Below are 57,671 nucleotides of genomic sequence, written 5' to 3'. Positions count from 1 at the left end.
CGCAAGCGCATAAGCTGACGTCGCATTTGAGGTGAAGCTTTAAACTCAGACACTTCCTGGGCTTTAACGGACGCTTGTAGCGTCTCTAGAAAGTCATCAGAACCTTCAGTTAAAGCATCAAGTAGCACCTGTAAGAGTTGCTCGCGATCGCTCAATAGACTCTTTTCCTCAATCAACCGGAATTTGAGATGGATTTCGCACTCATAAACACCTACTTCGAGATTATTTATCTGGCGTGGTAATGCTTTGGAGTTCATAACTATTGAGATTCCTTTACTTGGTTGTCATGAGGGTAAGGAGGTAGATGCCCAGCAAAAATTCTTTATATCCCTTTTGAATCCAAAGTGCTTGAATTAAGAATTTTTCTTCATCAATCACTTTTGTATTCCATTTTCCTCTCCTGTGTTTTTTTTACAAGCTCAATTTTCACTGTCTAGATTTTGATGTTCCTGTACCAGATGTAGCTTATGGTAAGCCATAACTATTATTCAGTTTTTAAGATTCTACACAATAAAGTTTCTGTAAGATGTTGTTCAACCTTTTTAAAGCTTTTTACATCAACTTTATGTCAACGTCAATAAAAGTTTGACTTGCTACTCTAGATTTGGTGTTTATACGTAAGTAAAATCGCTTAATTTTTTGGAAGTTATTACAGCCAGAGGTCGATGTAGCGCTATTCAGTAAAATTACTTGATGTACGTTTTTTGCAATAGAAAATTCCGAAGAAATTGATGAGCGCAATTATTAAGGTAAAGACTTTTGTTCCCTAGAAAAAAAATTACACAGATCGAGTTATTCTTGGCGAGTCCTTTACCCTACTGGCTTTTAGACTTGAGGAATAGGAAAATTTTAGCAGTAGGTAAGATTAGCACATCGCTTTAAGTTGTTTGTATACTCCAAATGAAAAGATTTTATCAAGTAATTTTTACAGAAAATAATTAGACTACTGTCAGTACTAGCAATTAATTGCGTCTTCAACTCCTAACAAAAGGAGTAAGTTAATCAGTACAGGTGATATTTTTACTTATGCCCATTCAATATACCCTTTTGAAACTGCCTTCAAAGCTTGTAAATTGAGAGCATTCATAGCTTGAATATAACGTTTACAATAATTTCAGTGTAATCCACCCAAATCTTACACCTTCTTATGGATAACCCGATGCTGCTCAAGTCCACAACCCGGCATGTCCGCATTTTTGCAGGCGAAATTGACCGGGATGGCGATCTAGTTCCTAGTCAACAGGTCTTAACGTTAGATATAGACCCAGATAACGAATTTAACTGGAATGAAGATGCGCTGCAAAAAGTTTATCGAAAATTTGATGAACTAGTAGAAGCATCTAGTGGCCAAGACCTCACGGACTATAACTTGCGCCGTGTGGGGTCAGATTTAGAGCATTATTTGCGATCGCTCCTGCAACTCGGCGAAATCAGCTACAATCTCTCTGCCCGCGTTACCAACTACAGTATGGGAGTTCCTCAAGTTGCAATTGACAACAAGCAAACTGCCTGAACCCTGCTGACAATTCAGGCAACTGGAAAAATCTAAGAAAACCTAACCCCTTTCTCGACTACGGAAAGGGGTAAATTCAAAGTATCTCTCCTAGAGAGATATTTCGAGGAAGGTTTTCTTGATTCGTCAGGTACTTTTGCCAAAATTGTATTTGCTATTCTTAATTCTTAATTAAAGTTAATTCTTGCTATCTTACTTATAAACTAAATAAATGCCAACATTATCTGTCTCTTGATGATGCGATAATTCAGCAAAAGCTTGGGGCGCAGTTATGCTTGGGTTATGCTTTGGTAACAGGGTTGGAGCTACTTGCTTTGGCGATGAAGAGTCACAGAGCAATAGAAGCTATGATGAGGCTGTAGAGTTGACTGAGGAGCGGATTTTTTGGATAAGTTTGAGTATTAGCACCTGCTGATATCCGCCAGCTAAAATCATCATCTAAAGTCTGGATATGTCAAGTTTAAGAAAGATGAGCGGTCTAGATTGTCCCTACTAATGCTGTTAAAGAAATTGCCAATCGCTGATCGGTGCGAAAACTATGGAAAATGACGCGGCAACGCTCTACTGTCCAAACGAAAATTGTCGGGCTGCCAACCCCCTGACTCACAAGTTTTGCCAGCGATGTTCCACGCCCTTACCCAAAAATTATCTCTGGGCTGTGGTAGATGGCCCAAGTGTGGGTAGCCCTGGAGAAATATTAGCCGATCGCTATTTAGTCATTGATAAATTTGTTCTTTTAGATACGAAACCTGGTTTTATATCTCTAACGCCTGAGTTAGAGAATTTACAGCCTCTAAGAGCTTATTTGAGACTCATTCCCTACCGCTTACACGTACCGCAGGTATATGGAGTCCTATTTATCCCTGACAGTTCTTCCCATGAAAGAGAAATATTACTCTTAGAAAAACCGCCACTATTAATAGATGACACAAGCCAAAAAGTGCATTTGGGTAGTGAGTTAACCACCGCTTGGCGTGATGCTACATCGATGCGCCAACTCAATTGGTTATGGCAAATAGCTCATCTGTGGCAACCTCTTGCAAGTGAAGGTGTCGCCTCTAGCTTGCTTGACTCATCTGTATTACGGGTAGAAGGATCGTTAGTCCGGTTGTTGGATTTGCGTTTCGACCCCGAAACATCACCAGAATTGCCCCAATTAGGCGAATTTTGGCAGCAGTTGGTTAGTAGTGCGAAACCAGCCATAGTTGAATTTGTTAATCGCGTTAGCCTTGCCTTAATTCAGGGAGAGATTAACTCAACCGACCAATTAATCGGAGTTTTAGATGGAGGACTGGCTGGGTTAGGGCGATCGCAAACACCCACGATCAAAATTATCACCAAAACCGACACAGGCCCAAGTCGCCAACGCAACGAAGATGCCTGTAGTCCTCCCAGTGGAACGATGGTGAGCAAACCACCCCAACCAACAGCTTTAGCAATTGTCTGTGATGGCATTGGTGGACACGAAGGTGGCAATGTCGCCTCAAATTTAGCCATTGAAACGATCCAGCAGCAAGTACAGCAACTAACAAAAGTTCCCTACGATCATATAGATCCCTCACTACTGCTGAATGACCTAGAAAAAGCAGTGGCAATTGCCAATGACAAAATTAGTCAGCGCAATGACGGAGAAAATCGCCAAGGGCGGCAGCGCATGGGCACGACTTTAGTCATGGCATTACCTGTTGCCCACGAAATGTACATTACCCACGTAGGTGATAGTCGTGCTTACTGGATTACCCGCCAAGGCTGTTATCAAGTCACCCTTGATGATGATGTCGCTTCCCGCGAGGTGCGGCTAGGCTATGCCATTTACCGCGATGCTGTCCAGCAAAGCTCTGCTGGCTCTCTTGTGCAGGCTTTGGGTATGGGTTCTAGCACTTCATTACATCCCACATCGACAAGGTTTATGCTCGATGAAGATGCAGTTTTTCTCCTCACATCGGATGGTTTGAGTGATTTCGATCGGGTGGAGGAATATTGGGAAACAGAAATATTGCCGATTCTAACTGGGGAAGCAAATATAGCAAGTGTTGCGGATAGATTAATCGAAATCGCTAATACTAAAAATGGACATGATAATGTCACGATCGCTTTAGTTCACTATCAAGTCCAATACTGGGAACCAGAAATTACCATCAAAGCCTTCATTCCAGAGAGTTATTCTGCCAAAACTGTTGATTTTGCATCCAAGGCGACAGATGTTCCCCTTTTAGGTAGCCCAAACCAGAAAACTCAGGTGATTCCAGACACTGAACCTGCTAAAGCTCCCAGTTTACCGCTACAGTGGATTGTTCCTTTGATATTTGTGGTATTGGCAGGCTGTCTAGGATTGTTCGTGAAGCAACTGCGTGAGCCATCAGGCTCATGGCCAATTTTTGCCAATCCATTACAAACTCAAAATCCTAGCATCGAAGCGACACCCGAACCGCGATCGCTTGATAACCTTTCTCCAGGTTGGGTAATTAAAGCCAACAATCAAATCCCCTTGAAAAACAACCAATTGCTTCCCCCTGGATCTTTTTTAGAGGTAATCGACACAAATCCAAATCCTAAACCTGCTTCGGGAAATTTTGCAGTGTCTATGCGAGTCTGTGCCAATAAAAGCACTCAAACCCCAGCTAATATTAATAAACCAACAGTAACTACCTCACTTCCACCCAATTTGAAACCTTTGCCGGAAACAGTATCGTTGGATTTATCCCAACTAAAACGCTTTGGTGTATCTGTTTTACAATCAAATGTACAAAATCCGTGTACAACCGTCACGCAACCACCAGCGACTCCATCATCTGACACCAGTCCAACTTAATCAAATACTCGATAAACTGGTAAAAACCTGGAATAATAACAGATAATAACGAGAGTAAAAAACTTACAAGGTAAAAAAATAGAAACCTTTTACCTTGAAGAATTGTTATTTGAAATTATTTGTTTTAGCTTTTAGTTTTATGAATCCATGCCATCCCTGAATTTGGCGATCGCCCGTCTCTTAAACACTGGCACTGACAACTTCGCCATTTGGGTGGTCAAGGCTCCCTATCCGAGTGGCTACGTTTTACGTGACTCTGTATGGCCTGTTGAACTCAATCAAGTTTGGCAAGAATGGCAGCAGATGTTTGCTGGCCATAGTCGTCTAGATATTTCCTCAAACCCAACATCTCAAAAGTCCAACCCATTCCCCATAGATTGGATTTCACCCCCTTCATCTCAGACTACTGGCCCCTACAGCAGTCGTCTGATGCAATACTTGGGAATGAATTTATGGCGCTGGATATTCGACGGGCAAATTCTCGGTAGTCTAGAACGCAGTCGCGGGATTGCTATGGGTCAGCATACACGTTTGCGCTTTCAGCTAGAAATTCGTGACCCGGATCTGATTGCTCTGCCTTGGGAAATTATGCAGCGCGAACCTGGTCAATCGGCGATGTCTCTTTCCCAAGATTTGCTATTTAGTCGTACCAGTAGCGAAGTTGACCCCTTACCTTATTTGCGAACCGATCAGGCTTTAAGTATCTTGCTAGTTTTAGGCCATGATGAAAAACTGCAACTAGAACAAGAAGCAGCTATTTTACAGCAAAGTCTTCTAGATACACCTGTGGGTGGTAATTCCCAAAGATATGCACCTTGTATAGTAAATAAACTTATACAACCAACTCCACAGGAGTTGATTCAAGAATTAGAAACCAAAGCATACAACGTTTTCTTTTACGCTGGACATGGTTTGCCAGGGCCAGATGGAGGGTTACTATTTTTGCGACCAGACATGCCCTTGAATGGAATAGAATTGGCACAAGTTTTGACCCGTACAGGTGTGAAACTGGCGCTTTTCAACGCCTGTTGGGGCGCACAACCAGCTGCAATCAATCATCAAGCTATACCTGCCAGCAGTTTAGCAGAAGTATTGATTCGTCATGGTGTGCCTGCGGTTTTGGGGATGCGTGATGAAATTGCCGATCGCGAAAGCCACAGTTTTATTCAAGCTTTTACCGAAGCTTTGCGATCGCACAAACCAATAGATGAAGCCGTAGCACTAGCTAGGCAAGAGTTATTGACACTGTATAAATTTAATCAACCTGCTTGGACTTTGCCTGTTCTCTACCTGCATCCAGATTTTAATGGCGAACTCATTAAGAATCTAGATGAAGGGATTACTGAACTACCAGATACAGCGATTCCTGACATGGGTTCCCTGCTTCCCACTGCTTCATTGCGATCGCTCGTTCCAAAAGGTAAAACCTGGTTACTGCGTTATGGAGTCACCCGCATCGGCCGCACGAAAGATAATGATATTGTCATTGCCGAACCATCTGTATCCAAACGCCACGCCGAAATTTTCTGCCGTAATACTCTTACTGATGCTACATTGGTACGAACTTATTATTTACAAGATTTTTCTACCTACGGGACAACCTGGTTTTTAGGGCCTAATGGCTGGCAACAAATCCTCCGAGAGGAAGTCCCTTTGAAATCGGGAATGCAGTTAAAGTTTGGAAGTGCTAGGGGTGAAACCTGGGAGTTTATTATTGAAGACTCCTAGTATAGCCACTGCGTAGGTGAATTTTGATGTTGAATATCAGCTTTTAAAATCTGTTTTTCCCGAAGAAAAAATCAACTGTTTTTGCGGAAATCTATTTTGAAAGGTTGTAGCTGTAAATACCACCAAATAATCGGGAGACAATAAAAAATGGCTAAAAAAATTAACGGCTCAGACACTTTCTCTTCTTTGCCATCTCAAGTAGATTTAGATTTATTAGAAGCACTACTAGAACCAGACGATGCTACCTATCCCTGGAACCCAGCCGATGAGGAGTCAGAAGCTTATTTTCAGGAATTAGAACAACAATTCGGAATGCAAGATTTACTTGAGCAAGAACTGACGACGCGATCGCAAGATTTTTATAGCAATCTAGATCCACTTTGGTCTAATCTCTCCCTCGCCTCAAGCCATCCTCATCACTCTCAACAGGCATTAGTGCTGAATCTTCAAGAAACACTCCGGACTACTTTTGCCGCCTGTGTACCCCAAACATTGCTCAATACCATCGCTCAGAAAGCTGCTGAGATTTTTGCTGCCCAGCAATCAATAGGTGAACAACTAGTTGAGTGTGTTCAAACAGTACTACCAACTTGGGGAACAGAGGATCTTTTGGTCTTAGCTCGTCCTTTTGCCTACGCTATGCGGAGTAGCGAATCAAAAAACGCGGCATCTGCCATCAGTAATCTTAATAATAGCGAATGGTCAGCTTTATCAGAAGTAGAGAAAGCAAAGGTTAGTTTAGCGATCGCTTTTTATGCTTTTACTCAACTCAACCAGTCCCAGTCTGAACTATAAAGTAGGGAACAGATGACAGTTTATAGGTAACGGGCAATAGAAAAAGTAGAGAAAGCTAAAATTTTCATCATGCGCTGTTTTGGCGTAGCCCGCGCTTTGTAGACACTCTGTTTAGACGCATCTTTTGCAAAGATGTTGATTTACATTACGCAGAGACAGAAAAAAGAGTCGAGAATCAAGACTTTTGCCAGAAGCTTCGTAGTTTTTACTTTTTAGCCATAGTTAACCCAGTATTGAATTAAGGTACGCTTCTTTTCTAACTAGGCCATCCATCCAAAGACATAAATATTGAATAGTCATTACGGATTGTTCTTATCCCCCTGCACCCTGCACCCTGCACCCTTCTCCCTCATCTCTTATTTTGGGCCCAAAAATCGGGTAGCAAAATTTTGCGATCGCGTCGGTGACAATGCCCGTGCCTTGAGAATTGCCGCCATCAAAAAGGCGTAAGATAATACCCCAACAACTACCAATAGCAAGGCATTGATAGATCCTGTAGCATTCCACAGAGCGTGGAGCGCAGCAGCACTAAGATAACCAATAGAGAGAATTTGCCAACTTCTACTGGGCTTGAGAACAGCCAACCCGATAAAATAGCCGAGGTAGCCACTATAAGCCATGTGTCCAGCTACAGAGCCTAAAATTCGCGGGATTAGCAGCTGTAAACCCGCTAGTTGACCAGCAGCGCCTGTACCCACATTTTGAGTGATATCCGGCACATACTGTCCGAGAGTTTCCAAGAGAGTGAAGCCTACAGCAGAAGCAGTTCCCAGGAGAATACCATCTAGAGGTTCCCAGACACCGATCTTTTCCCGCCAAGGTGAAGATAACATTCTACCGATAGCAAACGCCCCTAACACAGGTAATGCCTTCAGTAATTCCTCCATCAACCCAGCACCAAAAAACATCCGTACCAGCAATTCTGTGAAGGTGATAGATTCTTGGGGTGAGGGCAAGCTTCCAGGAAGGATGCCGCGAAACACGAAGATAAATAGATCCAACACTGGACTGAGCAAAATCGCCGTTGTACCCAATGCCGAAGCCATTAGCACCCACCAAGGCTTCTCTTTACCGCAAAGTTGGTAAACAAAATAGTAAGCAGCAAAGGCGATGTAAGTTGCGACGATAACTTGATTAGCTTGGGGCTGACCGACTGTAGCAAACATTAACACTACAAAAATTACGGTCAGTATTCCCGGTACAAGGTAAGCTTTACGAGTTAAATCTTTACCAGTAGAAATAATCGGGAAAAGCTGGGTGAAGCTAACAGAATCTGGCTGCTTTAATTGCGTGTGGCTGTGGTAGTTTGTCGCCGAAGGTAATGGTGTAACTTGGTTAACTGTTGTGGCCGGGGTTTGGTAAGTAAACTCGTACTCAAAAACGTATTGTGGGCCATCAGCACCTAGAGAAATGCGATCGCCTGGGTGCAATTCCTGACATTCATATAAGCGTTGTCCATTCAAATAAGTGCCATTAGCACTATTTAAATCACAAAGCACCCAGCTGAATTTGCTATCTGGGGATAAAGAGAGGGGACGAACCACCGCATGACGACGAGATACCATCCGGTACATCATGGCATCCAAGACAACTTGGCAGCTGGGGTCGCGTCCAATTACCATCTCTTTAGTGGGGGGCAGCGAGTAACGAGATTCCGATCCAGAAGTTGCCCCATTACCAGACACTAGCCGCAGAAATGCATTATGTCTTGCGTTTTTGCCTGTCATCGAGTTAGTGTGCTTTTCTAAATTAATTCTTCTTCATATATTTGGCAACAGGACTAACCTTAGCCACATTAACAGCAGCATTGCTAAATCCACTATAGCTTCACTTACTGCTAAGAAATTTAAAATTCTAGATGGAAGATTTCAAATTGTTTCACCTAATGTTAATAAGTATTCCATGTACTGAGAGTTTGTCTGAAACGGGCTTGTCATCCAGATAAATCAGACTATATGGTTTGTCTGCTTTTGACATCCTAGCTGCAAATTTAACCCAAGGCAATTTATTAAAAAACAGTAGTTTTCACTGCATTTAGTTTCATTTAGAAAATATATAATTTCTGGTGGTCTGTTGTCAGTTGTTTTGCCACAATCTATTTGAAGTAAAATTGCGATCGGGTTTTTCGCTATAAGTCTAATCTCCTTCAAAGTCGTAAACTGCTGTACGTACCTTGTCGCCAGCTTTTTTATCTGCGAATTTTCACAAATCAGATAGGATTGCTATATGGATCGATTAAAGCAAATGGAATTCTGCGATCGCTGTGGAAAAGTTTTTGTTTTCATGTCCTGGATGGCTGAGTTTAATCAAGGCAAAACGCTGTAATGGCGTTAAAGCTGCCCAATGTTGCTGTGTCAGGGTAACACCGATTTCTTGAGCTTTTTCCTGGAGGCTGGCTGGTACAGTGGCAAAATCAAGCCATGCAGGATAAGGCTCAATGGGCAATTTTTTAGGTGCTATACCCGTACTTTGTATAATTAATCGCTGGACATGGTCACAGTAAGAATGAATTTCCGTTTCTGTAGTGCAAGGTAACTCAACTAAATCTTGACGCTCTGCTGTAGTCATTAGATTCCAGTCAGACAATTTTAGCTTGATGCCACAAGTATCTAATTTAAAACGCACCTGCATGGGGATGCAACGCAGGGAATCAACAAAGTCTGTTTCAAATTGAAAGAAATCTGTCATAATCAAGTATTCAAAATTCGCTCATTTCAAATTAAGGATTTTTAACTATCCATAATTTTTAGGACTTACGCATTGACAGAAAAGCGAAAATAACAGGTATAGTTTTCAACGCTTCTGGCTAGGTTTTTCAATCATATTTTGGCGATTGCTAGCAATCAAAAGCGCCCTTCAAAAGCCTGAAATGACCTATTTACGTTAATACACAAGATACTTCTTTTGTACAGTGCGTAAGTCCTAATTTTTTATACCTAAGTTACAAAAGTTAGTAATTAAAAATAATAATTAACTAGTAGAGCGCACTAATAACTTGTCTAAAATACAGTTTAGGCTGCTCTTAAGGATTAAGTATACTATATTATCTGGCAAGGATATTTAAACTAATCTCTATCTTCCTAAACTTTATGTCTGACAACAGCTTATCAAGCTCTTTTTTTAACTGATCCTTTTGTCATTACTGAGACGAATGATTAAGTAACTAATTGAAAGGGCGAGAATAGCAATTCCTAAACCAATTATATCAATACCTGAGACTTTTTCTAAGTCAAGAATAATAATTTTTCTAGCGACAGCAATTAAAGAAGTGACAATAACTAATTCAACCTGGAAAACGTGTCTTCGCAAATAAGCTGTGATATTTTCTAAGATTTCCAAAGCAATTAAAACATTCAAAAACAAGCCAAAAATCTTATATAATGTTGTGTTAAACTTAGCGTAAGGTGCTGTCAACAACTCTTTAAAAATAAAAACTCCTAAGTCCCCGATCGCAACTAAAATTACAACTACCATAAAAATAGATAGAACTTTAGAAACTAGTACCTCTACGTTTTCGATGATGTGCATGAAGTTCTCATCTTTAGTAGCTCCTAGAATTTCTCTTAGTAACTTTTTCATTTGCTGCACCCGATTTTTAAATAAAATAAAATAAAATCCCATAGATCAATCTAGAGGATTAAAAAAAGATGATTTTTAAGTTGATTATCTGATTTTTCTTGTTTACCATATATAAACTCGGCACTAGTAAAACCTCTGGCTACTAGAAATTTAGTCTCTTGATATATGGTAATTGCTATGAGTCAAGAGGAGAGAGTCATAAAAAATGATAATAACTATTAGTTATCTAATATTGACTAACTTACCTATTAGTGATTATTAATTACCTTTTTATAAATACACTTGGCAGCTTACCATTGCAAGGACTGGATTTGATGATTTTTGGCTGTAACTTCTACAGAAATGGGGATTAGCTGCACTGCACAGGCTTTTAATTCTGGTTGCAGGGAATCGGGGCAAGATTCTGGATGAGTGAGGGCGTTAGCTTCGGCATTATCTGCCCACAGCGAACCCCAGTGCATGGGGACAAAAACTGTACCAGGTGCGATCGCTTTTGTCACTTTAGCAGGAAACTGAGCTTTACCCCGACGCGATCGCACTTCCACTTTCTGGCTATCTACAATGCCTAACTTCGCAGCGTCACGGGGATGAATTTCGATAAACGGTTCGGGGTGCATCTTGCAAATTTTTTCAATGCGACCGGTGCGTGTCTGGGTGTGCCAATGTCCGTAAAGTCGGCCATTAGTTAGCACAAAAGGATAATCTGGGTCTGGTGGTTCTGCCAATCCCTTTGAGTAATATGCCCCAAATCGAGCGCGTCCGTCAGGGGTATGGAAGCGTAAATCTGTATATAAACGCTTTCCAGAGGTTTCTCCCCCTGCTTCCCCTGCTCCTCTACTCCCCCTGCTCTCTTTAGGATGGGGCCATTGAGTCGGGCCTTCTACTTGTAATTGCGCGTGACTGATACCCGTCATCTCGCAGGGGCGATTTTGAGTTAATTGGACGAATTCAGCATAAACTTCGGCAGAGTTAGCAAAAGCAAATTCTCTCTCAAAACCTAATCTCCGGCCAACTTCGGCGAAAATTTCCCAATCGGCTTTAGCTTCTTTTGGTGGTTGGCGGAATGCTTGACACAAAGTTACCATCCGTTCGGAGTTTGTCATCACGCCAGTTTTTTCACCCCACTGGGCTGCCGGTAGTAAAACGTGAGCGTAGGCGGAGGTTTCTGTGGGATAATAAGCGTCTTGATAAATGGTGAAAGGCGATCGCAACAATGCCTTTTTTGTCCGCTCCAAATCTGGCATACTTACAGCTGGATTAGTAGCTGCAATCCACAGTAACCCGACAGCATCATTTTCTAAGCTAGTAATCATTTCCCAAACACTCAAACCGGGATTGGGTGAAATCTGTCCTGGCTTGAGTCCCCAAAACTTCTCAACTTCGGCGCGGTGCTGAGGATTATTCACCGCCCGATAACCTGGTAATAAATTCGCCAAACCTCCGGCTTCCCGTCCCCCCATTGCGTTTGGTTGGCCAGTGAGAGAAAAAGGGCCAGCCCCAGGTTTACCAATCTGTCCAGTCATCAGGTGCAGGTTGATGATAGTTCTTACCTTGGCTGTCCCCTCAGACGATTGATTTACACCCATCGACCACAAAGAAAGTACTCGCTGTGATTCACCCCAATAACGGGCTGCTGTTTCTAAATCTTCAATGCTGATTCCACATTGACGAGCTACCACTTCCGGGGGATAGTGGCGAATTACTTCAGCATAAGCCGGAAAGTTGCTGGTGCAGTCGTCCATGAACATGGTATCAATGTAGTTCCAGCGCATCAATAAATGGGCGATGCCGTTCAACAAATCGATATCTGTACCGGGACGAATGGCTAAATGTAAGTCCGCGGCTTCTGCGGTTGGTGTGCGTCGGGGGTCTACCACAATCATTTTCACCTTGCGGTTCTTTTTGTGATATTTTGCCAGGCGGTTAAAAACGATTGGATGACATTCGGCTGTATTAGTGCCAATTAAAAATGCACAGTCAGTTAACTCTAGGTCTTCGTAACAACAGGGTGGGCCATCTGCGCCAAAGCTTTGAATGTAGCCAGCTACAGCACTAGACATACATAAACGGGAGTTGGCATCAAAATTATTAGTACCCAAACAGCCTTTCATGAGTTTCTGGGCTATGTAATAATCCTCAGTTTGAAACTGACCGGAACCATACATACATAAGGCTTCTGTCCCTTGGGTGAAGCGGACTGTTTGAATGCGTTGTGTAATGAGATTAAAAGCTTCATCCCAACTAACGCGGCGAAACTCTCGATCTAAAGAGTCTCGCACCATTGGGTAATGTAATCTATTTTTATCTAAAGATTCTGCGATCGTTGCGCCTTTGACACAAACCATTCCTTGACTGGATGGATGGGCTTTGTCACCCCGCACCCGCCAAGTCGGATTTCCTTGACTATCTCGGTTAGTTGCTTTGCCAAGTTGGGCTGGGGGTGAAACTTCTAGTCCACAGCCAACACCGCAGTAAGGGCAGAGGGTTTTGGTAAATTCACTCATGGCAGTTGTACCATTTTGGTATTTTGATTGTGCAACCTCAGATGTAGCGACAGTTTGATTAATTTGTGTGTTAGGCAAAAACTCTTTGAAAATCTTATTTCTTTGCGTCCTTTGCGCCCTTTGCGGTTCGTTTTTTCATAATTTTTTGTAAGTTCTGCTGATAGAGCATTCCCAATTTTGTAATTTACTATTATTGTGCTTGAAGATAAGAAGAAGAGAATGAGTAAACGAACCGCAAAGAACGCAAAGAGCGCAAAGTTAAGAGAGTTACAAAGGGTTTTTGCATCAATATAGAGAGAATGAAGAGGGATTTTGATGAATTAAGATTGCTAGAGAAGAATGAAGTGTAGATTTCCATAATTCAGATTTAATAGTTAATTTTACTACTTCATTCTTCATCTAATTATTCTTCAGTTAAGAAGATAGGGTTTTGAGTTGTGCTTTCTGTTAATTCACCTTCATAAGCGACAGCAAAGGAACCTTTTGGTTCTTTGAGGAAGAAGGCGCACATGAAAGCACAGATTAGTGCAGCGATACCCATTGTGCTGAATAGTGTGGGAGCGTCGGTTAAGCTAAAAATTGTCAGGTAAACTACGCCGCCAAAATTACCGTAAGCTCCGACGTTACCGGCAATTTGTCCAGTGGCTTCTTTTTTAATCATGGGTACGATGCTGTAGGTTGCACCGCAGCCAGCTTGGGCAAAGTAAGCGGCTAACATTGTAACTGCGATCGCAACTGGAATCGGCCAGCTGCTATTAATAAAATGTGCCATTAAATAACTAACACCGATACCAACGCTGAGAATTGTCGTTGTCCACTTCCGCGAACCAAATTTATCAGAAATTAAGCCACCACTAGGACGAGAAACTAAATTTAAGAAGGGATAGGTGGCGGCAATCATCCCAGCGATCACATGCTCTAAAGCAAAGGTTTTTTCAAAAAATGCCGGGAGCATAGAAACGGCTGCTAGTTCGCTACCAAAGCTAGTTATGTATGTGAATTCGAGTAAAGCTACTTGACCAAATTGAAAGCGTTCTGATGCAGGGTAAGTTTTCTTGCCAATGAGAAGTTCTCGGTTTACTTCCCAAGCTTTATAACTTTGGTAAGCAAATAATCCTGCTAATAGTAACCAAGTCAAATACATTTGACTCAGAGTTAGGAAGTGAATATTCTTTTGTTCTAAACGCCAAGCTAATAAACCCAAGGCGAAAATCAAACCGAAATTCGAGACGAGCATTGCCCAGAAGCTTTTGATGCTAGTCACTTCCAGAGAACCATTTTTCTTAGGTTTCTTGTAGACTTTGCCTGTGGGGGTATCTTGGACGGTGTTGTAGTAAATTACGCCGTAGATAGCTGCAATGATACCTGTGAGTGCGATCGCAAATCGCCAGTTAGAAGCGCCACCAGCGAAAAAGCTTGTAGAAACTGCAAGTAGTGGTAAGGCAAATTCTGCACCAAAAGCCCCAAAGTTACCCCAACCGCCATAAATGCCTTGAGCAACGCCCATCTCCTTCGGCTGGAACCATTCTGCCACCATGCGGATACCGACAACAAACCCAGATCCGACAATCCCCATCAGCAAACGACTGATGACTAGTTGATTAAAGTCTTGCGCTAAGGCTGTTGCTAAACAAGGAACAACTGCAAACATCAGCAAGATTGAGTAGGTGATTCTGGGGCCAAAACGATCCAGAAGCATCCCAATAATTAACCGGGCGGGAATTGTCAGGGCGAGGTTACAGATGCCCAAAGTTTTGATTTGCTCAGGCGCTAAATGTAGCTCTCTGCCAATGGTTGTAGCGAAGGGAGCAAAGTTAAACCAACAGACAAAGGTGAGAAAGAAAGCAAACCAAGTCTGATGTAAGATACGGTAGCGATCGCTAAATGAAAATAAATTTTTAAGCATTCCAATCTTTCTAATTGAATAAAACACAGAGAAGAGATAATGGCAGTTAAGCCTTTGAACTCGGAGGTTGAGCCTTTTTGCTCGGACGTTGAGCCTTTTTGCTCGGAGGTTGTACCTTTTTACTCGGAGGTTGAGCCTTTTTACTCGGACGTTGAGCCTTTTTGCTCGGAGGTTGAGCCTTTTTACTCGGAGGTTGTACCTTTTTACTCTGAGGTTGAGCCTTTTTACTCGGAGGTTGTACCTTTTTACTCGGAGGTTGAGCCTTTTTACTCGGAAGTTGCACCTTTTTACTCGGAAGTTGCACCTTTGAGCTTGAAGTATGAATTTTGCTCAATCCCCAATCCCCAATAAGTACTAGCTGTTAATAACTACTAGGGCTTCTTGCTTGAGTTTCGCTCCGAAGTTTTTAATCAGTAAGTCTTGCAATACTGGCTGCAAGTCTTCGCAGGGTATGCCTTTGATAACGCAAGTTCCTAAATGAGCGTCTTTGCCAACTTTGCCGCCCATATATATGTCAACACCTTCCAGGGTTTTACCATTTTTGCGAGTTTTGGTTCCCATCAAGCCGATATCTGCAACTTGGGGCTGGGCGCAAGAGTTGGGGCAACCTGTCCAGTGAATTCGGACTGGATTAATGAAGATTAAGTCTTCTTCTAAGGCTTTAATCATTGCCAAGGCGCGGTTTTTGGTTTCGATGAGGGCGAAGTTGCAAAATTGTGCGCCTGTGCAGGATACTAGCGATCGCATCAACAAACCTGGATCAATAGAAAATCTTTCTAGCAACGGTTGTGTTAAAAATATCGCTAACCGCGAGTCAGAAATGTTGGGGATAACAATGTTTTGCTCAACGGTAAACCGAATCTCACCACTGCCGAAAACTTCAGCTAAACGGGCAATTTCAAACATATCTTCGGCATACAGTCGCCCGACAGGAATATTTAAACCTGCGTAATTTAATCCCGCTTGCTTTTGTTTATATACCCCGATGTGGTCGCGTTTTTCCCAGTCAATCTCATCTTTTGCGGCTGCGGGTAATAATGATTTACCCAAACGGCTTTCTACTTCTGCTCGAAACTTTTCTAAACCCCATTCATCAATTAGCCACATCAAGCGGGATTTTTGCCGATTAGCACGTGGGCCATGATCGCGAAAGGCTTCCAAAACTGCTCTACATACAGCTACCACATCTTCTGGAGCCACCCAAGCATTTAGAGGAATCGCCGCCTCACAACGTTTAGCTGAGAAAAAGCCACCCACAAGGATGTTAAAACCAAATATTGGGGACTGGGGACTAGTGACTGGGGATTGGGAAGATTTTTCCCCAGTTCCCTCCTGAAATGCTGGAACAAAAGCTAAATCGTTGATTTCAGCATGAACTGAATTGTCTCTTCCACCTGCGATCGCAATATTAAATTTCCGTGGTAAGTTGCTAAACTCTGGGTTTCCTTCACCTTTGTTGGTGAGCATATCTTGAATTTGTTGTATCAACTCTCGTGTGTCGTACAACTCATCTGCATCCAAACCCGCCACCGGATCGCCTGTAATATTGCGAACGTTATCCATCCCTGACTGGATAGTAGTTAAACCAACTGCGTGAAATCTATTAAAGATATCTGGTAAATCTTCAATTCTGATTCCCCGTAATTGGATATTTTGTCTCGTAGTGATATCGGCGCACCCATCATCACCGTAACGCTGCACCACTTGGGCTAAAACACTCATTTGACTGCTGGTAAGAATACCATTAGGCATCCGTAACCGCATCATAAACTTGCCTGGGGTAACTGCGCGGAAAAACACGCCTACCCACTTGAGCCGATGATCGCGATCTGTTTCGTCCATTGCTTCCCAGCCCAAGGCGGCAAATTTCTCTATCTGATCCCTGATGGCTAGTCCATCTTTTTGCGCCTTGAATTTCTCGAATTTATTGAGGCTGGTAGTTCTAGTTGTTGTGTCTGTCATGAGGCTGACTCTCGTGAGAATTTTTGCTGCTAATTGCCCAATATCAATCAACCCGTAGTTCCATTAGTGGTGTATCTACGAGGATTCGGGAATAAAAACTTAATATTCGATTACGGCTGATTATTGTTACTCAAAAGCATTCCAACATGAAACTTCAAACCCGTGGTTAGTTAAGGGAAACTGGTAGCCATATACATCTTGAAAATTTGTCAAGCAGGTTTAGATAATGTTCATGTAACAATTTCGATACTCATAACTTAAGACGAGATTTCTGTTAGAATCGTATAAATTGTTACGATTTTTTGGTAAAATTGCTGAACATGGATACATAATATGCATTTTTTGCATCAAGGTTGGCTAATGAGCTACTTAAAGCGCTTGATGAAAAATTTTTAAAATGATCCAAGCGGTTTTGGATTGCCATAGATTAATCCAAAATCCAAAATCTAAAATCCAAAATTGAGTGGCACTTATGAAACGTCGTGATTTTGTTAATTGGGTAGGTTTGGGTTTAATAGCGAGTTCTCTACCTGTAGCGATCGCAGCTTGTTCTTCTCAAACACCTTCCGCATCTGGAAATTGGCAAACAGTAGGGACTTCGGCAGATTTAGATAAAACTGGTCAATTGCTGGCTAAAAATTCACCTGCTGGGCCTGTGTTGATAGTCGGTACATCTAAAGCCCCAAATCTGACAGCTGTTAACCCTACCTGTACTCACGCAGGTTGTACCGTCGGATGGGAACCCTCAACAAAAACCTTCTTATGCCCCTGTCATGGTTCAAAATATGGGGCTGACGGTAAAGTGCTGAAAGGCCCAGCGACAGAAGCGCTTAAAACTTACGCCGCCAAAATTGAGGGTAGTTCAATTGTAGTCAAGCCAAGTTAAACAATACAATTCAGGGTATCGTGAGTAACATCAACCAGCTTTTGGTGCAAGCCCAGACAGCATATAATGCAGCTGATTGGTCATCACTGATTCAATACTTACAACAATTAATTTTAGGGACAGATTCGCAACATCCAGAGATAGTTAAGAATCGAGAATATCTACTGACATTAACACTTTCAATGTTAGAGATGGGAGATTTTCAACAACGCTGGGAAATCACCAAGGTGTTGACTCGCTTGGGAGATATTGCCATCCCACCACTCATTGACATCTTAGAGGATGAAGATGCAGAAGAAGAATTACGCTGGTATGCAGCGCGGACTTTGGGGGAATTTCAGCACCCAGATGCGATCGCACCCTTAGTTGAATTGTTGAAAACTGATGAGGATGAAGAACTTAAAGCGATCGCAGCTACAGCATTAGGACAAATGGGTACTGTTGCGATCGCTGCCCTCTCTGAACTTCTATTAAATGAAGATACACGACTTTTAGCAGTGCGATCGCTTTCTTGCATTCCCCAAACAGAAACCATCACACCTCTGTTGAGTGTAGTGCAAGATTCACAACCAACAATCCGCACTGCTGCAATTGAAGCCCTCAGCAGTTTTCATGACGAACGTATACCACCAATCTTGTTAAACGCTTTGGATGATATTGCTGCTATAGTTAGGCGTGCAGCAGTGCTTGGTTTAGGTTTTCGCCACGACTTATGCGAAGCCTTAGATTTGGTGACGAGATTGCAACCGAGGCTTTACGACTTTAATCTTGATGTTTGTTGTGCAGCCGTAGTTTCCCTTTCTCGGATGGGTTGTGATGAGGCTGCAAAACATTTATTTAATTTGTTGATTTCACCCCAGACACCGATAAAGCTGCAATTAGAAACTATCCGCGCTTTAAGTTGGATGGGGACACCATCGAGTTTGGAATATTTGCAAACAGCATTTAATCAAATCACTTCAGAGACACTTTGGCAAGAAATTGTCACAGTTTTGGGGCGAGTGCAAAAGCCGCAAACTACACCAGCGACAGAAATATTACTGCAAATACTGCGATTGCTACATCCAGCTACAGAGATTGCTAATGTAAAAAGTGCGATCGCTTTATCTTTAGGACAGTTAGGCGAAATCCAAGCTATTGAACCATTGATTCGGCTGCTAGCTGATTCTAATGCATCAGTGAGACTACACGCGATCGCTGCACTCAAAAATTTAGATGGGGAAGCCGCACATCAAAAATTGCTGCAATTAGCCAATAATGCTGCACTCACACCAGATTTGCAACAAGGAATAGCGATCGCTTTGGCTGAGTGGTAAATTCTCTTCAAAAAAGATGAGAAAATAGAGCGAGACTAGCCTTGATAGTTTCCCAAGTTTGGCAATATGCCCTATCAGAAACTTTATACAATCTATTCTTTACATGAAGAAACTCCCAACGAGTTACTACGATGCTGAGTTTGGACAGATGAGAATCGAATCCAACCACTGGACTCTAGAACAATGTGCGGTTTTAGGCGATCGCTGTGTATCGATTTGCGTGGATTTTGAACAGGGGCAGATAGGGCAACTCTCATCGCTCCAGCGTGAAGCTATTCGGCAAGCTTTAACCTTGCCAAGCGATGTGTTAAGCATCACTGCGCCTCTGGTGCTGCAAAATTATGATGTATATCGTGAGATGGTAGGGGATGAGGAAATGCCGCAGATGGCTAATTCCATTCAGATTTGGGATGAGGTGACTTTCTCATATATCTATGTGCCGCCCCACGTTGAGTATGACCTGCATATTGCTACCTTTGAATTAATAGCCGAGTGTTCCTGGGAGCCAGAACACGGCTTAGAAGTTCGCTTTCGTAATGGAGTAGCAGATGATGCAGATCAGATAGGTGAAATAGAAAGGTAAATACGTAAGGATTTAGTAGTCAGAATCCAGCAGTCAGAATAGTTAGACAATTTGGAACTTAGTCCTGCTAATGCTACCCTCGTTTAGCCTGACTTTACACCTCAGCTTTAGATCGTGACTGAGTAAGGGTTATAAAAATATAATTTTTAATTTCGAGAAGCGAATTGACGCGATCGCATCTGTATCTGTAAGTTGCACAAAAACTTGTGTTACTGACACCTAATAATCCGTCGCATAATGTGATGGCTTGAAAATCTTATTTAAAAATTCATATATTTCAGCAGAAAATAGTCAAGTCTTTTTTGGCCATATTTTCCGAAAAAATCCGTGCAAAGCGGATAATTGATGACAAAAGCAGTAAAAACTGATTTAGACAAATCTAAATCGTGGAAAACATACTGTAACAAACTATACTAAATTGTGGTTAAAAAGCCGTTAACTTAATGAAGCTGATAAATGTAATTCAGGCTACATAAAAATGCGCCTAGAGCAGTTGCAAGCCTTTCTAGCGATCGCCCAAACCGGCAGTTTTCAACAAGCAGCGCGAAAATGTGGTGTTACCCAATCAACGATTAGCCGGCAAATTCAGGCATTAGAAGCAGATTTGGGTGTAGAACTGTTTCACAGAACTACTCACGCTAAATTAACGCTGGGAGGTGAATGTTTACTACCCCGTGTCCGCAAAATTTGCCAAGAATGGGAGACAGCTACACAAGAATTAGCCGATTTAATAGCCGGAAAGCAACCAGAACTTTGCATTGCCGTGATTCACTCTTTATGTGGTTCTTACTTACCACCAGTGTTGCAAAAGTTTTGTCATGATTATCCAGATGTGCAATTGCGGGTAACTTCATTGGGAAGCGATCGCGCCCTGAAAGTCCTTAAAGATGGATTGGTGGATTTAGCAATTGTGATGAATAATCGCTTTTTAACCACTGCTAGAGAAATGGTAGTAGAAGTACTTTATGATGAACCGATAGAAGTTTTAACCGCAGCCAATCATCCCTTAGCTCAATATGAATTCGTCCCTTGGTCGGAGCTAATTCGTTATCCGCAAGTGGTTTTTAAAGATGGTTATGGGATGCAGCGCTTAATCCAAGATAGATTTGACCGAATGGAAGCTACACTCCAGGCGGCTTTAGAGGTAAATACCCTAGATGCCTTTCGGGGAGTGGTGCGCCAAGGAGAACTGATAGCTTTGCTTCCTCAATCAGCATTAATGGAAGCACGCCAAGATCCAACCCTAGCGATTCGTTCCTTAGCCAGCAATAGTACTAGTGGTTTAGCAGATGGTTCGAGTTTGACTCGGCGGGTAGTTATGGTAACAACTCAAGACCGACTGCAAATTCCCCCCATCAAGCACTTTTGGCAACTGGTGCGCGAAAATATCCCATTACAAATCGATCGGAAGCGATCGGTTTCTTAAACGTCATTGGTCATTGGTCATTTTCGGTTATTCACAAAGGACAATGGACAAATGACAAATGACAAAAGATAAATGAGTAATGTATTTAGGGAATTACTACAAAAAGTAGGTAGCGGAAACCACACAGGCGAAAATTTAACTCGCGTCCAAGCAGCCACCGCCACTAAAATGATGCTGCTGGGTGAAGCTACACCAGCCCAAATCGGAGCGTTTTTGATTGCTCATCGAATCAAACGTCCGACGGGGGAAGAGTTAGCGGGAATGTTGGATGCTTATGATGAACTGGGGCCAAAACTGCAACCATTCGACTCTGGACGAACTGCGATCGCTCTTGGTGTCCCTTATGATGGCAGAACCCGCACAGCACCAATTAGTCCCGTAACAGCTTTACTACTCGCCGCAGTTGGACAACCAGTGGTAATGCATGGTGGCGATCGCCTGCCAACAAAGTACGGCTTACCTCTAATCGATATTTGGCAAGGTTTAGGAGTCGATTGGACTACTCTACCACTAGTCAAAACCCAGCAAGTGTTTGAGCAAACAGGAATTGGCTTTATTTATCTACCTCAGCATTTTCCCTTAACTACAAGTATTTGGGAGTACCGCGACCAACTTGGCAAACGTCCACCCTTAGCGACAATGGAGCTAATTTGGTGTCCTTATGCTGGCGATGCTCACGTCATTGCTGGATTTGTTCATCCGCCAACAGAAGGAATGTTTAAGATAGCTTTGGGGTTGAGGGGAGTAACAAAATTTACATTAGTTAAAGGATTGGAAGGTAGTTGCGACTTACCGCGCGATCGCACTGCAATTATCAGCTTATCTTCATCCGTAGCATCTCAAGAGGTAGAACGATTGCACCTCGCACCGCGTGATTACGGCTTTACTACCAAGAACGTACCTCTTGGAACTACTGAAGAATTGGTGGCGGATATTCAGGATGTTTTGGCAGGTAAACCAGGCGAATTAATGCAAACAGCCTTGTGGAATGGTGGATTTTACTTATGGCGGAGTGGTATTTGTTCAGATATACCAGAGGGTTTAGCTAAAGCAGAAGAATTATTAACCAATGGCACAGTAGCAGCTAAACTCCAAGAACTCAGCCAGATAGTAAATTCGCTCTCAGCAGCATCTGTACCAGTGTAATTAATTACGAATTACGTAAAGCCTGCGGCATAGCTGCGCTTAGAGCGTAGCGGGGCCTAGCCCATTACGAATTATTTCGCCTTCTCCAAAATAGATTTTTGTTGCAACCAATCCTGACCGACTTGGATACTGACATCCGAGCCAAGATTGCCAGTACTTTCCACACGCACTTCGCCAAATCCCAAAGTGTTGCGAATTGATTCGGCACTGTCACCATCTCCTTGTTGGGCGACAATATGAGTCACATCTAAAGGTTCACCCCATGCCTTAGCTATATAAATGTTACGATATCCAGATTTTTCCAAGGCTCTAATTAATGGTTGAAGATTAGAGCGATCGCCACCTGTACTATCTTGAATTGCTACACGCAAAGAACGTGGATCGGTCGTCGTCTGCTGACTCTGTTCTGACTCTAAACCAAAGTGTTGAGCCATGAGTTTAGCAATACCATCTTTGTTAGGCAACCAATAGCTAGCATCAAACTCGCCTTTCTCGCTAAAGCGACCTGGCAACATTAACATTTGCATATTAGAGCGATTAGTTCGCACCCCAAAACCCATTAGCGCCACTAACTCCTCAACCGTCAAATTGGTGTCGATGTGGTCTTTAACTACATCCAAAACTTTAGGTAATTGAGCAACAGTAGTTGGGTTGAGTGTTTGATCCATCAAAGCCCGAATGACCATTTGCTGGCGCTGAATCCGACCAATATCACCAAGTTCGTCATGGCGAAACCGCAGTAATTGCAATGCCTGATCGCCGCCGAGATGCTGCTTACCCGCCTTCAAATTGATGTACAAATGTTGAGAATCATCTTGATACTTCATATTTTTGGGGACATAAACTGTTACGCCACCCAAAGCATCAATTAGCTTGGCAACTCCCAAAACGTTAATTCGGATATAGCGATCGATTCCCGCACCACCTAAGAGATTACTGACGGTTCTGGCAGTCAAAGCTGGCCCGCCGTCAACATTGGCAGCATTAATTTTTTTCACCCCATACCCTTCTATTTGTGTGCGGGTATCTCTGGGGATAGAGAGCATAATTATTTTTTTCGTCTCTGGATCGAATTTAAGCAAGAGCATTACATCCGAAAGACCATCAAAGGAGTTTACCTGGGGCTGGTATCTGAGGTTTTTCGTTTCTGGGGGAGGGTTTTGGATATCCGGGGGAAGTACACTCATCCCCATAACTAAGAGATTCACTGGGCGAGTTAATTGTGAAAATCGCATCACACCTCCAGAAATGCGATCGCCATCAAAGGCCGCCTCTTCCTGTGGACTTAGCTGGGCTTGCTGCAAAGGCGTACTAGTTAAAGACACCGCCAAAAGTGCCCCAGCTGTTGCTGACACCATTGCAATCCCACTCATCCCTACCCAAAACCACAGCCAACGTCCAGATTTTGAGTTTAGAGCAATTTTTTTATTGGACTTTGAGGCTTTTCCCGACTGGTTTTCTTCCGCCGAACTTCTTTGAATGGTCACAGACTTCCTCACACTTACTCAATAATTAAATTCGGTAAATTTGCAGACCAAAAACATCCAGACAAATCAACCCATAATAGCTAACTCTTAATTATCAGTGCTAACTTTTTTAATGTAGTGTCAACCACAACACTTATAGCAGCATTTTTCCTTCTTTTGGGAGAATCTAGAGATGTTTTACTGAAGTATGGCAATAATAAACTGGATTTGACTAGATATATAAATGAATCAACCGTAATTTTTTATTAAATAAGTAAAAACACTGATAAATTATCACTCTAAAAAATTAAGATAAATACTTGCCAAACACTCGTTCGGCTAAAGTACTAAACCCTGGTAAACGCCCAGATTTGCCCTGTGCCAGGCGCAAAATCAACCAGATACTCACTAAAAAGTAACCCGATGTGAGAAAGCTATTCAGGATAAATAGACGTAGCGGAAAAAAATCTGAAGTTGCGGCTCCGGTACTTAATAATAAATATCCCAACAGCCAAGTAAGTGCCAAAGTAATAGACAGACGACTAATAGCAAGTTGTTCCCGACTACCCTGGCCACGATAAAGAGTCCACAAAGATGGAAAAAAGCCGATAATCGGAATCAAATATAAAAGCAACTGGGTATTGGGTATTGGGTATTGGGCATTTATACTGAGCGAAGTCGTTGGCGCAGCCTCTCGTATAGAAGTATTGGGCATTGGGAAAGCACTTTCTTTATCCCCTTGTCCCCTTGTCCCCTTTTCCCCTTGTTCCCACTCCCCATTCTCTTTCGGTTCAAAATTTTCCATTGAGGTTAGTCTAACTCCTAAACTAGAGGGATGAATAAGACTCATATAGTTAGCGATAATAAGCTGTAAAGAAAGATTTAACTTAGTTCTATCCCGCAATTAGCTCAAAATGCAGACACGCAAGCTACTCGACTGGTGGCAAACATTCACACCAATAGCGCGAATCGTGGCGATCGCGTTATTCGTTCCGCTGCTAGTTCTAAATGGTTGGGCACTTTCGGTCTTTTTTAATTATTTCCATTCTCTCATAGTCATTTTAGTCGGAGCCTCAGTCCTAGCATTTCTGCTCAACTACCCCGTAAGTTGGCTGGAACATCATGGTGCTAAACGAGATCAAGTTGCCATCCTAGTATTTCTCCTGGCTTTATCGGTTTTATTGGCGTTGGGTGTGACACTTTTTCCGTTGGCCCTTACCCAAGCTCAACAGCTGGTGGCTCGTTTGCCAGAATTGATCGACTCTGGACGCTCTCAGTTAATGATATTAAACGAAAAAGCTGAGACTTTTGGCTTACCGATTAACCTCGATGCTCTGGTAGTGCAAATCAACGATCGCGTCAAGGGACAATTACAAGCGATCGCTGGACAAGTTTTAAATCTGGCGGTAGTTACAGTCACAAGTCTTCTAGATATCCTCTTGACGATGGTTTTGACTTTCTACCTTTTACAGCATGGGAGTGAACTCTGGGAAAGTTTAGTGGAATGGCTACCTTCTAAATTTCGCGATCCTTTCTCGAAAACAGTCCGCATGAGCTTTCAAAATTTCTTCATCACCCAGTTGATTTTATCTACCTGCATGGCCTCAGCCCTCATTCCTACCTTTTTGTGGCTAAAAGTACCATTTGGGCTGCTATTCGGCTTAACTATTGGTTTGATGGCTCTTATACCTTTTGGTGGCTCTGTGGGCATCGCTCTAACTACATTATTGGTAGCACTGCAAGATTTCTCAATGGGTGTGAGAGTGTTGATAGCAGCATTAATCGTACAGCAAATTCTCGAAAACTTAATTGCCCCCCGAATTTTAGGCAGTTTTACAGGTTTAAATCCAGTTTGGATTTTAATTTCAGTTTTAACAGGGGCAAGAATTGGCGGACTTTTGGGTGTAATTGTGGCAGTACCCACAGCTGTTGTGATTAAAACCGCTTTAAGTGCCTTGCGTCTTGGAGGCCAGACAAACGATAGCGGTACGGGGGAAATAACTGCACCCGTTGCAGCCAACGAGTCCCCGAAAGCTGACGCTAACAACACATTGAGTATTTCTGAAGCGACATTACCTTAAAATTAAATTTAAAATTCAAAATCAAAATATTTTGATTTTGAATTTTTTACCATGTCAATTTTAGATTTGAGATTACTTGCTAAAAGCCCCACCTACAAGTGACGTTAAACAAACTAAAATCGTCAATCTCTTAGCTGACTTTTCACGGCATGTGGAAAAGGCCATTTTGAGGGTTTTCCAAGCCCTGATTTTTCCGTTAGCTATTTTCATTAACTTAGAGCTATTGAGAATTAGCCTGTGGAAAAATTCACGTTTTTTGGGGCTTGAGGACTTCCCGTGAAAAGTCAGAATCTCTTAGTTGTGTTTATCTAGATAAGGATTGTTACAGCGCTTCCGGCTATTATGCATACAGTTTTACTCTAGCCTCTCTCCTATCACAGCTTTCAGCTTTGAGGATGTACCTCATAGCCGCCGGAAGGGCTGTAACCCTCTTCTGTCACTCTCCGAGAGGGCGATCGCTAGAAGCCTCATGAGGCAATCAATACAAGCTATACTATTAGAAAAAATGGGTCTTGTATTTGTTATTAGAAAATAATCGTGCGAGCGCTTGCTATACAAAAGCTCTAGAACTCAGAAATGGCAAATGTTTTCTGAGAGTGACAGAAGAGGGGTAAGGAAGTTTCCGCAGTGAAGGATAACTTGTGTGGATGGGGCGTTAGTTGGTTGGAATGGGTTAGCGATCGCTAACCTCTCACAGATGAGCCTTTCTTAATGAATTTACCTACAAGATTATCCACCTTGATAAACTTAGTTGAATCTTCTTCTGGGGTATCGAAGTTACAAGCGATGGTGCTGTAGTCTAGTGTGGTAGTGCCGCCATAGATAGAATCATTGTAAATGCCGCCACCTTTACCAGACTCTTTTTTACCAGAACTAAGTTCAATCCCGAAAGCTCTATTGTGTTTGATAATGCTCTTGCTTACTATGAAGGCACCTTCATTGTAGATGCCACCGCCAAAGTGTGCCTGATTGTTACTAAGGGTGCTATCACTCACGTTCAGAAAAATCTGAGAATTAACACTAGCAAGATATACATCTATTCCTCCACCCTCTTCTTTCGCCGTATTACCACTGATGATACTATGATTTACTGTGCCATCACTATATGCGTAAATGCCGCCGCCATCTTGTGCCGAATTACCACTAATGATGCTGTAATTTATTATACCATTAGCATCTATGTATATACCGCCACCACCATCTTGTGCCGAATTACCACTGATGGTGCTGTAACTTACTGTACTTCTAGATAAAATGATACCGCCGCCGTTCTCACCCGCCGAATTATTGGTGATGGTGCTGTAACTTATTGTACCTCCAGATGAAAAGATACCGCCGCCGTTAGCAGGAACCGAATTATTAGTGATAGTGCTGTAACTAAGGGTTACATTTATTAAATAAAGACCGCCGCCAAAGTCTGCCGAATTACCACTGATAGTGCTGTGACTCACTATTCCATTTTCTAAATAAATACCACCACCAAATTCTCCCGAATTGTTCGTGATGGTGCTATCTATCACAAGTACGCTGTTAGAGTTGGTACCATTTTTCAAAGGTTGGACAGAATAGATACCACCACCAAAGCTATCAATTTCGTCACCTATTATATTACCAGTGATGTTGCTACCTTTCACTCTGAGGCTGCCAGTGTTGTAAATACCACCACCATCGCTGTAGTAAGAGTAAGAATCACCAGCCGAGTTGTTACTAATAGTACTGTAGTTGACTGTAAGGCTGCCAGTGTTGTAAATACCACCACCCGCGCTGATGGTGTTTTCTTGTGTATCTAATGCATTATGGTATACAGTATTGCCAGTGATGATGCTGTTATTTAATGTAAGAGTACCTTCATTGGAAATACCACCACCCCCTGCCGTGCCATTATTGTAGCCATTATATGTATTGGTAACAGTCAGCCCGTTGATTACAGCAGTTACAGCAGTGGTAATATCAAAGACACGTGTCGCACTATTATCACTAATAGTTAGTAAGTTGGGATTTGTGCCTTGAATGATTGTGTCATCTGTGATATTTAGACCACTACCAGTCAGACTGATGGTATGAGCAAGTCCATCGTTAAACAGTCCACCAAAATTGATGATGTCTTTTCCTTTTAGGGCATTAGCATCTAGAATTTCCTGCCGCAGTGAACCAGCACCACTATTGTTGGTATTAGTAACGGTGAATGTAGCCATTATTACTACTCCGATTTTTTATTGAAGTGTATAAAATTGTGTTCAAGTAGCATTTTGATAATACTATGACTTGTAACTATTTTTTCAACTTCAGAAGGAGTATTTAGGTATGAGTTTTTTAAAGAGATCAACTATTACAACGAAGGCAGATTGCTCCTGAGAAGCCAATGGTGAAGTATGCACGGTGGGATAGCTTGTGTGGATAGGTGAGGTGTTGGTTAATTTGAATGGGTAAGCGATCGCCTATGATAGAAAGAAATCGCCTCAGCAATGCGAGTTATGTCTTATGTCTCTGACAATCAAAGACTTAGAACAATTTTAATTACAAATTACGTTAAATTATTTGGTCAATGTGGGTCAATGATGGAACCCATAAACAAAATACTTCCCGTTTGATTATTCCTAATAGCACAGAAGAAGGGACGATCGACAATCATTCGGAATGGTTCTGGTTCCTGTCTCAAAGATGTTGCAACTATTCCCACTGAAGTAGCCGCAGCCGCTTCAGTCCCTTCTTCGTTCACTTCGACAAAAGTTTTATGCTTAACTTGGCTAATGGCAAAATTTTTACCCATGCCAGAAAAATTAGCTTTGTTGCTGAAAGCCTCTTCCATGCCTAAACTTTTCAAGGCATCATTGAGTGTAACTTCGTAATCTGTTTTAAAGCGTGGTAGCCTAATAAAGCCTTTTTGTTTGTTGAACTGAGTCATCCATTTTTCCCAGTTTTCAAAACTCAGGTTTTGATATAAGGCTTTCAGATTAGAGTTCTGTTTGGGAAGGAATATATAAAAACTGGTTTTTCCATCTTTACCATAAGGTAAACTAACTGCCTGAAATTCTTCATTTTCATAATATCTATAGTCACCTTCTTGTGACATCATCAGGTGTTGTTTTCGTCTACTAGGTGTGATGTAAAAAGGGTATTGGGCAGTTTTCCTTTTGTCAAATTCGTTACTCCAATTACCTTTAAAATATATGGCATTAATTAGAAACAATACTTGATTTGGTTCAACTTTTTCAACTATTTTAGTAATTTTACCTTTAGTATTTTCTTTTACCCAGTTATTTATAATACTTGACGCTGCGGCATCTTTAAAGTTTAAATTGCTAACCTTAGCTTGATAGAAATCCTGGGTTCTTTTGAGGAAATCTGGTGCAAAGCTAACATCTTGATTTGCCCAAAGCGAGTTAGCAATACTCAATTGTACTTTTGCATCCTGATTGTCTAAAAGCTGCTTTAATGCCGCCGCGTAAGCAGAATTGATTTCTGGTAGATTCATTCCCTGTAATTCTAGGGTTTTTGCCATTGCTTGTTGAGTTGAGCCGCTAGCGCCGTTGTAGGTCATGGCGAGAGCGATCGCTATACTCGAAGGTGAGATAAAAATATTGTTCTCACCTTTATCGTCTTTCAGAACTTCTGAAAATAGTTTGAAGCCAAACTTATTGCTAGACTCAACTATTCTTGTATCAGGGTTGACTGTTTTTTTTTGCAATGGAGTTTCTGGTTGAGGTAAACTAGATTGGGCAAGGGCGCTTTTGTTACTCTCAACTTGAGAACACCCTAATACACTGAATAGAACAACACTTGCAGCTGCCAGAGCATAACGTCTGCCTAGACTCACACCATAACGTCTTTGCAGAAAGTTTTCTTTTGCGTCACTAAATTTTTGTCGATTCATTCTGCTACCTCAATTGCCAAAGATTCCCGATCTGTGCTTAGAGTTGACGCAGATACTGTGTCAATGATTAACTATTGCATTTGCTCCAATAGAAAATGGGACTGTTACAGTTTTTGTAACAGCAAGTTAATAGCTTAGAGAAATAAAACACGACTTCTTCTATCTGCTAATTCTTAATTAGGGCGGCTATGCAGAGGAATTATGAAAAACTTCGATTTTTAGGAATTTTTCTATTTATCAATAACAGTATTGTAGACTACCCAATCACAAAATAACCCCCGTTATTGGTTTTTAAACATAAAATCACGTTTCTCAGTTCACGAAATACCAAACTTTTTTAGGGACGCACAGCTATGCGTCCCGATAGGATAATATTGTTCAAATAGATAAAAACGCTGTAATGACACAGATACAAAGATTGTGCGCTCCTATTCTAATTGATAGGTACACTCCACCAAGCTAAACTATAAGGTTGAGTTGCTTCATTGAGCTTTTGACGAAACTGAACGCGGATTTTGTAATTGCCTGTAGCAGGAACGGGGCAGAAAATATGTTCTACACTATCAATTGGGCTGATTGAGGAGCAAACAGCACCAGCATCGGAATTTTGAGCATCAGCTTTTACTAAGTATAGGTCGAGATTATTTAAGCCGCGATCGCGAAAATTTTCGCCCACGTCATATTGCTGGTTTTTATTTTTATCGTTGAGTTCCACCAATCGATCCCAACTCAAGGTAACAGCAACAAAACTCCCCTGCTTTAATGGTTTTGCTAACACATAATCAACAGATGCTCCAACAGCGACTGTGCCATAATCCCAACCAATAGCCGGAACCGCAGCTGATGGCTGCCATTGACCAGCACTAAATTGCTCATAAGCGCGAAATGCGTTCAAATGACCCGCTCCCATTTGAGCATCCAAAGGAATTTTTGGATCTTTATAAGCATCAGAATCTAGCCAGTTTTGATTTTGTTTATCAATTAGCGTCCGGCTCATTCCTAACCGCAAGCCATCACCGCTATCTTGAATTTTGTCTGCTGAATTCAGCAATACAGATTTCATTACTTGATGATGCCGAGAATCGATGCTCCAGTGGGGTTGTTTTGTCCTTATCTGTCGGTCAGCAAATTCCTGCAATAGAGCAACAGTAGCCGTAACTTGAGGCGCTGCAAAACTCGTACCTGTAACCTTATTCAATTTACCATCTGGATTCAGCAAAGGAATATTATTCCCAGGAGCAACTAAACTGATAGCACGACGGCCACCAACATCAAATTCCCTTCCAGCAAGCCTTCCACTCACTCCTTGGTTAGCACCCGCTAGATTAGCCACATCTACTTTGTTAAAAACTCCCCCTCTGCTGGATGAAAAAGCCACGTTCATTCCGTTAAAATTATCTGTAGGAATGGGAATACCGCCCTTACCTTGGTTCCCTGCGATCGCATACAAAACATCATGAACACGGCTAGACCAGTCAACACATAAAGTTAGCAAAGCATTGCCATCTAAAACAGCCTCTGGTCTAGGATCGCGGCTCAGAGGTTCACCAAAGCTAAAGTTAATAGCACGGACATCGCCACTATTTTGTAGCGCTATGTGCTGGGCCGATAAACACTCTTCTGGCTGACCCATATTTTTAGTGGAACCCACCGCAGACGAATACAGTCGCGCTCCAGGAGCAACTCCCGGCAAAGCTTTGTATTGGCTTACCATCATACCAGCAACGTTGTAGGCGTGGGGGTCAACACCAGTATTTGATTTAGCTGGAGTATTACGTAAAAATACTGCTGCTAAAGATATGGCGCGATTTTTAGACACTGCCTTATCCCACCCAAACATTCCCGGTCGGCCAATTTCCACTTGACCAATAGCAATTTTACGACCGATTAAATTATAAGGAGCTTGGTGTAGCTTCAGAGCATCAATGCCGTTGGTTCCCAGAGCAGATTCTAAAGCTGAAGCAATTACCGGCGCACTCAAACAAGAAGCACTTAATCCCCAAATTATCCAGGTTAGTTTTTTAGTCATTAGTCATTAGTTATTAGTCATTGGTTATTAGTCATTGGTCATTAGTCATTGGGCATTGGTTATTTTTCCCCTACTACCCACTCCCAAAAAAGCCGGGATCAAAGTTATGAGTCTTGCTCAATGTTTTGTTACAATGCGTACAGACGAGGACGCTTAAAAACCCACTAGCCATGACCCAAAACCTATCTCAAAAGCCCATTGTAATTTCTCCATCCATCCTATCAGCCGATTTTAGTCGTCTGGGTGACGAAATTCGCGCCGTAGATGCCGCCGGAGCAGATTGGATTCATGTTGATGTAATGGACGGTCGTTTTGTACCTAATATTACGATAGGCCCTCTGATTGTGGAGGCGATTCGTCCGGTTACAACCAAGCCACTGGATGTCCACTTGATGATTGTGGAACCAGAAAAGTATGTAGAAGGATTTGCTAAGGCGGGTGCCGATATTATCTCCGTACACTGCGAACATAATGCTTCTCCACACCTGCACCGTACTTTGGGGCAAATTAAAGAGCTTGGTAAGAAAGCTGGAGTTGTACTTAATCCTGGTAGCCCTCTAGAGCTAATTGAATACGTTCTAGATTTGTGCGATTTAGTACTGATTATGAGCGTCAACCCTGGTTTTGGTGGTCAAAGCTTTATCCCAGGTGTGTTACCCAAAATTCGCAAGCTACGTCAAATGTGTGACGAACGCGGTCTTGACCCTTGGATTGAAGTGGATGGGGGACTGAAAGCAAATAATACCTGGCAAGTTTTGGAAGCGGGAGCTAATGCAGTTGTCGCTGGTTCAGCTGTATTTAACGCTAAGGATTATGCTGAGGCGATTACATCAATTCGCAACAGCAAGCGTCCTACCCCTGAATTAGCCAAGGTTTAATTCATTTTTAGATTAACCATTCTCTACAAAAAATAGGGTGGGCAAATTGCTCACCCTATTTTTATTTACACATAAAAAACTGGAAGCTATTCAAATTTTGAACTTCCAGTAGTTGTTATATAAATTGAAAATTTAGAAAGCTGAGATAATCCAGGTTGGGAGGACTAGGATTAGAATAGTTGAAAGAGAAGCGTATGACCTACTAGTTCCACCAGCCACGACAACGATTTAACCGTAACTTTTCTGTTTCTGTTCTTGTTATTGGTGTTAAGCGTTTGCTTTATTAACTAAAGCAACACCAACCACAGGATAGAAAGTTTTATAAGCATTACTCGCATTGTCTGCAGTCAATGAAAGCTGTGTAAAATTTGGATTGGGGGAATCCACCTGCCCAAATTCTCTTTGCTCAGACTTCCTCAGAAAAAGAACCACCATTAGCAACGGTTGAATCGTTTGTCTTGGTATAGGAGTTATTTACTCCATGAAATAGTGACTACTTTTGTAATCAGTTTGATTTATTTCATAGTCAGAACTAATCATTGATTTTATTTTTTAAACTTAACTTATTTGCCGCTAATCACCTCTATTTGTATCGAAGTTGTAGTTGTTATTAGTTTACCAATGTTGTAAGTATATATATTGCCATTTTGGCAGATTTTTGCAAAAAAATATCAAATTAATCACTGCGATCGAAAACCTACCATGCTATAGAGTTTAAACTCGCATGGTAGGCTCTCAGACACTTAATCAAGTCTAGAGCAGAATCTCTTGATTCCAAATTGTTTTTAATTGACCCCACAACGTTTCAAGGAAATATCTTGATTAACTTCTGGTTTTAATGACGATTTCCTTGATTGATTTTCGTTAATTGGCTGTCCCAATCTTTGGTCTAAACCACCACGAGTTTCTGTTTTTTGTTTTCCAACTACTTCCAGATAAGCAGGTCTTGAATCATTAGCGTGTTTCAGCATTTTTAGATTTTCACTTTGCTGTTGTTTTATTCTGTTGGCTTGAGAGTTTTCTTTCAGTAATCGATTGTAGGTACGGTACGGAATGTAATGGAGAGGATTATAACCAGCAAAACGTAGCATTAAAACACATGCCCAAGAGTACTTTCCAGCAATAATCGCTTCAACTACTTTATCAAATTGTTGAGCCTTTACTGTTGTATCTAAGTTACTACTAATACCAGCAATGTCTTGATTCATCATAGTGTTTAGTTATCCTGGATGAAGTAAACTAGTTATCTTTCTACGATTATTGGCGTTTCAATTAAGGCTTACAAACTGCATTAACCTTTTTACAGCTGTTAAATCGCTTTCGGGAAATTATCAGCAATTTGGCGGTGTTGGATGTTGACGTGAGATAAAAACCTATCAATCAACAGATGCGTACATAACTTTCCCAAACTCTGATTAGCTCCCGCAGCTTTGAGCGGTAAAGATACAGGCTGAAACTTCTCTGCTGTTTGAGCTTTACCTTGGTGCAGTTAAGCAGACTTTTAGTAATTTTGGCTGATAACTCCCCTAATAAACTAGTTTTGGCAAGAGCTAGCTTGTAGTAGGGATACAAATTATATAGATTCATTGCTGAACTGTCCCCTTGGCTTGAGGTTTCGACTGCATTTGACCTGATGATTCTTTTAATGAACTAACCTTTAATTAAAAACAATCAAGTTTTTAATCAAGTTTGTTGGCTGCTCAGTCCTAATTATCCAGATTCCCTCCGATGAATTGAGGAAATTTTGCTTAGAGCTTTTTAGTAAGTGAAAGGTAAAAATTTATCTTTTGTCTTCTCCTTTGACTGGTAGGACAAAAGTCTCAGCGTAGCTCTTGGTAGATGTAGTTTTGTCCTCTGAAACTTTATTGACTCCTAATTCAATAAATTTCCTCTGTTAAAATGCCTGTATTTCTTACTACTGCTTAATTAAGCAATTTCCGGCAATTTTTTATATTTTTTCGAGTAGTGGAAAAAATTTATTTATCCTTGGCTTTAACAATGTCATTCGTATATATACTATTTTTTGTCGTTAATGTCATCTACTAAGTTAGTAGATTTATAAGTTAAATTTACTGAATGTATTTAGATACGTACTTGCGGATTGTGCAACTTTTAATTTTGTCCTCCTTTGCGAATTCTTGAGGGGTCTGACCCCCCACACAATCTCAATTTAAACCCTTTATTATTGTCGAGTAACTAAAAAATACTACCATTAACTATGATGTAAAACAACTTCTCAAAATAGTAAAAGCTAAATAAAAAAACGTTCTCAACCAGGTGATTGAACATATTTTTTTAATAAGTTCAATTAGATAATGATATTTGTTATCCTTATATTTCTGGATTTTCAAGAACTACAGCTTTAGCATACCTAAATAAACTTGCTGTAAACTACTTGTGAATATCTCATGATTATCAGCTAGTAATCATAGATAGCCTAGTTTGGAAAAAACTTACTGGTTAATGATAATATAGATAACTATTTTTAATTATTATCAATTGAATAAACTAATAAATATATAACCATCGGTTATATAGGGATGCAGTTTTATTTCTGAAAAGATACGTAGGGGAGCCAGTCGCGTGGGCGGGGTTCCCGACTTGAGCGACCTGGCGTTGTCTTTTCCGGAGAGTACGGCACTAAATCCTTGATAATGGTGCGTTACGAACTTTGTTCTAACACACCCTACAATACTAATTTTGTTCAAAAATCAAATAGTAATTCTATATATGTAAAATATTAGAAAATTTAGTAATAGAGACAAAGCCGATTAACATATAAAACTGTTAATTTCATTCAGTAGTAACTTTTATATATATTAATATTAAATAAAATTATAAAGTTGAGACTAAGGATGTTGCCGCAGTTAGGCTAAATACTAATAAAAATCGCCAATTGACATGAGTTAGTGATGAGTGCTTTGCTCAACAAAAATACCTCGGTCTAGAACAAAGATATAGTCAGCATAGAGTAGTCTGGAGTTCTCAATCCTTCAACTCTTACCATTACTGAAATTTTCCTTCGCTTCCGGAAACACTCGGAAAATAAAATCACCAATCTAGACTCTGCTTTCTCAGATTAAAGATAGGCTAAATTTGGCAACACTTCTGCATATATACAATACTATAGCGGTTCTCATTTGGATGTAAGCTAGAGCTAACTCCCAGCCCCTTCCCTTGTAGGGGAGGAGAGTAAGATTTAAAGCATCTCTCCTTTTAAGAAAGAGGTTTAGAGAGGAAAAGTGTATTACATCCAAATGAGAACCGTTTTGATAGCTAATCAGTGAATAACTAAGTAAATTCCCCAGATTGCCATTGCTCGTAAGTAAGTGCTAGCGCGGAAAGTACCAGTTGCGGTGATAGCTTCAGGGGTGCGAAATTGCAGACCATTGTCATAAATTTGCTGGACTACAGCTTGTGTTAACCTCAAGGCTTCATCCTTCATTCCCATTTGCACAAGAAAAGCCGCTAGCCCAAAGTTTATCCCTGTCCAAACTTCTAGGGGATGAGTTGCTTTCGGGTTTTCTGGTGAACCGTCAGGACGAACACCATTAGCCGCACCAAACTCTCCATTGCAGAATTTCAAAAAGCACGCTTCATAAACTGTTTTCAGAGCCGAAAGGACGCGATCGCTCGGTACAATATCTGGTAAGTCCAGGAGTCGGGCGTAAAATTGTCCGCACAATTGATCTGCCATTACCACATCGGAACCACTTTTACTATCAAGTCGGTAATATTCCCCGTTCCAAAGTTTTTCTTGGTAAATAGGAAGAGATTGTTGTAACCAAGTTTCATAAGTGGATTTTTGGGTTGCCAACTCTGCTGTGTCACCTGTCTGGTAAGTTAATAAAATATCGCTAATTGCGATCGCAGCCTCTAGCGCTGCTAACCACAACCCACCACAATAGGCGCTGACACCTTGTAACCGCCAATCATCAAAGGTTTGGTCAGGCGCACCAGAGTTTTCAGGAATCCCATCGCCATCAAGGTCAAAGGTTTTCAGGTAGTCGAGGGTTTGAACGATGGCATTCCAACAATCTGCTAGAAATTCTACATCGTCAGCACCAGTGAGCAGAAAATCACGGTATACTTGCAAGACAAAATCACTACCTAAATCTTTCCATAAATTGCAGTCTTGATAGCTGGTGTAGTTGGTTTTCTGCCAAACGTGTTCATTCGGTGCGCCTAAATCGTGGGGTGTTGCACCTGCAACTTTGCGAACTGCAATCGGGCTTTCTGCCTTAATTGTCATGTAATAGCCGATTATCCGGGGTGTGTTATCACCTTGAGGAATCGCCCGTGCAAATGCCCTCATCACCGATTTTTCCAGTTCGGGAAACAGCATCAGCAGTCCAAAAGAGCCATATAATCGTACATCTAGACTTTCATACCAGCGGTAATCTAGACACTCCAGCACTGCAAACTGACCGATGGGGTCAAGTTTTGATGCAGCACTCCAGAGAGTACCGCCGCTAGTGAGGTCGTAAAGCTCATTAAATAGAGCCATTTTAAACCAGTTAGGCAAATCTTCCCGGTCGAGAATGGGTTGTTGCCAAATTTGAATTTGCGATCGCCAACTTTGGTATTCTTGTAATGCAGTAGATGCGATCGCCCAAGCGTTATTTCCACTTTTATCAAAAAAGTCTGTATATCTGCGGTAATAATTAACCCCGGCGGCAAATTCTGTAATGGGCAAATCCCAAGCGAGGACAAAGGGGATTTCCAGAGTTTCACCTGGTTGGAGAGTGAAACGAAGTGCGATCGCCGCCCCTAATTGTTCACCTTCTGCTACTGGATTTGTATCTATATAATTGGGCAAAGAACCATCTTTCGCAAAGCTTTCCCACACTTCCTCACCCGTTCCTTCAGGATTCCAGTGAGTGTGATGAAATATTTCTACTTGGGGATGTTTCAGCGTCGCAATACACCAAGTTCCGTCACCTTCTTCTAAAGGTTTATCGCTACCAACCCGACTTAAAACACAGCCAAACTGTTCTGTATTTTCAACTATCTGGTTATAGTTACCTTGACTTTCGCCCCAGCGTGGTTGGTATTCGTAAACCGGACTACCATCATCGCGCACCCGCACTTCGGGAGATTTCAGGGCATTTGTAAACCAGCCCACCATATTTTGCCAAGTGAGCATAATGCTCAGAGTGATTGGTGCATCTGTGGGGTTGTGGGCATTCCAGAGAAATGTTGCCACAGGGTAGCTAGTTTCTTGATAATTCCCAGCCCAGATTGGTGAAAACTGCTCACAAGTCAACTGTGCGTTAAAAATATTTTCATACACAAACCAGCTACGTGGGTATAGCGCGTGATAATTTCCTGTACCCTCTGCAAGTGTTGGATACCATTGCCAAGCTTTGAGAGTACCATCATCAGGCGCTTGGGTAGATAAAGCGTAGGCTTGGGAAGATATGCTATTGGATTCAAACACACTGAATTGACAAGCGGGAACGTTTTTGAAGGTATGTTCACCGCCATCGATGTGCCACAGGTTAAAATCTCCCCGTGAAGAACGACCGATGCAACCTGCACCAAAACCACCTAAAGGCATACCATGCCAAGGGCCATCATCGATATTACTTGGGTAGCGGACGGTATAAGGTTTTTCCCAGCCTAAGCCGATGGGACGGCTCCAAGTGCAAGAGGGAATTTTCGGAGAGAGTTGATTTGTCATCGCCTAATGTTACAGCGTGCAGTTACGTCAATGAAGACTAGCGCGATGTGTGATTTTTCTCAAGGGGCACAACGATGTAGGGGCATGGCAATGCCGTGTCCCTATTTGGTAATTTTGTTGTATATGTGGGCACTCTAAAGTTAAGAAACTTACTGGAGACTAATTTCTATGTCCACAGCCCCAATTAGTGCAACACTAGCGCAATCAGATAGAGATGCTGTGTTGCAAGCGATCGCTACAATTAAAGAGAAGCTACCATTTTTGATTGATTTAACTAACGAGGAACGGAAAGCTTTACCCAAGATGGGAGATAAAAGCCGCGCCTTTGTCAGCAAAGCATTGGAGGTGGCGACACAGAACCCAGAGTTTTTACCGCGATCGTTTGACCTGGATGAAATGCGGAAGGATGTACAATTGTTTGAGGCGTTGTATCCAGTATTGCTGTCGCTCACACAATTCCAAGAATTGGTGGATGATACATTTTTAGCGGTGGGTAGTGAAGCCTATGCAGCCGCGTTGCAGGTGTATACTTATGCCAAAGTTAGTGGACAAGGCGCTGGTTTAGAGACAGTAGTTGAGGAAATGGGGCAAAGGTTCGCCCGTAAGTCTCGGAAAGTCAAGCCTCAAGCAGCAGCGTTGTAGAAAATAACTCGGTAATTGCCCTTCTAAGGTGCAATGTTGAGGCTCAGAACTCGGATGTTGGAGTAAATTCCTCGGCGTTCCGAGTTCTGAACTCGAAGCTTCAATCTCTGAACATAGAATTTCGAGATGAGAACACGAAACTTCGAGCTTTGAACAGCAACATCCGAGATCCAAAGGCAATTGCTTACTCTTTGAACTCGGAACTTCGGGCTTTGAACTGCAACATCCGAAATTCAAGAGTGAATGATGGTGAGTCAGGAGCGATCGCTTTCGTTATCATCCCATCTTCACAAACCTGCAACCTGAAAAAACACAAATTAACTACTAAACTTATCACCAATATCTTGCGTAGGGGCACAGCAATGTTGTGCCTTGATAGAACTGTTCACCGCAGCCAAAATTTTATTTGCAATTTTCCGTAGAAGAATTAGCATCATTCAAATGTAATAGGCATTGTGCAAAGCAATATTGTTTATCGTTTAGATGCCAAATGGGTAGGAGGGCACAGCATTGCCGTGCCCCTACGTTATTTATATCAATGGCAATAGAAATTATTAGCATCATTCAAATGTAATACGCACTGTGCAAAACAATATTGTTTATCGTTGAGATGCCAGATGGGTTGGAGGGCATTGCAATGCCGTGCCCCTACGTTATGTATATGGACGCAGATAAAAATTATCGATTAAAATACACACATATTGCTAATAACTGTATGTAAAAATCAATGCCCTATGATCCACAAAGACACCACCGCCATTCTATTCGCTTGAAAGGGTACGATTACACCCAACCTGGTGCATATTTCATCACCATTTGCACCAAAGCGCGGCAATGTTTATTTGGTAATGTGGTTAAGGGCGAAATGCAATTAAATTCTTTAGGTCATATTGCCTTCAACTGCTGGCAAACAATATCCGATCATTTTCTCCACATTGAATTAGATACCTTTGTAGTCATGCCTAACCATCTACATGGCATCTTAATCATCACCAACAAACCCGTAGGGGCACAACATTGTTGTGCCCTCAATCAAAATCTTGACCGCAATACAGAAAAATTCGGCAACCCTGTACATGGTTCTATTTCTACAGTTATTCGCAGCTATAAAGGCGTTGTCAGCAAACGCATTAATATAATTTGGCAGACCAAAGGACAATCAATCTGGCAGCGCAATTTTTACGAACACATTGGAAGAGAGCAAAAATCTGTAGATAACATCCGAGAATATATTTTATATAATCCCCTACATTGGGCAGATTATCTAGAAAACCTGCAACATAATTCTGATGATCAAGATTTCCTGTTTGATATCCCTTTTTGATCTAAAATCATGTGTTATGTCATAAATATGAATTCGCGTTGGGATGCAACACTTGGTAAGGGCACAACAATGTTGTGCCCCTACAATGACCAATCCAACTCCTCATTGCATTCTTGGAACGAGGTTGCCAGTCCTTCTTTTATAGATTCTTTCTTATTAAATTACATATAAATGTATTGGAAATGGGGCTTTAGACTATTAATTGGATTCTTCGGGCTGTGGCTAATCCTCGATTTGGGTTCCCGCCTGGGAGCAGAGATTTTTTGGTTTCAGGAAGTCGGCTACCTCCAAGTATTTCTTTTGAGGGTGTTGACTCGCGGTATTTTGTGGGTAGTCGTGGCTGGGGTAACTGCTGCCTATTTACTATTAAATCTGGCTTTAGCACAACGACTAAAATATTCGCCGTCTCTGAAGATTGAAGAAGTCAGGCGTGAGGAAGCAGAACTCACCAGTGAATTAACAAATTTTCTCAGCCCTAGTTATCCAAGAAGCCACGAAACCCTGATACTTCCGCCGCAACGCTTTAAAAAACTGAGATTGCGCTGGTTATTACCCCTAACTCTAGTACTGAGTTTGTTAATCGGGTTGATACTGGTTCACTATGGTCAAATTGCTCTTTTCTACTGGCATTCTCCAGTTAATCGGGGTATTTTACCCATTCCCGCCCTATTTAGACCAGAGACAATCTGGCAACTCTTGAGGCAAATTGTCTCTCAAGTCTGGTATCTCGGTTTAATTGGGGGAGTAGCGATCGCAATCTTAATCTATCCCCAATTTTTACTAACTGCGATCGCAGTTTTCTTAAGTCCGATTTTTGGATTCATCCTATTCCAGCACTGGCCAAAGGTGCTGCAATATTTCCACCCCACCCCTTTCAACAACACTGACCCTTTATTTGGTCGAGATATCAGCTTTTACGTATTTTCCTTACCCCTTTGGGAACTGCTAGAACTCTGGTTGATGGGATTATGTTTGTATGGTTTCGTCGCCGTTACCCTCACTTATCTTCTGTCAGCAGACAGTTTGAGTCAGGGGATTTTTCCTGGTTTTTCGCCCCAGCAGCAGCGTCATTTATTCGGTATGGGTGGCTTGTTGATGCTGGTAGTAGCTTTGAGTTATTGGCTCAGTCGCTATGAACTGGTGTATTCTAGCCGTGGTGTTAGTTATGGTGCTAGCTATACTGATGTGACAACCCAGTTGCCAGCTTACACTGTCTTGTGCGTTGTGGCAGTAGCGATCGCCTTTTACCTACTTTGGCGAACGTTTTTCTGGAAATCTAAATCTCAGCATCGTCCCTTAGTATTTTACACTTTGGGGATTTATCTAGTACTAGTTGTAGCGGCTGACGTTGTTTTACCTACGGTAGTGCAATATTTAATTGTCCAACCTAATGAGTTGCAGCGAGAGCAACGCTACATTCAACGGACTATCGCCTTGACTCGCCAAGCATTTGATTTAGACGCGATCGATACCAGAGGCTTCAACCCTCAAGGAACGTTGACTGAAGCTGATATTCAAAAGAATGACTTGACAATTCGGAATATTCGCCTTTGGGATCAGCGACCACTGTTACAAACTAATCGTCAGTTGCAACAAATTCGACCGTATTATCGGTTCCCCAATGCGGATATCGATCGGTATACTCTCAAAACAGATGTCACCTCACGCCGACTATCTACCCCTCAAAACCCATCAGAACCTAAGCAGAAAGCATTTGAAACAACGGAACGGCGACAGGTACTGATTGCCGCACGCGAACTAGACTATACTGGCGTACCACAGGCGGCTCAAACGTGGGTTAACCGTCATTTAATTTATACCCACGGTTTCGGATTTACTGTTAGTCCAGTTAATACGGTTGGGCCGGGAGGGCTACCCGAATATTTTGTCAAAGATATTAGCGGTAGTAGTAGCCCTTTGACAACTTCCAGTCAAGCTATTCGTTACAGTATTCCCCTTGGGCTACCCCGAATTTATTACGGTCAGATTACTAATAGTTATGTAATGACTGGTACAAGAGTCAGAGAACTAGACTACCCTAGTGGTAGTGACAATGTTTACAACTCTTACGATGGTCAGGGTGGAGTTGAAATCGGTTCAGCATGGCGACGGTGGTTATTTGCCATGTATTTGAAAGATTGGCAGATGGTGCTGACACAGGATTTTTTACCAGAGACAAGGGTGCTATTCCGGCGAAATGTCAAGCAAAGAATTCAAGCGATCGCACCTTTTTTGAAATTTGACAGCGATCCTTATTTAGTTGCTGCTGCTGCTAATCAAGATTTTCCCCGTAATCCCAGTTATCTTTACTGGATTATTGATGCCTACACAACTAGCGATCGCTATCCTTACTCAGACACTGGTAGCGATGGGATTAACTACATTCGCAATTCTGTCAAAGTAGTGGTTGATGCCTACAACGGCAGTGTCAATTTCTATACTGCCGATTCCAGCGATCCGATAATTGCCACTTGGTCAGAGATATTTCCCCAAATGTTTAAACCGCTCAGTACAATGCCTGTTAATCTCCGCAGTCATACTCGGTATCCGGTGGACTTTTTCAAAATTCAATCTGAGCGGTTGATGACCTACCACATGACCGATCCCCAGGTATTTTACAATCGGGAAGACCAGTGGCAGATTCCTAATGAAATCTATGGCAGTGAAACTCGTCCAGTAGAGCCGTACTATTTAATTACTAGTCTACCCACTGCATCTGTTGTTGGCGCGGACTCTGGTAAAGAAGAGTTTATTCTGTTTTCGCCCTATACTCCCAGACAACGGAGTAACTTAATCGCTTGGTTAGCGGCGCGATCGGATGGTGTTAATTACGGTAAGTTATTGTTATATACTTTTCCTAAAGAAAGACTGGTCTATGGGCCAGAGCAAATCGAAGCGCGGATTAACCAAGATCCAGTAATCTCTCAGCAAATTTCCCTGTGGAATCGCCAAGGGTCGAAAGCCATTCAAGGCAATCTATTAGTGATTCCTATTGAGCAATCGCTGCTGTATGTCGAGCCAATCTATTTAGAAGCTGCACAAAATAGCTTACCAACCTTGGTGAGGGTAGTAGTGGCTTACGAAAATCGAATTGTTATGGCCCAAACTTTAGAGCAAGCATTGCAGGCAATTTTTAAACCAGAAGTTACACCAGCCCCTGCAATTATCCGTCCTTTTGAAGAAGTAGCCCCACCAGGTTAAGGGATTATTTATAAAGTAAAAATAATTACATAGCAGGGGACAGGGAGCGATCGCCATTAACAAAATTTATTGCAACAGGCATAGTTTAATAGTCCAACATAATGTAATAGACACTAAAAGTTAATGAACATGCTACAAAGTAACCAACTAGAGATCCGCCACATTAGTCCGAAAGTGAGGCAGTTGATTAAAATGTACGCCGATGTTAATAACTGTACGCAGTCTGAGATGCTGGAACGGATTATTTTGGAGTGGAACGCCCAACAAAGCGAGAGCGAAAGACCGCCAGGAGACGAAGATGAATAGCTTTCTGCTACAATCTTTAGTCTAATTGTAGCGAAAGTCTTTTATTAATTTGGTTCTCTAGCTCAAGAAGAATTTTTCAGAGATTGGGTCTTTTTTGAGGGATTGAATAAAATCCCTCAAAGTCATCATACTACCCGTTAAGGTGAACTTAGGAGTACCATTTTGAGCAACGATTCTCACTTCACCGTCTTGGATCTGAATCTTATTTTTAATGCTATCCCATAGACTATCGAAGCTCTCATCATCTTTGCAACCATTAGCTTCCAGGAATCTTTGGCGTACTTCTGTTTTTAATGCTAGTGCTTCTGCTGCTTGAGTCCGTGCCTCAAAGTGCTTAACTACATCTTCATAAGCACTTTCCCTCAGAATTTTGTTCTCAGCCTGAACTTGCTCTAACTGAGTTTTGATGGCTTGCAATTGAGATGCTAAAGCTGCTGATTTCTGGTATTCAAGTTTTAAGGCTTGCTTTGCATTGGCTAACAAGGTTTTATAATCTAGCTGATCTCGATCTTGATTTTTTTCGGATTGCATTTTTATCTCTCGATCAACAGATTTTAAGTGAGAAGCTCTCGTCAGTTATATGACAAAACTGGCGAGAGCTTAGTAAATGTTATATGGTTTATCTAAGTATTAGTTATTTCACCAATAATGGTGATTCAGAGGTAGGATTCTCCTGGATGCTACTCAAACAAGAACTAATATGCAAGCGGATAGCTCGCTCATAAACACTAGTCTGCTGAGTTCGTACACCTACAGCCTGATATATTAAGTTAATATCTGGAAATTCAGACCAATACATCAAAAAAATGTCTTTAGCTGGAGTAATAATTTCGTAATTATTCTCTTGTCTTTTCTTTCTAAGCTTACAATTATTTAGTTGCAATTTTTGTCTGAATAGTTTTTCAAATTCTGGAATTAAATCTGAAGTAGTTTTCATGTGTTATACACGTTAAAACGTGTTAATTATGCAAAGACTATCTGGTGATATTACTAAGTATGACACTTCAGATACCTCTTACAATATAGTGTATCAGTTATCGAGTCTTTGAGAATTTGAGGTTAATTTTCTCTTTTTACGATTAGAGAAGAAGGGACTAGAGACTGGAGACTAGGGAAATAGTTAGCAGAGACACCTTAATAATTGCATCGCGAAATTATCTTTGGGGTAGATTCTTATAGGGCATTAAATACCTACAGGCTACAGCCTGGGCCTTCAAGACCCTCTGGAAAACAGATTAATTCTAAGTAATCTGGATTTTCCACAAACTTTTTAGCGGCCAGTAATCCGGCAATACTCCAAGTTTGATTGATTCTGGCTTCTTTGCCAATTAAACGACCATTGTTGCCATCGTAGTATTCCGGGAATTTATCCTTAAATAAACGCTTTTCGGCGATCGCGATCGCAGCTTGAGCAAGTTCTGTTCGTCCTGTTTTCAATGCCGCAGCCGCAAATAACCAAAGCAAAACTGGCCAGTTACCACCGTTGTGATAAGACCAAGCGCTGTTCTTAGAGTCACATCCTGTAACAATTCTCCACTCTAAACCTTCCATTGCCGGAAAGCAAATTTTAACAGGCATATAGCCGATCAAGTCTTGCCAGCGTTGGGCAAATAAATTCATGATGCTTTCAGATTCTTTGTCGCTGGCTAAAGAAGCTAAAATTGCCATTAGATTTCCCAGAGCAAAAAAGCGAAAATCCATCCGTCCCGGCCCTAGATTTCCCGCTAAATATCCTCCAGTTTCGGGCAACCAGTCGGTTAACCAAGTGGGGATTGATTCTGGGTGGATATTGAATTTATTAACAATTTCTTTACCGAATTCGTTACCCTTATAACGATAGATTTCCCCCAATCGCTTTAGGTCTAGCCAATAATAGTTGCGGATATGATATTTCAAAGATCCCAATCGCCTATTGACTTTGCCGAGGTAAATATCGCCGTCTCCATCTGATAAAAGCAATTCACAAGCTGCCCTCAGAGACGCGTAGAACAAAGCTTGAATTTCTAGAGGATGTTCGTAGACTCCCATCCGACGGTCAATCATAAACGCACCATCGGGAACTAACATGGTTGGGTACATGGAAAACCGATGTACCAGACAAAGATCCAAAATTAGTTTGATTCCGGCTTGAAAATCTGGCTGACGCGCCAAGGATAAATCGCCTGTAGACTTTTCATAGGCCCGTAGCAAGAGAATCCACCACATACAGGAATCTATTGGGGGAACACGAGCGATCGCCTGCTCACCAAAATCAGCGACCAAAAATTCCTCATTCCCATTAAAATGTACTTTGAAACTTGCAGGCATCAAACCCGCTCCTGCTTCAAAGCAATCCATCTGCTTTTCATGACTTTGTAGTTTCAGTGTTTCTACTAAGAAGTTACGGACAATCTCTGCCTTTCCGTACATCAGAAACACCAAGGCAGAAGGCACAAAATCGCGGAGAAAGCACTGGTCATAATTGAGTGCATCTAACTCTGGATCGTGGGCAGCTACAGTCCCAATCGGTTTTCCCTGGTAATAGATTATGGACTTTTCCAAAAATTCCCAGGCTTTTGCTTCCAGTTGACTGTTCGGTTCGATGGCGCTATTCATGGGCGTTTAATTCCACTACGTAATATGTATCGGCTTAATTGTGGAAAGTACGCCAGCCTTGTCTCAAGCTGACCGGGTTTTCCAAAAGTCAGCATACAGAGTCCATCTCAACAATGTCTGATTCTTCGGAGACATCTGCCTGAACTAGTAGCGACTTCGCACCCCAATTTTTGATATTTCCGCAGGCTTTTTGCAGCGAGTCTGATAGCGATCGCCTGACTTAAAGCGTTCCTTCCCTATAACCCTATCATATTTCCTCCCTAAGCTGCTTTTGCTTGAATTTGAACTCAGTCAAACAATTTGGGATTTTAGATTATTCTTTTCAATATATCTAGTGGGACTTGTTAAAGAATGAGAGCTAACTTGGTATTGACTGCTATAGAGATTAATCCTTTATAGACATGATTTATAGTGCCTTTAAAAGTGTTATTGGAAGTAAAAAAATAGTTACTTCTTCTCTACAGTATTAAAGTAAAATCTTAGTGCAGATATCAAATTTATAAGCCTTGTTATAGAGGCAATTCAGGAATTGCCTCTGTCGAGATTGGTACACCCAACCATTGGTATCAACTTAAGCCCCAGCGAATAGAATTTGCGGCTACACTGGCATTGTCCGCCTACGCGGACTAACACGAAATTAAGGTTTTTTAACCCACCTCGGTGGGTTTTCTTGGTGTAAACGCGGTTTCTAACCGCCCATTTCGCGTTAAGTTAACACCAATGACACCCAACCTACCGCTACAAAAAATTATTTCCTAGAAATGATCCACACTGCATGAATGATTCCAGGAATGTAACCGAAAAGTGTCAAAACAATATTAATCCAAAAGTCCATACCAAAGCCTACTTGTAAAAACACTCCCAAAGGCGGTACGAAAATGGCACACAGAATCCGAACTAAATCCATTTAAACCTCCTATTAATCTCAACGAAAATAGCTTGTTGAGGAAGTTATTCACCACTGTTCAAGCATATTTGTACTTTTCAAAGATAACATTCTCTCTCTCAATCGAGGTCACGCTTAAGATGCGGTAAACCGCACTCAAGATTAGCCACCGCTAATTTTGGCTTTATAACCTAGCTTGATCAAAATCTCAACAATTTTCTGCTTGTGTTCACCCTGAATTTCAATTTCGTTATCTTTAAGTGTTCCACCTGTCCCACACTGGGTTTTCAACTGCTTCACCAAATCTGCCAAAGTTTCCGGTTTAGCTTGAAAACCGCTAATCACTGTGACAGTTTTGCCTTTGCGTCCTTTGCGAGAAGCTTGTACTTTAAGATTTTGTTGTTGAGGAGGTAGTTCTGGAATTGGTCTTTCTGTAGCGGCAGAATTGTCATTGCCAAATTCGCGGTAAACAAAGCTTTTGTCAGAAGATTTAGAATTGGAAGAAGACATAATAATGTTTGATAATGTTTGTTAAGAAAAATTTCAAAGGCAGTGGAAACTTCTACGCAACCATTCTGCTGGAATATCAATTTCTAGGCTAACATCACAGATTCATTGCCAGGAGTTGGGAATTTGTACCTAGTCCCCAGTCCCCAGTCCCTAGATATACCCCAGGTATACTCCAGATATGCTCCAGACTTTTCTATAATAATTAAGTCATTCCCGTCATCGAAAACAGCCCGTGACTACCACTCCCCTCTCTCCGAGTTCAACTGTTCAGGTTCCCGATTCTCTAGGTCGCTTTGGACGTTTCGGCGGTAAGTATGTACCTGAAACGCTGATGCCTGCGCTAGCTGAATTAGAAACAGCTTATCAGCAATACCGCAATGACCCTGGTTTTCAAGCAGAATTACAGCAGTTGTTACGGGATTATGTAGGACGCGCCACACCATTGTATTTCGCTGAACGCCTGACTACTCATTATGCCCGACCCGATCGCACCGGGCCACAAATTTATTTAAAGCGCGAAGATTTAAATCATACTGGCGCTCACAAAATCAATAATGCCCTTGGTCAGGTATTGTTGGCGAAACGCATGGGTAAGCAACGGATTATTGCCGAAACGGGTGCTGGACAACATGGAGTTGCTACAGCCACTGTTTGCGCTCGTTTTGGGCTGGAATGCGTAATTTATATGGGCGTTCATGATATGGAACGCCAATCTTTAAATGTGTTTAGAATGCAGTTGATGGGGGCAGAAGTGCGTCCGGTGGAAGCGGGAACGGGAACCCTGAAGGATGCCACTTCTGAAGCAATCCGCGATTGGGTAACAAATGTGGAAACAACTCACTACATCCTGGGTTCAGTAGCAGGGCCCCATCCTTACCCGATGATGGTACGTGATTTCCATGCAGTAATTGGTCAAGAAACTCGCGCCCAAGCAATGGAAAAGTGGGGCGCACTTCCTGATATTCTCTTGGCTTGTGTAGGTGGTGGTTCCAATGCGATGGGACTATTCTATGAGTTTATTAATGAGTCTTCTATCCGGTTCATTGGGATTGAGGCCGCCGGAGAAGGTGTTAATACCGAAAAACACGCAGCAACCTTGACAAAAGGACGAGTTGGTGTATTGCACGGAGCAATGAGTTATCTATTACAAGATGAAGATGGGCAAATCATTGAGGCTCACTCAATTAGTGCGGGGTTAGATTATCCGGGTGTGGGGCCAGAACATAGCTATTTGAAAGACACTGGTCGCGCTGAATACTATAGTGTGACAGATGCAGAAGCTTTGGCAGCATTCCAGCGATTATCGAAATTGGAAGGGATTATCCCGGCATTGGAAACAGCCCATGCGATCGCATATCTCGAAACCCTATGTCCTCAACTAAGCGGTAGTCCCCGAATTGTAATTAACTGTTCTGGACGCGGTGATAAAGATGTACAAACCGTAGCTAAGTTATTAGATCAATCGTAAATTTACGTAAAATATTTGGAAGAGAGCAATGATGGATCAACAATTCCAGCACCCTATGCTACCGCAACCCACTCACGATGAGTTGGCACGCCAAAACTTCATGCAAAGTCTAAAAATGCACATTTTCAGGAATATTTCTCCTGGAAATAAGGTAGTTTATGAAAAACTAGCCAAGCCGAAGTTTGAACAAAAACATCAGCGTCCTCCCCAAAATCGTCATGAAATTCGGGAAGCAATGCAGCATGAACCCTACTACCGATGGACTAGTGCCCTCAAGCGCATCAACCAGGAAATATTATGGGATGCTGTAAATACTAGTGTTGACAGACAACTGCCAGAGTTGATTGAGCGTGCCAAAGATCGGGTTGGTGAACTGGGTACTTTAACCCTCGACCCAAATTTTCAAATACCTAATCATCAAAAGGCTGTAGATATTCATTGTATGCCCGGAGGATATCACAGTGAATTCACTGCTGACGATCTAGCTGCTGGCGCAACTTACGATCGCGGCGTTTACGTTTATGGTCTGGGTTGGTTGGGGCCGCTTAACAATGACATGGGGCTATCTATAGTCCAAAACTACCTTCTGCCAGAGTATCCCGACTTTCGACCTAGAAAAATTCTCGATATGGGATGTTCTATTGGTAATAGCACATTACCTTACGTAGATGCTTACCCAGATGCAGAAATTCATGCCATAGATGTAGGCGCACCCATGTTGCGTTATGCTCATGCAAGAGCCGAAGCCTTGGGCAAACGGGTACACTTCTCACAGCAAAATGCCGAGCATACTAACTTCCCAGATGAATCATTTGACTTAGTGGTTTCTCACATTTTGCTGCATGAAATTCCCCCGCCAGCCGTCCGTAAAGTTATGCAAGAATCTTATCGTCTACTGGCTCCTGGCGGCATGATGCTCCATCTGGAAGCACCCTTGTATCGTCACATGGATGTGTATACACAGTTCATTTTTGATTGGGAAACCGCTAACAACAACGAACCATTCTGGAGTGCTGTACGCGATCTAGATTTGGTGACGCTAGCGACTGAAGCGGGTTTTGCCGCAGATAAGACATTCGAGAAGTTTGTCCCTAATGGGGCATGGAAAGCAAAAGTCAATAATGATGGCAACTCAGTTAGCCAAGGCAGTTGGTTTGTAGTCGCGGCAACGAAGTAAATACCAATTCGTAATTTGGAATTGAGAAAGTCAGATTTTATCTGGGTTTCCCTCTTTTGTGTGTGTAGTCTGATTTTTGGAGAATTGGTATATGGTAAAAACAGCCAAGGGTAAACGACCTGTTTACTTAGAAAATCCGCAAACGGATAAATTGTTAGCGATCGTTATGGCTTTGACTGGTGAGGTGTCCGTGCTGCATGAGCGGCTAGACACCATTGAACGGTTGCTAGAGGTTAAAAATATTTTATTGCCTACTGAGATTGAAGCTTACCAGCCGGATGCCAAGGTAATTAAGGAGCGGGAACAGTGGCGTGCAGAATATATTGCACGGGTGTTGCGCGTGGTGCAGGAAGAGTTAGAACCTCTCAATCAAAGCTAGTTGCACAAAGGTTTTAGTGAAAAAAATTATGCTATTTATGTAAAACAATCATACTAATGGTAGAGGAAAGTTTTTTATAAACAGCACAATCTTTTTGTAAGATTGTGAATTTAAACGTTTGCTGACAGTTTTGCAACATAAAACTGGCATAAAGAGAGGTATATAGACCTATAACCAATTTGTCAGATTGACACTACTTTGGTTAGATTGTCTGGAACTTTACTTTCAGCAAATGATTAAAACAACAATCTACACTATTATTTTAGCTACTATTGTTCTCAGTAGTGGAGCGATCGCTACTCCTGTAAAAAATCCAAATTTTACACCCGTGTTATCAAACGGATCAAGGGATACTTTCAAAATGGCAGCATCTAGGATCAACACTGCTGCTCTAGAACAGTCGGTTTTCATCCAAATTAATAACTACAGAACTTCCCAAGGGCTACCAGCACTGACTCGTAATTCTGCGATCGATAATCAAGCTAGGATTCACAGTCAGGATATGGCTAATGGGAAAGTTCCCTTTGGACATACAGGATTTTCAGAGCGTGTTCAAGCAATCGGTATTTCTTACATAGCAGCTGGTGAAAATGTTGCTTATAACCAAGGATATAGCGATCCTGCCACGATCGCTGTTCAAGGCTGGCTCAAAAGTCCAGGGCATCTAGCCAATATTAAAGGCAATTATGACAAGACGGGGATTGGCGTTGCTGCCACCAGTACAGGCAAAGTCTACTTCACACAAATTTTCCTTCGTTGAGAGGTTTAGCGAAATTTAGATTTTTTCGGAAATTCCCCAAACTTCAGTCTATTGACAAAGCTTTTGTTAGATGTAGGAAAATGTAATTTCCGTGACACTTTTCTATTGAATACTAGATTATTTTTTAGTAATTCATGAAAATCTTAAATTCTCAGCAAAAATAACCGTGATTATATGAAGCCAATCTATTGAAATATTGACAATTGGAAATGATTATTTGTACTTCTCGTGAGGGATGTAGCCAAATTGCCGAAATTCATCAACCCTTAATAGTATCGTGGTATATATCGTCGGAACAATAAGTTAGAGTAGAAGTCTTATATCTCTACACATAACGCAATTCTCCATGTTCCGACAAACTGCTTTTGGCATCGCTTTAAGTGCGCTTGTCCTTGCTAGTGGATTAACGACTGTTCCGATACCAAATTATTCTTCTACGAATACATCCACCCGTAATAAGCTGTTGTCGCTCTTTTCCAGTCAGGTTGCAATATCGACTCCTACTTTTAAAACTACTGAGTTAGAAAAATCAGTTTTTGAGCAAATTAATCGATATCGGGCTTCTAAAGGACTGCCAAAGTTGACCCTCAATGCAAATATTACTCGACAGGCAAGAATTCATAGTCAAAATATGGCTAAGGGTAAAACCCCATTTAGCCATCAGGGATTTGAAAAGCGAGTTAAAGCTGTCCCTCTTCGCTACAACAGTGCGGCGGAAAATGTTGCTTTCAACCGGGGATATAGCAACCCTGTAGAGGAAGCTGTGACTGGTTGGATCAATAGTCCCGGACATCTAAAGAATCTTAAAGGCAATTACAACCTCACTGGAATTGGCGTTGCTACTAATAATCAAGGCGAAGTCTACCTGACACAAATATTTTTTCGCACTAGGTAGATTTAATTTCTGATTTTTTTGCACAATGATAATGTAGTGTCTGACAAGACTTTTATCTGCTAGACACTGCTATTATTTTTGAACAATTCATGACATTACAAGATTTTCAGGTGAGCGATCGCGATCTCAGTGACGCAGCCCTTGGACAGTATTTAGAATCAACAGCGATCGCAGTTGATACAGAAACGATGGGATTATTGCCGCAGCGCGATCGCTTGTGTCTCGTCCAACTGTGCAACCTAGAAGGGAAAGTCACTGCAATCCGCATAGCCAAAGGCCAAGACAACGCCCCAAATTTAAAAAAACTTTTGGAAGCGGCAAATGTCGTAAAAGTATTTCACTTTGCGCGATTTGACCTTGCCACTTTGCGGGCTAATCTGGGGATTCAGGTTAACCCTGTTTTTTGCACCAAAATCGCCAGTAAGTTAGCCCGTACTTACACAAATCGCCACGGACTCAAAGATGTAGTGCAAGAGTTAGAAAAAGTGGAACTTGATAAAAGCTCTCAAAGTTCTGATTGGGGTAATGCCACTAGCTTATCTGAAGCTCAACTGAGTTATGCTGCCAATGATGTGCGCTATTTAATTAGCGTGCAACAGAAGTTAACAGAAATGCTCAAACGAGAGGAACGTTGGCAAATTGCTCAAGAATGTTTTGAATTTTTGCCAACAATAGTTTCCTTGGATTTATTGCAATTTAAAGATTTGTTTGAACATTGATCGATTAAATGGGCATTGTTGTGTTGGTGGAAGCGGCACGGTTATCCCGTTCCCAGTGCTGAGTAAAGAAGTGAGATTCCCTACTCAGCATAATTTTCTAAGTTATTGTTGGTCTAAGAGCCAACATTGGAATCATCTCTGTTTGTGGAATTTTTAGATTCTTTAACGCCTTCTTTGAGGTTACTAGCTCCCTCTTGAATGCTTTCTTTGAGGTTACTAGCTCCTTCTTTAATGCCTTCTTTAAGATTACTAGCTCCCTCTTGAATACCTTCTTTGAGGTTACTAGCTCCTTTTTTAATGGCTTCTGTGGTGCTAGTGCCTCCCTTTTGCAGATTCTCTTGGTGATTTTTTAGCCGATCTACAACGTTGTAGTCATCTGCACCTGCGGGGGTTTTTGATTCAACAATACCTTCTGTTGGGCCACCGATCGCTTTCCATGCCTCAAGACCACCTTTGAGTTGGGAGACATGTTCAAATCCATTAGAACGAAGTTGCTGTGCAGCTTGGGCAGTTTCTTCTTCATTAGCACCGTAAACGTAGATATCACGGCTTTGATCCAAAGAAGGCACTGCACGCTGTACCAATTCATCTATTGGCATGGGCATTGCTCCCATAATGTGACCTTGGTTGAAGGTGTTGCGATCGCGCACATCGAGGATTGTAAAAGCTGGTTCGCCCCATTCTAGACGAGACTTCAGGACATGAGGATCAGATTGTGCTTCTATTGGTGGTTGTGGGGGAATGATGCCGCCGACTAAATTGTTAACCATAACTTTTCCTGTTGACGATATTAAAAGCAATCTAACGGATTAAACATATTTAATTGCTCTTTCTATGGGATGAATATCCTCAAAGTATTTCTTTAGATAGACTGGGTAATTGAAATATTTTCTGCCATTTAATCCATTGCCAATACAGACAATATATACTAGCTAGAGGAAAAGATGTTTTCTTGACTTGACTAAATATATTTTGAAGTTACACTTTTGAGTTTTAACTATTTAAACACATTATAAATACATCTAAAGTGATTAAATTTCCTACCTCATTCATCAAAAATATTCAGCCATTTTCCTATGAATTCTGTGCCTTTTCTATATCTGCGATCGCTAATAATAATGTCTCTTCAATCTCTTGCCGCACTATTGGATTTACACCAGCAGTACTATTAAGGCAATCTACCAATAATTTATTTACATTATAATATTGCTGCAACAATTCTTTTTGCTGTTCGTTGAACTGCCAGTCATAACCAATATGGCGATATTTAATTAGAAGTAAATATCCATCAGTTGGACTGCCTGAGCAATGTCTGTTAAAGCTGTTTTTGCTGCCCTTATACCTTCTGGTGATGCTCTCAGTCCTGTCCTTGGCTTGTCATTCTCTCAGGCTGAAACTTGTAGTGTAGTATATGCTTAGAAGGGTAGCTACATGTAAATGCACGCCGAGTAAATTTTCGTAGTCCCTCTTCAGAAGGAGATACCCATTGCTTAAAGTCCGGTTGAGTAGGTAGAGTTGAGAATCTAGATTGGCTTGTGGTTAGGTTTGTGAGCCTTTGTGAAGAACTAATTAGTCAGGGAATGAGTTGTTTTTGCAGATTTGTATCAACTGCTGTAGTATCTGGTGTGTGTCTAGAATATTTGTGGTTGTAGAAATGCTCTTCAATTACACTTATCTTAAGTATAAAAGTCAAGAACTATACACTAAAAAATCAGAATATACACAAGCTATACATTTGATCGGCATTCCACTAGCTGAAGTTTCCATAAACTTCATGGAAAATTCATTGTACACAAGTACTACAGTAGCGATCGTACTCAGCAGAGACGCGCGTGAATCCACTCTCAACAGAAACACGTAAAGCAAAACTGGCGCAACAGCGAATCGCCCAATCTACAATAGGCAGCATTATGGTTATGATTACCGCGACTACTCCCAAAATTATGATTGTTGATGACGACTTCGGTGTGAGAAATCTCGTTCATCGTTTTTTGAGTCGGAAATATCAAATAGAGGCGGCAGCAGATGGTAAAACGGCCTTATCAATGTTTGAGCAATTCAACCCAGCTTTAGTAATTCTGGATTGGAATTTGCCGGATGCTAACGGTTATAGCCTCTGCCAAGAAATGCAGAGTCGTAATAATGTTTTAGTACTGATACTGACTAGTAGGACTGATGAGGCTGATAAAATTAAAATCTTGAGTGCAGGTGCTGATGATTTCATGACTAAACCATTTAGTCTTGCAGAAATAGAAGTTAGAGTAGAAGCTCTTTTGAGGCGGATACGCTACGTTAACCCTTCACCAACACAACGAATAATTTTTAAGCAGCTATTAATTAATCCAGAGGGTCGGGAGGTAACACTTAACGATAAGCCTCTGGCTTTAACAGCGCTGGAATTTAATATTTTACATTTTTTGGCAAGTCATCCTAATCAAGCTTGGAGTCGCCCACAGTTAATCCAAAAAATCTGGGGTTGCGACTACGTAGGAGATGGCCGGGTGGTTGATGTGCATATTGGCCAGCTTCGCAAAAAGATGGAAGTCGATCCTAGCGTACCAGAGTTTATTAAAACTGTCCGGGGCTACGGTTATAAGTTTGAAGCTATCGATGAAAATACTACTTCCTGAGCTTTCCAATTTCAGGAGTAGTTTTATTGCTTACTTAAATACTTTTACTGAGGCTTGACTGTATAACCTGCGTTAATTTGAGACGTTGATACAAGCTGATTTGGTGATTTCGTGTCTGCTCAAGCCTCAGACTCTAACTTTGTTGCTTTTGATATATCGTCTCAAGATAAGTTTCATAAAAATCAAAATGTCCAGAGTTTATCCGAAGTTTCGCCTATAGGTAAAATTTGGGACAAGCATAGAGCTAATGCTGATAAAGTCTTATATTATTACGCCAAAGCAGACGAACATTATTTTCAACAGTATGCTTGGCGGATGAGAATCTGTTCCGAGTTGCTGAAGTTTCAATTAGTACCAGACCAATCGGAAGGTATTCTCAAGTTAAAACTATCAGATGCCCGATTCTGTAGGGTTCGTCATTGTCCAGTTTGTCAGTGGCGGCGATCGCTAATGTGGAAAGCAAGAGCTTACAAAATTCTCCCACAGGTTGTCACTGATTATCCCAAACATCGTTGGCTGTTTATTACCTTGACTGTAAAGAATTGTCAGATTGAGGAACTTAAGGAAAACTTGGATTCGATAAATAAAGCTTTTAAGCGATTGACTGAGTTGAAGGTATGGACTGCGAAAGGCTGGGTAAAGTCCATAGAAGTCACCAAAGGTAAAGATGGAGCCTCGGCACACCCGCATTTACATATTTTGGCAATGGTGCCGCCTTCCTATTTCAGTCATGGCTATCTTTCTCATGCCAAATGGGTAGCGTTGTGGCAGCAGTGCTTACGGATTGATTACCAGCCCGTTGTTCATATTAGCGCGATCGCTAAACATCATAACCCTTCACTACTCATCCCAGAAATTCTCAAGTATCAGGTGAAAGAGTCAGATTTAGTGGGTGATAGAGAATGGTTTTTAGAGTTAACCCGTCAACTGCATAAAAGTAGAGCGATCGCTGTTGGGGGTATACTCAGGCAGTATATGCGCGAATTAGAAGAGAAAAACCAAGACCTCATTGATGAAAATGAAGAGACTGATGAGGTGGATGGGGAAAGTTTGTTTTTCCGATGGGAGCGAAAGCTACAAAGATTTAATATAGAGTGACATCAGCGATACAATAACAACCCCATAATCCTTACATGAAAAGGATTACATAAGTTTAGAAGGGTAGAGACTACGGCTTAATCCGGCGAAAGGACAAAGACCATCGGTCAGATAGAACCGGAAGTAGTTCATGGGGAATACTAGAATCAAACTTAATAACCTGACCATCTTGAAGCTGATATTCCTGATTATCGATGGATAAAGTAGCATGTCCAATATTGACCAATACTACTAGAGGCTCAAAAACGGAATGGTCAGTGTGTTGTTTCATGCAACCACCTGGACGATAATGGCATAATAAGGCACAATTCCATCCTGGGAAAATGCGATCGCCAAGTCGATTAACCCTCTCATCCCAATTGCCTGGATTAATTTTCGCATTAGGCTTTAGTAGTATTACCTCGTATCCAAACCATTTGTGAGTTCGACCAGAAGCAACCCGACTAGAAGACATTGACTTCATCCTAAATTGATGCTCAGTCCAGTCATGAAGACTTTGAAGATCGGTACGAACGTGTCCAACAGTTTCAAGTAAGTTCATTATTAACTCCTAAAAATTTAAACTCTGAAAACGAAACTAATTACACCCCCTTCACACGAAGTGTCCAAGAAAAAATATTTAAAGACGTATTGACACCACGACCAGTGGAGTACAACTCTTTATTGAAAAGAAAAAATATTTAAAGGCGTATTGACATCACGACTATTGGAGTAAAACTCTTTATTTATTTTCACTTTTAGAGAGTAAAAAATAAGTCCTGCAACTAAGCAAGTAGATAAATACACACTTCATAACTTTTAGGCGTTAGCCTATTCTTTCTCAGCAATTCTCATTTTGAAATAAATAGAGTATTAACCCCATTTTGAAAATCAAAATGTAGTACAAAATAACTATTTTTTTAGAGAAAGGAGAT

48 protein-coding genes and 1 pseudogene (1 of these 49 running past the window's edge) are annotated in these 57,671 nt (G+C 41.6%); 23 read left to right on the top strand and 26 right to left on the bottom strand.

Features of this window, described 5'->3' with window-relative positions; translation table 11 throughout:
* On the bottom strand, nt 1-257 hold the 5' portion of the coding sequence (locus tag V7K55_RS26820; protein ID WP_323230600.1) for an Npun_R1517 family heterocyst differentiation transcriptional regulator. Its footprint begins 28 nt before the window's first position; only the first 257 of its 285 coding nucleotides appear in the window; it begins with the start codon at nt 255-257; its stop codon lies beyond the left edge, outside the window.
* A gap of 890 nt (nt 258-1,147) precedes the next feature.
* Here V7K55_RS26820 and V7K55_RS26815 point away from each other — a divergent pair.
* The 4 genes from V7K55_RS26815 to V7K55_RS26800 all read left to right on the top strand — a co-directional run bounded on the left by V7K55_RS26815 (nt 1,148) and on the right by V7K55_RS26800 (nt 6,848).
* Nucleotides 1,148-1,513 carry an NAD(P)H-quinone oxidoreductase subunit M gene (locus V7K55_RS26815; protein ID WP_334836306.1) on the top strand — a complete coding sequence of 122 codons (366 nt, stop codon included), beginning with the start codon at nt 1,148-1,150 and terminating at the stop codon, nt 1,511-1,513.
* Between the two features lie 538 nt (nt 1,514-2,051).
* Complete coding sequence (locus V7K55_RS26810; protein ID WP_334836304.1) at nt 2,052-4,325, top strand: PP2C family protein-serine/threonine phosphatase; 2,274 nt, start codon at nt 2,052-2,054, stop codon at nt 4,323-4,325.
* Nucleotides 4,326-4,472: 147 nt separating this feature from the next.
* Nucleotides 4,473-6,053: a CHAT domain-containing protein gene (locus tag V7K55_RS26805; RefSeq protein WP_334836302.1), complete on the top strand. Its 1,581-nt coding sequence runs from the start codon at nt 4,473-4,475 to the stop codon at nt 6,051-6,053.
* 147 nt (nt 6,054-6,200) lie between these two features.
* Nucleotides 6,201-6,848, top strand: coding sequence for a hypothetical protein (locus V7K55_RS26800; RefSeq protein ID WP_334836300.1), 648 nt, complete (start codon nt 6,201-6,203; stop codon nt 6,846-6,848).
* A gap of 356 nt (nt 6,849-7,204) precedes the next feature.
* Here V7K55_RS26800 and V7K55_RS26795 read toward each other — a convergent pair whose 3' ends face one another.
* The 6 genes from V7K55_RS26795 to V7K55_RS26770 all read right to left on the bottom strand — a co-directional run bounded on the left by V7K55_RS26795 (nt 7,205) and on the right by V7K55_RS26770 (nt 16,799).
* Nucleotides 7,205-8,575 carry a PrsW family glutamic-type intramembrane protease gene (locus V7K55_RS26795; protein ID WP_334836298.1) on the bottom strand — a complete coding sequence of 457 codons (1,371 nt, stop codon included), beginning with the start codon at nt 8,573-8,575 and terminating at the stop codon, nt 7,205-7,207.
* A gap of 508 nt (nt 8,576-9,083) precedes the next feature.
* Nucleotides 9,084-9,536, bottom strand: a complete 453-nt coding sequence (locus V7K55_RS26790; protein ID WP_334836295.1) for a nitrate reductase associated protein — start codon at nt 9,534-9,536, stop codon at nt 9,084-9,086.
* A 432-nt stretch (nt 9,537-9,968) separates the two neighbouring features.
* Nucleotides 9,969-10,427, bottom strand: a complete 459-nt coding sequence (locus V7K55_RS26785) for a phosphate-starvation-inducible PsiE family protein (RefSeq protein ID WP_334836293.1) — start codon at nt 10,425-10,427, stop codon at nt 9,969-9,971.
* Between the two features lie 290 nt (nt 10,428-10,717).
* On the bottom strand, nt 10,718-12,931 hold the full coding sequence (locus V7K55_RS26780; protein ID WP_334836324.1) for a molybdopterin oxidoreductase family protein: 2,214 nt from the start codon (nt 12,929-12,931) through the stop codon (nt 10,718-10,720).
* A 403-nt stretch (nt 12,932-13,334) separates the two neighbouring features.
* Complete coding sequence (locus tag V7K55_RS26775) at nt 13,335-14,837, bottom strand: NarK family nitrate/nitrite MFS transporter (protein WP_334836291.1); 1,503 nt, start codon at nt 14,835-14,837, stop codon at nt 13,335-13,337.
* Nucleotides 14,838-15,191: 354 nt separating this feature from the next.
* Nucleotides 15,192-16,799 (bottom strand): ferredoxin--nitrite reductase, encoded by a 1,608-nt coding sequence (locus V7K55_RS26770; protein WP_334836289.1) that lies wholly within the window; start codon nt 16,797-16,799, stop codon nt 15,192-15,194.
* A 472-nt stretch (nt 16,800-17,271) separates the two neighbouring features.
* Here V7K55_RS26770 and V7K55_RS26765 point away from each other — a divergent pair, with 472 nt between their 5' ends.
* The 5 genes from V7K55_RS26765 to V7K55_RS26745 all read left to right on the top strand — a co-directional run bounded on the left by V7K55_RS26765 (nt 17,272) and on the right by V7K55_RS26745 (nt 22,156).
* Complete coding sequence (locus tag V7K55_RS26765; RefSeq protein WP_334836286.1) at nt 17,272-17,685, top strand: QcrA and Rieske domain-containing protein; 414 nt, start codon at nt 17,272-17,274, stop codon at nt 17,683-17,685.
* 17 nt (nt 17,686-17,702) lie between these two features.
* On the top strand, nt 17,703-19,001 hold the full coding sequence (locus V7K55_RS26760) for a HEAT repeat domain-containing protein (RefSeq protein WP_334836322.1): 1,299 nt from the start codon (nt 17,703-17,705) through the stop codon (nt 18,999-19,001).
* A gap of 103 nt (nt 19,002-19,104) precedes the next feature.
* On the top strand, nt 19,105-19,584 hold the full coding sequence (locus V7K55_RS26755; RefSeq protein WP_334836284.1) for a DUF6985 domain-containing protein: 480 nt from the start codon (nt 19,105-19,107) through the stop codon (nt 19,582-19,584).
* 478 nt (nt 19,585-20,062) lie between these two features.
* Entirely contained in the window at nt 20,063-21,010 is a 948-nt protein-coding gene (locus V7K55_RS26750) for a LysR family transcriptional regulator (protein WP_334836282.1), read from the top strand.
* 72 nt (nt 21,011-21,082) lie between these two features.
* Nucleotides 21,083-22,156, top strand: a complete 1,074-nt coding sequence (locus V7K55_RS26745) for an anthranilate phosphoribosyltransferase family protein (RefSeq protein WP_334836280.1) — start codon at nt 21,083-21,085, stop codon at nt 22,154-22,156.
* Between the two features lie 71 nt (nt 22,157-22,227).
* Here V7K55_RS26745 and V7K55_RS26740 read toward each other — a convergent pair whose 3' ends face one another.
* Together V7K55_RS26740 and V7K55_RS26735 are read right to left on the bottom strand one after the other, a co-directional pair.
* Nucleotides 22,228-23,643, bottom strand: a complete 1,416-nt coding sequence (locus V7K55_RS26740) for an LCP family protein (RefSeq protein ID WP_334836278.1) — start codon at nt 23,641-23,643, stop codon at nt 22,228-22,230.
* A 286-nt stretch (nt 23,644-23,929) separates the two neighbouring features.
* Nucleotides 23,930-24,427 carry a hypothetical protein gene (locus tag V7K55_RS26735; protein ID WP_442949120.1) on the bottom strand — a complete coding sequence of 166 codons (498 nt, stop codon included), beginning with the start codon at nt 24,425-24,427 and terminating at the stop codon, nt 23,930-23,932.
* A gap of 109 nt (nt 24,428-24,536) precedes the next feature.
* Here V7K55_RS26735 and V7K55_RS26730 point away from each other — a divergent pair, with 109 nt between their 5' ends.
* Entirely contained in the window at nt 24,537-25,703 is a 1,167-nt protein-coding gene (locus V7K55_RS26730; protein ID WP_334836275.1) for an AI-2E family transporter, read from the top strand.
* 683 nt (nt 25,704-26,386) lie between these two features.
* On the opposite strand, the gene V7K55_RS26725 is transcribed toward V7K55_RS26730, so the two are convergent.
* The 3 genes from V7K55_RS26725 to V7K55_RS26715 all read right to left on the bottom strand — a co-directional run bounded on the left by V7K55_RS26725 (nt 26,387) and on the right by V7K55_RS26715 (nt 31,606).
* Nucleotides 26,387-27,898: a beta strand repeat-containing protein gene (locus tag V7K55_RS26725; protein ID WP_334836272.1), complete on the bottom strand. Its 1,512-nt coding sequence runs from the start codon at nt 27,896-27,898 to the stop codon at nt 26,387-26,389.
* 347 nt (nt 27,899-28,245) lie between these two features.
* Complete coding sequence (locus V7K55_RS26720; RefSeq protein WP_334836270.1) at nt 28,246-29,577, bottom strand: serpin family protein; 1,332 nt, start codon at nt 29,575-29,577, stop codon at nt 28,246-28,248.
* Nucleotides 29,578-30,010: 433 nt separating this feature from the next.
* Nucleotides 30,011-31,606 carry a S8 family serine peptidase gene (locus V7K55_RS26715; RefSeq protein WP_334836268.1) on the bottom strand — a complete coding sequence of 532 codons (1,596 nt, stop codon included), beginning with the start codon at nt 31,604-31,606 and terminating at the stop codon, nt 30,011-30,013.
* 170 nt (nt 31,607-31,776) lie between these two features.
* On the opposite strand from V7K55_RS26715, the gene rpe reads away from it, so the two are divergent.
* Nucleotides 31,777-32,484, top strand: a complete 708-nt coding sequence (gene rpe / locus V7K55_RS26710) for a ribulose-phosphate 3-epimerase (protein ID WP_114081048.1) — start codon at nt 31,777-31,779, stop codon at nt 32,482-32,484.
* A 267-nt stretch (nt 32,485-32,751) separates the two neighbouring features.
* On the opposite strand, the gene V7K55_RS26705 is transcribed toward rpe, so the two are convergent.
* The 4 genes from V7K55_RS26705 to V7K55_RS26690 all read right to left on the bottom strand — a co-directional run bounded on the left by V7K55_RS26705 (nt 32,752) and on the right by V7K55_RS26690 (nt 38,167).
* Nucleotides 32,752-32,919, bottom strand: a complete 168-nt coding sequence (locus V7K55_RS26705; protein WP_334836265.1) for a hypothetical protein — start codon at nt 32,917-32,919, stop codon at nt 32,752-32,754.
* A gap of 350 nt (nt 32,920-33,269) precedes the next feature.
* Nucleotides 33,270-33,692, bottom strand: a complete 423-nt coding sequence (locus tag V7K55_RS26700) for a HetP family heterocyst commitment protein (protein ID WP_334836318.1) — start codon at nt 33,690-33,692, stop codon at nt 33,270-33,272.
* Nucleotides 33,693-33,864: 172 nt separating this feature from the next.
* Complete coding sequence (locus tag V7K55_RS26695) at nt 33,865-34,071, bottom strand: hypothetical protein (RefSeq protein ID WP_334836263.1); 207 nt, start codon at nt 34,069-34,071, stop codon at nt 33,865-33,867.
* Nucleotides 34,072-35,764: 1,693 nt separating this feature from the next.
* A complete protein-coding gene (locus V7K55_RS26690) occupies nt 35,765-38,167 on the bottom strand; it encodes a GH116 family glycosyl hydrolase (RefSeq protein ID WP_334836261.1) in 2,403 nt (800 codons plus the stop codon).
* Between the two features lie 168 nt (nt 38,168-38,335).
* Between V7K55_RS26690 and V7K55_RS26685 the strand changes: the two genes are divergently transcribed.
* Nucleotides 38,336-38,809, top strand: a complete 474-nt coding sequence (locus tag V7K55_RS26685; protein WP_334836258.1) for a hypothetical protein — start codon at nt 38,336-38,338, stop codon at nt 38,807-38,809.
* 184 nt (nt 38,810-38,993) lie between these two features.
* On the opposite strand, the gene V7K55_RS26680 is transcribed toward V7K55_RS26685, so the two are convergent.
* Nucleotides 38,994-39,167 carry a hypothetical protein gene (locus V7K55_RS26680; protein WP_334836256.1) on the bottom strand — a complete coding sequence of 58 codons (174 nt, stop codon included), beginning with the start codon at nt 39,165-39,167 and terminating at the stop codon, nt 38,994-38,996.
* A 369-nt stretch (nt 39,168-39,536) separates the two neighbouring features.
* On the opposite strand from V7K55_RS26680, the gene V7K55_RS26675 reads away from it, so the two are divergent.
* From V7K55_RS26675 to V7K55_RS26665, 3 genes are all read left to right on the top strand, one after another.
* Nucleotides 39,537-40,133, top strand: coding sequence for a transposase (locus tag V7K55_RS26675; protein WP_334836254.1), 597 nt, complete (start codon nt 39,537-39,539; stop codon nt 40,131-40,133).
* A 171-nt stretch (nt 40,134-40,304) separates the two neighbouring features.
* On the top strand, nt 40,305-43,334 hold the full coding sequence (locus tag V7K55_RS26670) for a UPF0182 family protein (RefSeq protein ID WP_334836251.1): 3,030 nt from the start codon (nt 40,305-40,307) through the stop codon (nt 43,332-43,334).
* Between the two features lie 123 nt (nt 43,335-43,457).
* Nucleotides 43,458-43,640 (top strand): hypothetical protein, encoded by a 183-nt coding sequence (locus tag V7K55_RS26665; RefSeq protein WP_094328683.1) that lies wholly within the window; start codon nt 43,458-43,460, stop codon nt 43,638-43,640.
* 57 nt (nt 43,641-43,697) lie between these two features.
* Here V7K55_RS26665 and V7K55_RS26660 read toward each other — a convergent pair whose 3' ends face one another.
* The 5 genes from V7K55_RS26660 to V7K55_RS26640 all read right to left on the bottom strand — a co-directional run bounded on the left by V7K55_RS26660 (nt 43,698) and on the right by V7K55_RS26640 (nt 47,631).
* Nucleotides 43,698-44,171 carry a hypothetical protein gene (locus V7K55_RS26660; RefSeq protein ID WP_334836249.1) on the bottom strand — a complete coding sequence of 158 codons (474 nt, stop codon included), beginning with the start codon at nt 44,169-44,171 and terminating at the stop codon, nt 43,698-43,700.
* A gap of 103 nt (nt 44,172-44,274) precedes the next feature.
* Entirely contained in the window at nt 44,275-44,577 is a 303-nt protein-coding gene (locus V7K55_RS26655; protein ID WP_094328685.1) for a hypothetical protein, read from the bottom strand.
* Nucleotides 44,578-44,831: 254 nt separating this feature from the next.
* The gene (locus V7K55_RS26650) at nt 44,832-46,235 is read right to left on the bottom strand and encodes a glycoside hydrolase 100 family protein (protein WP_334836246.1); all 1,404 of its coding nucleotides are present in this window, start codon (nt 46,233-46,235) and stop codon (nt 44,832-44,834) included.
* Nucleotides 46,236-46,983: 748 nt separating this feature from the next.
* Nucleotides 46,984-47,142, bottom strand: coding sequence for a YqaE/Pmp3 family membrane protein (locus V7K55_RS26645; protein WP_334836243.1), 159 nt, complete (start codon nt 47,140-47,142; stop codon nt 46,984-46,986).
* 141 nt (nt 47,143-47,283) lie between these two features.
* Complete coding sequence (locus tag V7K55_RS26640; protein WP_334836241.1) at nt 47,284-47,631, bottom strand: translation initiation factor; 348 nt, start codon at nt 47,629-47,631, stop codon at nt 47,284-47,286.
* Between the two features lie 232 nt (nt 47,632-47,863).
* On the opposite strand from V7K55_RS26640, the gene trpB reads away from it, so the two are divergent.
* The 6 genes from trpB to V7K55_RS26610 all read left to right on the top strand — a co-directional run bounded on the left by trpB (nt 47,864) and on the right by V7K55_RS26610 (nt 53,029).
* Nucleotides 47,864-49,099, top strand: coding sequence for a tryptophan synthase subunit beta (gene trpB / locus V7K55_RS26635; protein WP_334836239.1), 1,236 nt, complete (start codon nt 47,864-47,866; stop codon nt 49,097-49,099).
* A 28-nt stretch (nt 49,100-49,127) separates the two neighbouring features.
* Nucleotides 49,128-50,276: a class I SAM-dependent methyltransferase gene (locus V7K55_RS26630; RefSeq protein WP_334836237.1), complete on the top strand. Its 1,149-nt coding sequence runs from the start codon at nt 49,128-49,130 to the stop codon at nt 50,274-50,276.
* A gap of 91 nt (nt 50,277-50,367) precedes the next feature.
* A complete protein-coding gene (locus V7K55_RS26625; RefSeq protein ID WP_334836235.1) occupies nt 50,368-50,655 on the top strand; it encodes a hypothetical protein in 288 nt (95 codons plus the stop codon).
* Between the two features lie 232 nt (nt 50,656-50,887).
* Nucleotides 50,888-51,415, top strand: a complete 528-nt coding sequence (locus tag V7K55_RS26620) for a CAP domain-containing protein (protein WP_334836233.1) — start codon at nt 50,888-50,890, stop codon at nt 51,413-51,415.
* A gap of 346 nt (nt 51,416-51,761) precedes the next feature.
* Nucleotides 51,762-52,310, top strand: a complete 549-nt coding sequence (locus tag V7K55_RS26615) for a CAP domain-containing protein (RefSeq protein WP_334836232.1) — start codon at nt 51,762-51,764, stop codon at nt 52,308-52,310.
* A gap of 89 nt (nt 52,311-52,399) precedes the next feature.
* Entirely contained in the window at nt 52,400-53,029 is a 630-nt protein-coding gene (locus V7K55_RS26610; RefSeq protein ID WP_334836230.1) for a ribonuclease H-like domain-containing protein, read from the top strand.
* A gap of 323 nt (nt 53,030-53,352) precedes the next feature.
* Here V7K55_RS26610 and V7K55_RS26605 read toward each other — a convergent pair.
* From V7K55_RS26605 to V7K55_RS26600, 3 genes and pseudogenes are all read right to left on the bottom strand, one after another.
* Nucleotides 53,353-53,799: pseudogene (locus V7K55_RS26605) on the bottom strand (rhodanese-like domain-containing protein); the annotation flags it as partial.
* Between the two features lie 304 nt (nt 53,800-54,103).
* Nucleotides 54,104-54,301 (bottom strand): NACHT C-terminal helical domain 2-containing protein, encoded by a 198-nt coding sequence (locus tag V7K55_RS27605; protein WP_442949121.1) that lies wholly within the window; start codon nt 54,299-54,301, stop codon nt 54,104-54,106.
* 511 nt (nt 54,302-54,812) lie between these two features.
* On the bottom strand, nt 54,813-54,938 hold the full coding sequence (locus V7K55_RS26600; protein ID WP_334836228.1) for a hypothetical protein: 126 nt from the start codon (nt 54,936-54,938) through the stop codon (nt 54,813-54,815).
* A gap of 1 nt (nt 54,939) precedes the next feature.
* Here V7K55_RS26600 and V7K55_RS26595 point away from each other — a divergent pair, with 1 nt between their 5' ends.
* Both V7K55_RS26595 and V7K55_RS26590 read left to right on the top strand, forming a co-directional pair.
* On the top strand, nt 54,940-55,659 hold the full coding sequence (locus V7K55_RS26595) for a response regulator transcription factor (protein ID WP_334836226.1): 720 nt from the start codon (nt 54,940-54,942) through the stop codon (nt 55,657-55,659).
* A 111-nt stretch (nt 55,660-55,770) separates the two neighbouring features.
* Nucleotides 55,771-56,757 (top strand): protein rep, encoded by a 987-nt coding sequence (locus V7K55_RS26590; protein ID WP_334836224.1) that lies wholly within the window; start codon nt 55,771-55,773, stop codon nt 56,755-56,757.
* A gap of 70 nt (nt 56,758-56,827) precedes the next feature.
* Here V7K55_RS26590 and V7K55_RS26585 read toward each other — a convergent pair whose 3' ends face one another.
* A complete protein-coding gene (locus V7K55_RS26585; protein ID WP_334836222.1) occupies nt 56,828-57,298 on the bottom strand; it encodes a hypothetical protein in 471 nt (156 codons plus the stop codon).
* Nucleotides 57,299-57,671: the final 373 nt, after the last annotated feature.

It is taken from the genome of Nostoc sp. (assembly GCF_036919895.1).
GTDB lineage: Bacteria > Cyanobacteriota > Cyanobacteriia > Cyanobacteriales > Nostocaceae > Nostoc.
The sequence above is the reverse complement of the archived record's forward strand: the minus strand, read 5'-3'. Positions and strand labels throughout refer to the sequence as shown.

What these genes read in the sequence shown, in the direction of transcription:
- V7K55_RS26810 (WP_334836304.1), top strand. Translation starts at nt 2,052, where the DNA reads ATGGAAAATGACGCGGCAACGCTCTACTGTCCAAACGAAAATTGTCGG.
- V7K55_RS26725 (WP_334836272.1), bottom strand. Translation starts at nt 27,898, where the DNA reads ATGGCTACATTCACCGTTACTAATACCAACAATAGTGGTGCTGGTTCA.
- V7K55_RS26735 (WP_442949120.1), bottom strand. Translation starts at nt 24,427, where the DNA reads ATGGAAAATTTTGAACCGAAAGAGAATGGGGAGTGGGAACAAGGGGAA.
- V7K55_RS26715 (WP_334836268.1), bottom strand. Translation starts at nt 31,606, where the DNA reads ATGACTAAAAAACTAACCTGGATAATTTGGGGATTAAGTGCTTCTTGT.
- V7K55_RS26620 (WP_334836233.1), top strand. Translation starts at nt 50,888, where the DNA reads ATGATTAAAACAACAATCTACACTATTATTTTAGCTACTATTGTTCTC.
- V7K55_RS26705 (WP_334836265.1), bottom strand. Translation starts at nt 32,919, where the DNA reads ATGGTGGTTCTTTTTCTGAGGAAGTCTGAGCAAAGAGAATTTGGGCAG.
- V7K55_RS26815 (WP_334836306.1), top strand. Translation starts at nt 1,148, where the DNA reads ATGGATAACCCGATGCTGCTCAAGTCCACAACCCGGCATGTCCGCATT.
- V7K55_RS26800 (WP_334836300.1), top strand. Translation starts at nt 6,201, where the DNA reads ATGGCTAAAAAAATTAACGGCTCAGACACTTTCTCTTCTTTGCCATCT.
- V7K55_RS26625 (WP_334836235.1), top strand. Translation starts at nt 50,368, where the DNA reads ATGGTAAAAACAGCCAAGGGTAAACGACCTGTTTACTTAGAAAATCCG.
- V7K55_RS26615 (WP_334836232.1), top strand. Translation starts at nt 51,762, where the DNA reads ATGTTCCGACAAACTGCTTTTGGCATCGCTTTAAGTGCGCTTGTCCTT.
- V7K55_RS26775 (WP_334836291.1), bottom strand. Translation starts at nt 14,837, where the DNA reads ATGCTTAAAAATTTATTTTCATTTAGCGATCGCTACCGTATCTTACAT.
- rpe (WP_114081048.1), top strand. Translation starts at nt 31,777, where the DNA reads ATGACCCAAAACCTATCTCAAAAGCCCATTGTAATTTCTCCATCCATC.
- V7K55_RS26600 (WP_334836228.1), bottom strand. Translation starts at nt 54,938, where the DNA reads ATGCTGCCTATTGTAGATTGGGCGATTCGCTGTTGCGCCAGTTTTGCT.
- V7K55_RS26765 (WP_334836286.1), top strand. Translation starts at nt 17,272, where the DNA reads ATGAAACGTCGTGATTTTGTTAATTGGGTAGGTTTGGGTTTAATAGCG.
- V7K55_RS26670 (WP_334836251.1), top strand. Translation starts at nt 40,305, where the DNA reads ATGTATTGGAAATGGGGCTTTAGACTATTAATTGGATTCTTCGGGCTG.
- V7K55_RS26610 (WP_334836230.1), top strand. Translation starts at nt 52,400, where the DNA reads ATGACATTACAAGATTTTCAGGTGAGCGATCGCGATCTCAGTGACGCA.
- V7K55_RS26585 (WP_334836222.1), bottom strand. Translation starts at nt 57,298, where the DNA reads ATGAACTTACTTGAAACTGTTGGACACGTTCGTACCGATCTTCAAAGT.
- V7K55_RS26685 (WP_334836258.1), top strand. Translation starts at nt 38,336, where the DNA reads ATGTCCACAGCCCCAATTAGTGCAACACTAGCGCAATCAGATAGAGAT.
- V7K55_RS26595 (WP_334836226.1), top strand. Translation starts at nt 54,940, where the DNA reads ATGGTTATGATTACCGCGACTACTCCCAAAATTATGATTGTTGATGAC.
- V7K55_RS26795 (WP_334836298.1), bottom strand. Translation starts at nt 8,575, where the DNA reads ATGACAGGCAAAAACGCAAGACATAATGCATTTCTGCGGCTAGTGTCT.
- V7K55_RS26780 (WP_334836324.1), bottom strand. Translation starts at nt 12,931, where the DNA reads ATGAGTGAATTTACCAAAACCCTCTGCCCTTACTGCGGTGTTGGCTGT.
- V7K55_RS26745 (WP_334836280.1), top strand. Translation starts at nt 21,083, where the DNA reads ATGAGTAATGTATTTAGGGAATTACTACAAAAAGTAGGTAGCGGAAAC.
- V7K55_RS26750 (WP_334836282.1), top strand. Translation starts at nt 20,063, where the DNA reads ATGCGCCTAGAGCAGTTGCAAGCCTTTCTAGCGATCGCCCAAACCGGC.
- V7K55_RS26805 (WP_334836302.1), top strand. Translation starts at nt 4,473, where the DNA reads ATGCCATCCCTGAATTTGGCGATCGCCCGTCTCTTAAACACTGGCACT.
- V7K55_RS26630 (WP_334836237.1), top strand. Translation starts at nt 49,128, where the DNA reads ATGATGGATCAACAATTCCAGCACCCTATGCTACCGCAACCCACTCAC.
- V7K55_RS26700 (WP_334836318.1), bottom strand. Translation starts at nt 33,692, where the DNA reads ATGAATCAAGACATTGCTGGTATTAGTAGTAACTTAGATACAACAGTA.
- V7K55_RS26720 (WP_334836270.1), bottom strand. Translation starts at nt 29,577, where the DNA reads ATGAATCGACAAAAATTTAGTGACGCAAAAGAAAACTTTCTGCAAAGA.
- V7K55_RS26785 (WP_334836293.1), bottom strand. Translation starts at nt 10,427, where the DNA reads ATGAAAAAGTTACTAAGAGAAATTCTAGGAGCTACTAAAGATGAGAAC.
- V7K55_RS26645 (WP_334836243.1), bottom strand. Translation starts at nt 47,142, where the DNA reads ATGGATTTAGTTCGGATTCTGTGTGCCATTTTCGTACCGCCTTTGGGA.
- V7K55_RS26655 (WP_094328685.1), bottom strand. Translation starts at nt 44,577, where the DNA reads ATGAAAACTACTTCAGATTTAATTCCAGAATTTGAAAAACTATTCAGA.
- V7K55_RS26790 (WP_334836295.1), bottom strand. Translation starts at nt 9,536, where the DNA reads ATGACAGATTTCTTTCAATTTGAAACAGACTTTGTTGATTCCCTGCGT.
- V7K55_RS26695 (WP_334836263.1), bottom strand. Translation starts at nt 34,071, where the DNA reads ATGAATCTATATAATTTGTATCCCTACTACAAGCTAGCTCTTGCCAAA.
- V7K55_RS26690 (WP_334836261.1), bottom strand. Translation starts at nt 38,167, where the DNA reads ATGACAAATCAACTCTCTCCGAAAATTCCCTCTTGCACTTGGAGCCGT.
- V7K55_RS26650 (WP_334836246.1), bottom strand. Translation starts at nt 46,235, where the DNA reads ATGAATAGCGCCATCGAACCGAACAGTCAACTGGAAGCAAAAGCCTGG.
- V7K55_RS26640 (WP_334836241.1), bottom strand. Translation starts at nt 47,631, where the DNA reads ATGTCTTCTTCCAATTCTAAATCTTCTGACAAAAGCTTTGTTTACCGC.
- V7K55_RS26660 (WP_334836249.1), bottom strand. Translation starts at nt 44,171, where the DNA reads ATGCAATCCGAAAAAAATCAAGATCGAGATCAGCTAGATTATAAAACC.
- V7K55_RS26770 (WP_334836289.1), bottom strand. Translation starts at nt 16,799, where the DNA reads ATGACAGACACAACAACTAGAACTACCAGCCTCAATAAATTCGAGAAA.
- V7K55_RS26755 (WP_334836284.1), top strand. Translation starts at nt 19,105, where the DNA reads ATGAAGAAACTCCCAACGAGTTACTACGATGCTGAGTTTGGACAGATG.
- V7K55_RS26675 (WP_334836254.1), top strand. Translation starts at nt 39,537, where the DNA reads ATGCCCTATGATCCACAAAGACACCACCGCCATTCTATTCGCTTGAAA.
- V7K55_RS26730 (WP_334836275.1), top strand. Translation starts at nt 24,537, where the DNA reads ATGCAGACACGCAAGCTACTCGACTGGTGGCAAACATTCACACCAATA.
- V7K55_RS26665 (WP_094328683.1), top strand. Translation starts at nt 43,458, where the DNA reads ATGAACATGCTACAAAGTAACCAACTAGAGATCCGCCACATTAGTCCG.